The 57,671-nt window shown below is 46.7% G+C and carries 50 protein-coding genes (1 of these 50 running past the window's edge); 26 read left to right on the plus strand and 24 right to left on the minus strand.

Annotation, left to right across the window (positions count from 1 at the left end; translation table 11 throughout):
- Positions 1-432: 432 nt before the first annotated feature.
- Entirely contained in the window at positions 433-981 is a 549-nt protein-coding gene (locus M0413_RS14845; protein WP_249554780.1) for a gamma carbonic anhydrase family protein, read from the plus strand.
- Positions 982-1,036: 55 nt separating this feature from the next.
- On the opposite strand, the gene M0413_RS14850 is transcribed toward M0413_RS14845, so the two are convergent.
- On the minus strand, positions 1,037-1,312 hold the full coding sequence (locus tag M0413_RS14850; RefSeq protein ID WP_011620874.1) for a DUF1488 family protein: 276 nt from the start codon (positions 1,310-1,312) through the stop codon (positions 1,037-1,039).
- A gap of 20 nt (positions 1,313-1,332) precedes the next feature.
- A complete protein-coding gene (aroE, locus tag M0413_RS14855; RefSeq protein WP_144376479.1) occupies positions 1,333-2,211 on the minus strand; it encodes a shikimate dehydrogenase in 879 nt (292 codons plus the stop codon).
- Between the two features lie 161 nt (positions 2,212-2,372).
- Between aroE and M0413_RS14860 the strand changes: the two genes are divergently transcribed.
- Positions 2,373-2,810 (plus strand): group II truncated hemoglobin, encoded by a 438-nt coding sequence (locus M0413_RS14860; protein WP_037413521.1) that lies wholly within the window; start codon positions 2,373-2,375, stop codon positions 2,808-2,810.
- Positions 2,811-2,845: 35 nt separating this feature from the next.
- Here the strand turns inward: M0413_RS14860 and hemF are convergent, their stop codons facing one another.
- The 6 genes from hemF to M0413_RS14890 all read right to left on the minus strand — a co-directional run bounded on the left by hemF (position 2,846) and on the right by M0413_RS14890 (position 7,887).
- Entirely contained in the window at positions 2,846-3,754 is a 909-nt protein-coding gene (gene hemF / locus M0413_RS14865; protein ID WP_144376480.1) for an oxygen-dependent coproporphyrinogen oxidase, read from the minus strand.
- Between the two features lie 28 nt (positions 3,755-3,782).
- On the minus strand, positions 3,783-4,349 hold the full coding sequence (gene tsaC, locus M0413_RS14870; RefSeq protein ID WP_037413519.1) for an L-threonylcarbamoyladenylate synthase type 1 TsaC: 567 nt from the start codon (positions 4,347-4,349) through the stop codon (positions 3,783-3,785).
- Positions 4,350-4,478: 129 nt separating this feature from the next.
- Complete coding sequence (locus M0413_RS14875; RefSeq protein ID WP_069455363.1) at positions 4,479-5,042, minus strand: DNA topoisomerase family protein; 564 nt, start codon at positions 5,040-5,042, stop codon at positions 4,479-4,481.
- A gap of 123 nt (positions 5,043-5,165) precedes the next feature.
- Positions 5,166-5,642, minus strand: coding sequence for a DUF494 family protein (locus M0413_RS14880; protein ID WP_011070451.1), 477 nt, complete (start codon positions 5,640-5,642; stop codon positions 5,166-5,168).
- Between the two features lie 2 nt (positions 5,643-5,644).
- On the minus strand, positions 5,645-6,607 hold the full coding sequence (gene dprA / locus M0413_RS14885; protein WP_445508802.1) for a DNA-processing protein DprA: 963 nt from the start codon (positions 6,605-6,607) through the stop codon (positions 5,645-5,647).
- Between the two features lie 137 nt (positions 6,608-6,744).
- Positions 6,745-7,887 carry a LysM peptidoglycan-binding domain-containing protein gene (locus M0413_RS14890; RefSeq protein WP_037429380.1) on the minus strand — a complete coding sequence of 381 codons (1,143 nt, stop codon included), beginning with the start codon at positions 7,885-7,887 and terminating at the stop codon, positions 6,745-6,747.
- 125 nt (positions 7,888-8,012) lie between these two features.
- Here M0413_RS14890 and def point away from each other — a divergent pair, with 125 nt between their 5' ends.
- Genes def through M0413_RS14915 form a run of 5 tightly spaced genes read left to right on the plus strand, consistent with a single transcriptional unit; the run spans position 8,013 to position 13,659 of the window.
- Complete coding sequence (def, locus tag M0413_RS14895) at positions 8,013-8,519, plus strand: peptide deformylase (protein WP_037429378.1); 507 nt, start codon at positions 8,013-8,015, stop codon at positions 8,517-8,519.
- A gap of 15 nt (positions 8,520-8,534) precedes the next feature.
- Complete coding sequence (fmt, locus tag M0413_RS14900; protein WP_249554782.1) at positions 8,535-9,491, plus strand: methionyl-tRNA formyltransferase; 957 nt, start codon at positions 8,535-8,537, stop codon at positions 9,489-9,491.
- A 2-nt stretch (positions 9,492-9,493) separates the two neighbouring features.
- The gene (rsmB, locus tag M0413_RS14905; RefSeq protein ID WP_249554814.1) at positions 9,494-10,780 is read left to right on the plus strand and encodes a 16S rRNA (cytosine(967)-C(5))-methyltransferase RsmB; all 1,287 of its coding nucleotides are present in this window, start codon (positions 9,494-9,496) and stop codon (positions 10,778-10,780) included.
- Positions 10,781-10,795: 15 nt separating this feature from the next.
- The gene (gene trkA, locus M0413_RS14910; protein ID WP_037413508.1) at positions 10,796-12,205 is read left to right on the plus strand and encodes a Trk system potassium transporter TrkA; all 1,410 of its coding nucleotides are present in this window, start codon (positions 10,796-10,798) and stop codon (positions 12,203-12,205) included.
- An 11-nt stretch (positions 12,206-12,216) separates the two neighbouring features.
- On the plus strand, positions 12,217-13,659 hold the full coding sequence (locus tag M0413_RS14915) for a TrkH family potassium uptake protein (RefSeq protein WP_037413506.1): 1,443 nt from the start codon (positions 12,217-12,219) through the stop codon (positions 13,657-13,659).
- Between the two features lie 46 nt (positions 13,660-13,705).
- Here the strand turns inward: M0413_RS14915 and hemG (M0413_RS14920) are convergent, their stop codons facing one another.
- Positions 13,706-14,260, minus strand: coding sequence for a menaquinone-dependent protoporphyrinogen IX dehydrogenase (hemG, locus tag M0413_RS14920; RefSeq protein ID WP_140907435.1), 555 nt, complete (start codon positions 14,258-14,260; stop codon positions 13,706-13,708).
- A 198-nt stretch (positions 14,261-14,458) separates the two neighbouring features.
- On the opposite strand from hemG (M0413_RS14920), the gene M0413_RS14925 reads away from it, so the two are divergent.
- Positions 14,459-14,767, plus strand: a complete 309-nt coding sequence (locus M0413_RS14925) for an ArsR/SmtB family transcription factor (protein WP_011715321.1) — start codon at positions 14,459-14,461, stop codon at positions 14,765-14,767.
- Positions 14,768-14,826: 59 nt separating this feature from the next.
- Here M0413_RS14925 and hemG (M0413_RS14930) read toward each other — a convergent pair whose 3' ends face one another.
- The 4 genes from hemG (M0413_RS14930) to pepQ all read right to left on the minus strand — a co-directional run bounded on the left by hemG (M0413_RS14930) (position 14,827) and on the right by pepQ (position 18,837).
- Complete coding sequence (gene hemG / locus M0413_RS14930; protein WP_218737716.1) at positions 14,827-15,351, minus strand: menaquinone-dependent protoporphyrinogen IX dehydrogenase; 525 nt, start codon at positions 15,349-15,351, stop codon at positions 14,827-14,829.
- Between the two features lies 1 nt (position 15,352).
- The gene (locus M0413_RS14935; RefSeq protein ID WP_249554785.1) at positions 15,353-16,810 is read right to left on the minus strand and encodes a TrkH family potassium uptake protein; all 1,458 of its coding nucleotides are present in this window, start codon (positions 16,808-16,810) and stop codon (positions 15,353-15,355) included.
- 77 nt (positions 16,811-16,887) lie between these two features.
- The gene (locus M0413_RS14940; protein ID WP_144346139.1) at positions 16,888-17,502 is read right to left on the minus strand and encodes a YigZ family protein; all 615 of its coding nucleotides are present in this window, start codon (positions 17,500-17,502) and stop codon (positions 16,888-16,890) included.
- Between the two features lie 15 nt (positions 17,503-17,517).
- Positions 17,518-18,837, minus strand: coding sequence for a Xaa-Pro dipeptidase (gene pepQ / locus M0413_RS14945; RefSeq protein ID WP_249554786.1), 1,320 nt, complete (start codon positions 18,835-18,837; stop codon positions 17,518-17,520).
- 443 nt (positions 18,838-19,280) lie between these two features.
- Here pepQ and fadB point away from each other — a divergent pair, with 443 nt between their 5' ends.
- The 5 genes from fadB (at position 19,281) to M0413_RS14970 (ending at position 27,112) form a co-directional block, all read left to right on the plus strand.
- The gene (gene fadB, locus M0413_RS14950) at positions 19,281-21,431 is read left to right on the plus strand and encodes a fatty acid oxidation complex subunit alpha FadB (RefSeq protein WP_249554787.1); all 2,151 of its coding nucleotides are present in this window, start codon (positions 19,281-19,283) and stop codon (positions 21,429-21,431) included.
- A 22-nt stretch (positions 21,432-21,453) separates the two neighbouring features.
- A complete protein-coding gene (gene fadA / locus M0413_RS14955) occupies positions 21,454-22,617 on the plus strand; it encodes an acetyl-CoA C-acyltransferase FadA (RefSeq protein WP_037413491.1) in 1,164 nt (387 codons plus the stop codon).
- A gap of 391 nt (positions 22,618-23,008) precedes the next feature.
- Positions 23,009-23,254, plus strand: coding sequence for a sulfurtransferase TusA (gene tusA, locus M0413_RS14960; protein WP_037413489.1), 246 nt, complete (start codon positions 23,009-23,011; stop codon positions 23,252-23,254).
- Positions 23,255-23,289: 35 nt separating this feature from the next.
- Positions 23,290-23,727 carry an MOSC domain-containing protein gene (locus tag M0413_RS14965; protein ID WP_037413487.1) on the plus strand — a complete coding sequence of 146 codons (438 nt, stop codon included), beginning with the start codon at positions 23,290-23,292 and terminating at the stop codon, positions 23,725-23,727.
- Positions 23,728-23,923: 196 nt separating this feature from the next.
- Positions 23,924-27,112: an amidohydrolase family protein gene (locus tag M0413_RS14970; RefSeq protein WP_249554788.1), complete on the plus strand. Its 3,189-nt coding sequence runs from the start codon at positions 23,924-23,926 to the stop codon at positions 27,110-27,112.
- Positions 27,113-27,197: 85 nt separating this feature from the next.
- Here the strand turns inward: M0413_RS14970 and M0413_RS14975 are convergent, their stop codons facing one another.
- The gene (locus M0413_RS14975; protein ID WP_037429354.1) at positions 27,198-27,773 is read right to left on the minus strand and encodes a DNA-3-methyladenine glycosylase I; all 576 of its coding nucleotides are present in this window, start codon (positions 27,771-27,773) and stop codon (positions 27,198-27,200) included.
- Positions 27,774-27,891: 118 nt separating this feature from the next.
- Here M0413_RS14975 and glyQ point away from each other — a divergent pair, with 118 nt between their 5' ends.
- Both glyQ and glyS read left to right on the plus strand, forming a co-directional pair.
- Positions 27,892-28,797, plus strand: a complete 906-nt coding sequence (gene glyQ, locus M0413_RS14980; RefSeq protein WP_011070431.1) for a glycine--tRNA ligase subunit alpha — start codon at positions 27,892-27,894, stop codon at positions 28,795-28,797.
- 9 nt (positions 28,798-28,806) lie between these two features.
- The gene (gene glyS / locus M0413_RS14985) at positions 28,807-30,873 is read left to right on the plus strand and encodes a glycine--tRNA ligase subunit beta (RefSeq protein ID WP_249554789.1); all 2,067 of its coding nucleotides are present in this window, start codon (positions 28,807-28,809) and stop codon (positions 30,871-30,873) included.
- Positions 30,874-30,935: 62 nt separating this feature from the next.
- On the opposite strand, the gene M0413_RS14990 is transcribed toward glyS, so the two are convergent.
- The gene (locus M0413_RS14990) at positions 30,936-31,979 is read right to left on the minus strand and encodes an HDOD domain-containing protein (protein ID WP_218678120.1); all 1,044 of its coding nucleotides are present in this window, start codon (positions 31,977-31,979) and stop codon (positions 30,936-30,938) included.
- A 291-nt stretch (positions 31,980-32,270) separates the two neighbouring features.
- Between M0413_RS14990 and M0413_RS14995 the strand changes: the two genes are divergently transcribed.
- Positions 32,271-32,933 carry a glutathione S-transferase family protein gene (locus tag M0413_RS14995; protein ID WP_249554790.1) on the plus strand — a complete coding sequence of 221 codons (663 nt, stop codon included), beginning with the start codon at positions 32,271-32,273 and terminating at the stop codon, positions 32,931-32,933.
- A gap of 87 nt (positions 32,934-33,020) precedes the next feature.
- Here the strand turns inward: M0413_RS14995 and gyrB are convergent, their stop codons facing one another.
- From gyrB to dnaA, 4 genes are all read right to left on the minus strand, one after another.
- Positions 33,021-35,438, minus strand: coding sequence for a DNA topoisomerase (ATP-hydrolyzing) subunit B (gyrB, locus tag M0413_RS15000; RefSeq protein ID WP_088586444.1), 2,418 nt, complete (start codon positions 35,436-35,438; stop codon positions 33,021-33,023).
- 16 nt (positions 35,439-35,454) lie between these two features.
- Complete coding sequence (gene recF, locus M0413_RS15005) at positions 35,455-36,537, minus strand: DNA replication/repair protein RecF (RefSeq protein ID WP_169548713.1); 1,083 nt, start codon at positions 36,535-36,537, stop codon at positions 35,455-35,457.
- A gap of 161 nt (positions 36,538-36,698) precedes the next feature.
- The gene (dnaN, locus tag M0413_RS15010; protein ID WP_249554791.1) at positions 36,699-37,799 is read right to left on the minus strand and encodes a DNA polymerase III subunit beta; all 1,101 of its coding nucleotides are present in this window, start codon (positions 37,797-37,799) and stop codon (positions 36,699-36,701) included.
- A gap of 20 nt (positions 37,800-37,819) precedes the next feature.
- Positions 37,820-39,202 (minus strand): chromosomal replication initiator protein DnaA, encoded by a 1,383-nt coding sequence (gene dnaA, locus M0413_RS15015; protein WP_037413464.1) that lies wholly within the window; start codon positions 39,200-39,202, stop codon positions 37,820-37,822.
- 445 nt (positions 39,203-39,647) lie between these two features.
- Here dnaA and rpmH point away from each other — a divergent pair, with 445 nt between their 5' ends.
- The 5 genes from rpmH (at position 39,648) to mnmE (ending at position 43,474) form a co-directional block, all read left to right on the plus strand.
- Positions 39,648-39,785, plus strand: coding sequence for a 50S ribosomal protein L34 (gene rpmH, locus M0413_RS15020; RefSeq protein WP_011070423.1), 138 nt, complete (start codon positions 39,648-39,650; stop codon positions 39,783-39,785).
- A gap of 16 nt (positions 39,786-39,801) precedes the next feature.
- A complete protein-coding gene (rnpA, locus tag M0413_RS15025; protein ID WP_011070422.1) occupies positions 39,802-40,158 on the plus strand; it encodes a ribonuclease P protein component in 357 nt (118 codons plus the stop codon).
- Positions 40,125-40,379, plus strand: coding sequence for a membrane protein insertion efficiency factor YidD (gene yidD, locus M0413_RS15030; protein WP_037413461.1), 255 nt, complete (start codon positions 40,125-40,127; stop codon positions 40,377-40,379). Before rnpA ends, yidD begins: the two co-directional genes overlap by 34 nt.
- A 3-nt stretch (positions 40,380-40,382) precedes the next feature.
- The gene (yidC, locus tag M0413_RS15035) at positions 40,383-42,008 is read left to right on the plus strand and encodes a membrane protein insertase YidC (RefSeq protein WP_249554792.1); all 1,626 of its coding nucleotides are present in this window, start codon (positions 40,383-40,385) and stop codon (positions 42,006-42,008) included.
- Positions 42,009-42,112: 104 nt separating this feature from the next.
- A complete protein-coding gene (gene mnmE / locus M0413_RS15040; RefSeq protein ID WP_140907427.1) occupies positions 42,113-43,474 on the plus strand; it encodes a tRNA uridine-5-carboxymethylaminomethyl(34) synthesis GTPase MnmE in 1,362 nt (453 codons plus the stop codon).
- Between the two features lie 194 nt (positions 43,475-43,668).
- Here the strand turns inward: mnmE and M0413_RS15045 are convergent, their stop codons facing one another.
- Both M0413_RS15045 and M0413_RS15050 read right to left on the minus strand, forming a co-directional pair.
- Positions 43,669-44,736 (minus strand): ATP-binding protein, encoded by a 1,068-nt coding sequence (locus M0413_RS15045; protein ID WP_249554794.1) that lies wholly within the window; start codon positions 44,734-44,736, stop codon positions 43,669-43,671.
- Positions 44,733-45,461, minus strand: coding sequence for a response regulator (locus M0413_RS15050; RefSeq protein WP_047538154.1), 729 nt, complete (start codon positions 45,459-45,461; stop codon positions 44,733-44,735). The genes M0413_RS15045 and M0413_RS15050 overlap by 4 nt, the downstream gene beginning before the upstream one ends.
- A 161-nt stretch (positions 45,462-45,622) precedes the next feature.
- Between M0413_RS15050 and M0413_RS15055 the strand changes: the two genes are divergently transcribed.
- A complete protein-coding gene (locus M0413_RS15055; RefSeq protein WP_249554796.1) occupies positions 45,623-46,777 on the plus strand; it encodes an efflux RND transporter periplasmic adaptor subunit in 1,155 nt (384 codons plus the stop codon).
- Between the two features lie 14 nt (positions 46,778-46,791).
- Positions 46,792-49,923 carry a multidrug efflux RND transporter permease subunit gene (locus M0413_RS15060; RefSeq protein ID WP_249554798.1) on the plus strand — a complete coding sequence of 1,044 codons (3,132 nt, stop codon included), beginning with the start codon at positions 46,792-46,794 and terminating at the stop codon, positions 49,921-49,923.
- 486 nt (positions 49,924-50,409) lie between these two features.
- Here the strand turns inward: M0413_RS15060 and M0413_RS15065 are convergent, their stop codons facing one another.
- Together M0413_RS15065 and M0413_RS15070 are read right to left on the minus strand one after the other, a co-directional pair.
- Positions 50,410-51,378, minus strand: coding sequence for an L-threonylcarbamoyladenylate synthase (locus M0413_RS15065; RefSeq protein WP_249554799.1), 969 nt, complete (start codon positions 51,376-51,378; stop codon positions 50,410-50,412).
- On the minus strand, positions 51,375-52,220 hold the full coding sequence (locus M0413_RS15070; protein WP_249554800.1) for a DUF6671 family protein: 846 nt from the start codon (positions 52,218-52,220) through the stop codon (positions 51,375-51,377). The genes M0413_RS15065 and M0413_RS15070 overlap by 4 nt, the downstream gene beginning before the upstream one ends.
- A gap of 180 nt (positions 52,221-52,400) precedes the next feature.
- Between M0413_RS15070 and M0413_RS15075 the strand changes: the two genes are divergently transcribed.
- Positions 52,401-53,282, plus strand: coding sequence for a LysR family transcriptional regulator (locus M0413_RS15075; protein WP_037413454.1), 882 nt, complete (start codon positions 52,401-52,403; stop codon positions 53,280-53,282).
- Positions 53,283-53,490: 208 nt separating this feature from the next.
- Here the strand turns inward: M0413_RS15075 and M0413_RS15080 are convergent, their stop codons facing one another.
- A complete protein-coding gene (locus M0413_RS15080) occupies positions 53,491-55,038 on the minus strand; it encodes a POT family MFS transporter (RefSeq protein WP_249554801.1) in 1,548 nt (515 codons plus the stop codon).
- A gap of 179 nt (positions 55,039-55,217) precedes the next feature.
- Between M0413_RS15080 and mioC the strand changes: the two genes are divergently transcribed.
- The gene (gene mioC, locus M0413_RS15085) at positions 55,218-55,658 is read left to right on the plus strand and encodes an FMN-binding protein MioC (protein ID WP_037413450.1); all 441 of its coding nucleotides are present in this window, start codon (positions 55,218-55,220) and stop codon (positions 55,656-55,658) included.
- Between the two features lie 440 nt (positions 55,659-56,098).
- On the plus strand, positions 56,099-57,671 hold the 5' portion of the coding sequence (gene mnmG / locus M0413_RS15090; protein WP_249554802.1) for a tRNA uridine-5-carboxymethylaminomethyl(34) synthesis enzyme MnmG. The gene runs 317 nt beyond the window's last position; only the first 1,573 of its 1,890 coding nucleotides appear in the window; the start codon lies at positions 56,099-56,101; the stop codon falls past the right edge of the window.

Genomic DNA, 57,671 nt, shown 5'->3' on the forward strand with positions numbered 1-57,671 from the left:
ACTCATTCATTGATTTAATTCTTTGATTACTCGCCAAACGGCAGAGTAATTTCGATTAACTCAACACCTGTGAGTGTCCACACAGATTTCTTGTTTAGATTGTTAAAGAGCGTTTGACCTCATCGCTTGCGTTACCGCTCACTGGGTCAGGGCTGCGTATTCTACGCATTTCCCTTGTCGCGTCAAGGCGTTTTTGCAAACTTCTTGAGGCTTTCGAATCAACTGCACATTTTGCATTCGATTCGCACTGTAACCGCGCTCGCTTTCGCTGTCTGCCGTGTCAGTGGATGCGCATTATAGGCAGCGAAACTTTTTGTGCAACCCCTAATTTTAAGATAATTGGCATTTTTGCACTGTTCGTTGGATATTTGACCTGACCTGTCAGTTTTTAACCTTTATAATGCTAAAAACCACTCAATTAGGGACTTTTTTATGTCTGGGCCACTCAGAACTTACCAAGGAATTCATCCACAACTCGGCGATAATGTGTATGTGGACCAAGCTTCAGTGCTCGTTGGCGACATTGCTTTAGATACCGACGCGAGTATTTGGCCTATGGTGGCAGCGCGTGGCGACGTAAACCATATCCGTATAGGTAAACGCTCCAATGTACAGGATGGCAGCATATTGCACGTGACCCGTAAATCCGCTTCTCGTCCTGAAGGTCATCCACTGATCATTGGTGATGATGTGACGATTGGGCATAAGGCGATGCTGCATGGCTGCAAGGTTGGCAATCGTGTATTAGTCGGGATGGGTGCGATTATCCTCGACGGTGCCATATTAAAAGATGATGTGATTTTAGGTGCGGGTTCGTTAGTACCGCCGGGTAAGGTGTTGCAGAGCGGCTACTTATATGTCGGCAGCCCTGCAAAACAGGCGAGACCTTTAACCGAAGCGGAATTGAAATTTTTACCTGAATCCGCAGATAACTATGTGCGCTTGAAAAACGAATATTTGGCAGAACCTCAGCCAGAGTAATGTTTCTATTAAATTGGATGGCAGTGTTTACGCTGCCATCTTGTTCATTTTGCTCTTAGCCTAAGTGCACTGCGCCAAACTCATCAAACTCTTCTGCTTCAATTAAGGCTTCTGCCATTTCTTCCGCATCGAATCGCACCGCATCAAATAGCGCTAACATGGCGGCCGCTTCATCGCTATTAGGCTGGGGCGAAAAATCATTTAACTGCGCCAGCTTCTGCGCGCTGATATAACACTTAATGTTCATTCCCTGCTGCTGGGCAATAAAGCAAATGTGCTTTTGGGTTTCATCCCAATGTTGCAGATCGGGGAATAAAATACTCTGATTCATCTTATCTTCCTCTTGAGCCTCTATTGCGCGTCGGCCTGTAGTTTGTCCCTGAGCAATTTAAGCACTCCTGAGGTATCTGGTTCGACGCCACGCCAGAGCGCAAAACTCTTTGCCGCCTGACCGACAAGCATACCCAGTCCATCAATCACTTGCGCTGCGCCCTGTTGCACAGCCCATTGATTAAATGCCGTTGGTTTTGCGCCATACATCATATCGTAGCAAGCCGTTTTGTTGCCGATAATGGACTGTGGCAGTGGCGGTAGCTCTCCCGCGAGACTCGCAGAGGTCGAGTTAATCACTAAATCAAACTCCCCCGACAACTCTGGCATCGACATCGCCTGGAGTTTATCGCTGTAACGCCCTTGTTGTACTTGGCTAAAAATCTCTACTAAGGCCTGCGCCTTACTTTGAGTGCGGTTAGTGATGACCAGTTGACCTACTTCAGCCTTAAGCAATGGCAAGATACAGCCGCGCGCCGCGCCGCCGGCCCCTACCAAGAGTACACGCTTATGCTGCAAACTGCCGAGATGGCGAATAAGATCGGCCACCAGCCCCAAACCATCGGTGTTATCACCATAAATAGTGCCATCGGCCAACAAGCTTAGGGTATTGACCGCCCCCGCCAGCGTCGCTTCGGCACTTAGGCTGTCGCAGAGGGCAAAGGCTTGCTCTTTAAAGGGCACTGTCACATTCGCGCCCTTTCCTCCCGCCTGAAAAAATGCTCGTAAACTCGCCTCAAAACCATCAATGGGCGCCAGAATCGCTTCATAACTCAGGGACTGCTGCGTAAGGGCCGCAAACTGTCCATGGATAAAGGGTGATTTACTGTGACCTATCGGATTGCCAAACACGGCATATCGATCAAGTACTGGCGTAGTTACTGAGGGCATATCTGTCATCTGCGGGATTCTATTGGCTGTGAATGGCATGCAGTCTAGCGCGCTTTTAGGCGGTAGCACAGCTCCTAAGTTGTTGTATCTGACTTTAGCCTTCGGTTTCGCAGTGACATTCAGGCTATAATGCGCGCATCGAAATTGTAGACAGCAATGCAGTTAGACCTATGAACTGGCTTAAAAAGATTTTTAGTAAACACACAAGCGTGTCGGATGACAGGGATCCGAATCAGTCTAATGCCTATGATTTAATTGGTGGCGACAAAGTGATCCGCGCGATTGCCAATAGTTTCTATCAGAAAATGGCAAGCTCAGCAGAAACACAAGCCTTATTCGCGATTCACCGTGCGCCGATTGCAGAGTCGGAACAAAAGCTCTATGAATTCTTAAGTGGCTGGCTCGGCGGCCCGCAGTTGTATCAGCAAAAGTATGGTCATCCCGCATTACGCGCTCGGCATATGCCCTTCGCAGTAGATGAGACAATGCGGGATCAATGGCTATTTTGTATGAAGTTTGCCATTGAAAAACACATAAAAAAGCCAGAGCATCGCGCCGCTATCTATGAGGCGATTTCAACTCTGGCTGATCATATGCGTAATCAATAAAGTGCAATGACGCTACTCATACTGATACCCGTTGCTTATACCCAATCCCGTGGCTTGAGGTAGTTATCGTAAAGATCTGCCTCTGGAGTGCCCGCCTCTGGCGTATAAGCATATTGCCAACGTACCAATGGCGGCATTGACATCAAAATAGACTCTGTGCGACCACCGGTTTGCAGGCCGAACAAGGTGCCTCTGTCGTATACCAGATTGAACTCAACATAACGGCCGCGACGATATAACTGGAACTCACGCTCACGCTCACCATACGGAGTCTCTTTACGACGCTCAACAATCGGCGCATATGCAGTTAAGAAGCCGTTGCCCACCGCCTGCATAAAATCGAAACTCTTATCGAAGCCTGCTTGGTTCAAGTCATCAAAGAACAGACCGCCCACGCCGCGGGTTTCATTACGATGTGGCAGGAAGAAATACTCATCACACCACTTCTTATACTTAGGATAAACGTCGTCACCAAAAGGCTGGCATAGATTTTTAGCACTTTGATGCCACTCGCGCACATCTTCTTCGAAAGGATAGTAAGGCGTTAAATCGAAACCACCACCAAACCACCAGACAGGATCCGCGCCGTCTTTATGGGCAATAAAGAAACGCACATTAGCATGGGTGGTTGGAATGTAAGGACTTTTTGGATGAATAACTAAGGAGACACCCATAGCCTCAAAGCTGCGACCCGCCAGTTCAGGGCGATGAGCCGTTGCCGATGCGGGCATCGCAGCCCCTGTCACATGGGAAAAGTTAACCCCGGCTTGCTCAAATACCGCACCTTGGGTTAAGACCCGACTGGTGCCGCCACCGCCTTCAGCACGCGTCCATGAATCGGCTGCAAAGTTTGCTTGCCCATCCAACTGCTCAAGACCCGCACAAATTCGATGTTGTAGATCGAGTAAAAATGCTTTTACCACTGTCGCATCTGGCACACTCATAGCTTTTATCCTTATTTTTATTAATTAGTTACTGTCCGTTGCGCAAAATCTTGCCACTTCGAGCATCAACAATGGTGGACGGCTGACGCTGTTGACCTAATTGGCCTAGCACTAAGGCATCTATTTTGCCTTCAAAAGCGTTGAGAATGTCATCATCACTAAGTGCGGGATCTTCGCCGGCTAAGTTGGCACTGGTTGAGACGAGTGGTTTACCCAAGGCTTGGCACAAAGCCCGCACACCTTCATGGGCGGAGACGCGCACGGCGATAGAATCAAATTCACCGGATAAATAACGCGAGACATGCGGTTTAATCGGCATCACAAAGGTAAAAGGCCCTGGCCATTTAGAAAAGGCAAACTCAAGCTGCTCGGCGCTCAACTGTGATTCATCAACATAGTCTAATAACTGTGAAAACTCGCTCGCTACTAAGATAAGGCCCTTCTGCCAAGGACGTTGTTTTACGGCGAGTAATTTTTGAATGGCAGTATCATTATCTGGGTCACAGCCTAAACCATAGACGGCTTCAGTGGGATAAGCGATAACGCCACCGTTTAACACTACGTCTTTAATGTCAGAGGGGTGCAGCTGTAACATCTTTGGATTACCTTATGAATTTAATCGTTTTTCCAAACAAATTTTGGCATCTTGGCTACCCCATCCATGGTTGGACAGGGATTATACCTAAGGCGGTTTAAGCGGCCAAACTTTTAGAGGTCGATCACACTAAAGCGCTCGTTTGTATTTACAGCTTTTTTGCGGGCATTCTAAACGCATTCCCGCCGCACCTTTACGCTCGACTAAAATCCCAAAGCCACAACTCGGACAGCTTTCGCCAACGGGTGGATAATTGACGATAAACTTACATTTGGGATACGCGCTACAGGCATAAAAACTCTTACCAAAACGGCTGGTTCGATGCTCAAGTTTACCCGTTTTACATTCAGGACAGGCCACCTCAGGTTTATCGCTCTCCTGATCAGGTCTTTCAATATGAGTACAATTGGGATATTGGGTACAGCCGATAAAAATGCCAAAACGCCCCGATTTAACCGCCAACTCATGGCCGCATGCGGGACATTTAGAACCTTCAATCACTTGGGTTTCAATCGATTCGTGCTGCACTAAAGGACGAGTATATTCACAGGTTGGATAATTATTACAGCCAATAAAACTCCCATGCTTACTGTGTTTTACCGACAACTCGCTGCCACACTCGGGGCATAACTCGTATTCTTTTTCCAGTGCATGCTCATGGGCACTAAATAGTTGTTCATCGATCTTAGACATAATCATTTACCACTAGTCATTGCGGCTAATCCGCAGATAACTCACCGCACAGGTCTCAACAAACATATGGCATCAAAAAAGGAGGGCTAGCCTCCTTTCTCATTATTTATCACGTCGCAACACTTAAGAATGTAGCCGGCCTTCTTCAGGCTGCTCAAAAATTAAATCTTCCATTTGCTCATAGGCAGACTCATGGCCGGGCGCATTAAAGAGCACCATCAAAATCACCCACTTTAGATCTTCGAGGATCAAGGCAGGCTCATCAAGCTCCATGACTCTATCGATCACCATCTCACGGGTTTCGACATTAAGCACTTTAACTTGCTCTAAAAATAGCAGGAATCCACGGCACTCCACATCCAGCTTTTCCATTTCGTCTTTGGTGTAAATCCGAAACGAATGCTGATCATGATTACACAGGTAAGGCTTATCCCCTTCCTGCAACTCTGCCAGACGCTCCAACCAAGTTAAGGCTTTTAAAATCTCCGACTGATGAAAACCAGCGCGAGTGAGTTCCTTGGTTAACTCGTCTTCATCAACTAATAGTTCGACTTCACTGTGAACATAGTTTTCAAATAGATACATGAGGATATCAAACATGGCTAGCTCCTCTTTACTCTGACGTAACCACCGGGTACTGCAACAACCCAACCTTGCAACTCAAGTTCAAGCATTTGTTCTAACACCAGATCTATCGTTTTCCCACTATGTTCAACTACAGCATCAATTGTTGTAGTTTCATAACCTACACTAGCTAACAGCGATGAAAATGGCAAATCACAAATCTCACCTTGCTGTATATGGTGGCTGGAGTAGAGTTCTTCAAGATGAAAGGCTGTCAAACTTGCCAGCTCTTCCACTATATCGGCCGCGCTTTCCACAAGTTTTGCCCCATCACGTAATAAATCGTGACAGCCTTGGTGAAATCCTCCTAGGATGGAGCCAGGCACGGCAAACACCTCACGCCCTTGCTCCATAGCCAACCTTGCGGTGATGAGTGAACCACTTTTGCGACAGGCTTCAACCACCAGCGTCCCTAAAGAAAGACCGCTAATGATGCGATTTCGTTTCGGGAAATTGCCCGCAAAAGGCCCTACATCTGGCCAAAACTCGCTTATTATACAGCCTTGGCGCTGAATATCCTCATAAAGCTGCTTATGTCGGCGCGGATAAGTAATATCAATCCCAGTTCCCAGCACGGCAAGCGTTCTTCCACCATGATCAACACAAGCTTTATGCGCCGCACCATCAATCCCCATCGCCATGCCGCTACAGATACTAAATCCAAGCGCCGACATCTCTCGAGCCAATTGATAAGCCACCTGTAACCCACCAGGAGATGCATTACGGCTGCCCACAACAGCAAGAGATGGAATCGCTAGCGCCTCGACGCAGCCCTTAACAAACAAAACGCAGGGTGGATCAGTTAATTGTTTTAGCAACGGAGGATAAAGCGGATCGGAAAAACAGACTAAATGATGATGTGCCGCCTGTTGTTGCCACTCTAAAGCAGCATCGACTTTTTGATAGTCAATAACCAAGCTGTGGAGCTGATTGTCAGACAAAGGGAGCGAGTGTTTCTCATGCTCGAGCCTTTGCCTGAGGTCGTCCACATCCATGTGCGTTAATAATTGTTGTGTCCGAGCGGGTCCGAGCCCAGATACCGCACTAACAATTAACCAATCAACCAAGTTTTCAGAGATTATTGACCTCTAAAGGCTAAGGAATCTGGGGCGATTAATTTATCATCGACCCGCACAGAACGCTCCGTCGATACAATCAATCCTAAACTTGCTTTATCAAACACTTTGAATACTAATAACTTACCATTGTAAACATCAGGCATTTTGAGTGCCCTGTCGGATGAAAGTGACGCAACCACATTGTCATAGGCTGTCCGTTCCATCGAGGGAACAGGTTGGCCATCGTTATTAATCACGATTTCTTCGCCATCGCGATAAATGGAGAATACCTCGCCAGGCTCAATACCGTCCTGCGTACCTTTATCAAGATAGACAACATTGAGTTTACCGGCTTCGCGCATTTTCGACTCGATGGCCAATATGGTCGCTGGCGTCTTAAGTTCTGCGGGTTTTGGCGTAAAGTAAGCTGACATTAACGCTTCATCCTCCATCGGCAACACCCTAAAGCCCGCTTTGGTTTCACGGAAATTGCTCAGAATTTTTACCTTAGACACTTTGCCAGACTCAATGACTTGGCCTGTGGATGCCAGAATCGCTTCCTGTCCTAGCGCCTCGCCCGTTTCTTTATTAAAGAATTCTCGGCCACGCTCATAGACTCCTAACTTTTGATGCAAAGGTAATTCGCTATTGATATAAATCACATCACCAACAATATGATGGCGCGACGGGCTTTCACCGCCGAGTACCATAGGTTGCATGCCTAGCCAGCTAGCATCAACCACACGGTTTTGAACGAGATAGTTTTGGATTAATGCCAAATCAACCGCAGGAACCGCATTGCTCTTGGCAATTACGCGTCCCTCTGGAGTTTTGCGAATATGGGGTTTTGCTTCACTGGCTCCAATACTCGCACTCGCGCCATTAAGCACTAATCTGGGTTGACCATCGATAAAGACTAAGGTGAGTTGATCACCGGGATAAATTAAATGAGGATTGGCTATTTGAGGGTTAACATCCCATAAACGTGGCCACTTCCACGGATCATTTAGAAAGGTTGCAGAAATATCCCACAGGGTATCGCCCTTCTTTACCACATATGACTCTGGATACCCTGCTTTCAACGTGAGAGTGTCAGCGTAAACCAATGTGCAATGAAAGGTCATTAACGCAAGTAAAATTAGCCGTTTCATGGTGCGGTCCATGTTGTTTAGCTCTTAAATCGAGCTTTTACTGTTATTGATAGGCACTAAAGATTAAAATTAACCCATTAGCCTCAGTCAGTATAACCAACTGATTGAGATTTGACAGACTTGTTAAGAGTTTAAGTATGGCACTATTAAAAGTTTTACGCTTTCCCGATGAAAGATTGCGAACTCAAGCACAACCTATCACAGAGTTTACTGCTGAGTTGCAAACTCAAATCGATGATATGTTCGAAACCATGTACCAAGAAAAAGGGATTGGTTTAGCCGCGACCCAGGTTGATTATCATAAACAACTGATCGTCATGGATTTACAAGACGAGGTTGAACGTCCTAAAGTCTTTATCAATCCCGAGATTATTGCCAGTAGCGGTGATTTCTGTAACGAAGAAGGTTGTCTGTCTGTCCCTGGTATCTATGCCAAAGTTGACCGCGCCGAATTTGTTACCGTTAAAGCACTGGATAGACACGGTAATGAATTCACCGTTGAAGCCGATGACCTATTTGCGATTTGCATTCAGCATGAAATGGATCACCTGAAAGGTAAGTTATTTGTCGACTACCTGTCGCCATTGAAGCGCCAACGGATCAAACAGAAACTTGAAAAAGCGGCCAAACAAGACGCCAAATAAGCATTAGGATCAGATTTGAAACCACTCAATATCATCTTCGCCGGAACACCGGATTTTGCCGCTCGCCATTTACAGGCGCTGATTAACTCACACCACAATGTGATTGCTGTTTACACACAGCCGGATAGACCCGCAGGGCGCGGTAAAAAACTCACCGCCAGCCCAGTGAAAGAGCTCGCGCTCGCCCACAATATTCCAGTTTATCAACCCGGTTCGCTACGCAAAGAACCCGCGCAGCAAGAACTGGCCGCCCTTAATGCCGATATTATGGTGGTGGTTGCCTACGGTTTGATCCTGCCTAAAGTCGTGCTTGATACGCCACGTTTAGGCTGTATCAATGTTCACGGTTCAATTCTGCCTCGTTGGCGCGGCGCAGCGCCAATCCAAAGAGCACTTTGGGCAGGTGATAAAGAAACAGGTGTGACGATCATGCAGATGGATGTTGGCCTAGATACGGGTGATATGCTGCTAAAAACCTACTTGCCGATTGAAGATGATGATACCTCAGCCAGCCTGTACGAGAAGTTAGCCCTGCAGGGACCAACAGCACTATTACACGCGCTTGAAGGTTTAGCTAGCGGCACCTTAGCCGCTGAAAAACAAGATGAAGCCTTAGCTAACTACGCCGAAAAACTCAGTAAAGAAGAAGCGAGGTTGGATTGGACTAAATCCGCGACCCAATTATGGCAAGAAGTTCGCGCCTTCAATCCTTGGCCAGTGAGCTACTTTGAGCACCAAGGCAATACTATCAAGGTGTGGCAGACCCAAGTCAGCGCCACCAGTAGCAATGCCGCACCCGGCACTATTATCAGCGCCAGTAAAAAAGGCATTGAAGTCGCCACAGGCGATGGTGTGTTAACCCTGCTCAGCATGCAATTACCCGGCAAGAAACCCCTCAGCGTTGCAGATATTCTCAATGCCCGCGGCGAGTGGTTTACCCCAAATACTCGTCTCAATAACGAGGCGCAATAATGATGAACTTGCGAGCACTGGCGGCCAAAGCCATCTTCGAAGTCTTAGAGAAAGGCGTGTCACTTTCAGTTGCCCTGCCAGAACAGCAAAAGCATCTTGCCAGTGGTAAAGATAAAGCCCTGCTCGCCGAGCTCTGCTACGGCGTGATGCGTACCTTGCCGCAGATCGAAAAACGCGTGGCCGAATGTTTAGCCAAGCCGCTTAAAGGTAAGCAAAGGATCATCCACCAGCTATTGATTGTTGGCTGTTACCAGCTTTACTTCACCCGCATACCAAGCCATGCGGCCATATCCGAAACCGCAGAGGCCTGCCGTCAATTAAAGTTTGAGGGAATGGTAAAGGTCGTCAATGGCGTGCTGCGTAATATTCAGCGCCAATTAACACCGCTTAGCACAGAGTCGGAGACCTTAAGCTACAACACGCCGGGCTGGTTAATTAAGCGCTTAAAAGCCGCTTATCCTGACAACTGGCAAGAGATAATCCAGCAAAGTCATGAGCGTCCACCCATGTGGCTACGTAACAATCGCCTTTCCCAAAGCCGCGATGAATATCTTGCCGCCCTGAGTGAGCTAGAGATAGAAGCCAGTGCGGGCCTGAGTGATGATGCAATCCTGCTTGCCCATCCCAAGGATGTGGCGACATTACCACGCTTCCACGAAGGTGCTGCATCAGTGCAAGATGGCGCCGCCCAATGGGCCGCGACCCTGCTGGCTCCCCAAGCGAACGAACTGGTCCTTGACGCCTGTGCCGCACCAGGTGGTAAAAGCTGCCATTTACTCGAACTTGAACCTAGCATCAAGCTGGTTGCCGTCGATTTCGATGCCAAACGTCTTGAGCGCGTGCAACAGAACCTTGACCGTTTATCATTAAAAGCGGAAGTTATTCATGGCGATGCGGCCAATATCGACTCATGGTGGCAGGGTGAACAATTTGATCGTATCTTACTCGACGCACCTTGCTCAGCGACGGGCGTTATCCGCCGCCATCCCGATATCAAATGGTTACGCAAAAACCATGACATCGAGGAACTGGCCGAGCTGCAAAGACAAATTCTCGATCACTGCTGGAAGTGGCTCAAGCCCGGTGGCACACTCCTGTATGCAACTTGCTCTATTTTGCCGCAGGAAAATCGAGACCAAATTAGTGCATTTTTAGCCAGAACCGCAGATGCTAAGCTAGATACACTTGCCCAGCAGGCTTCAAGCCAAGATATTGGTTGGCAAATCACGCCGGGACAACACAACATGGATGGGTTTTATTACGCCCGTTTATTGAAAGCGACCCATTAGGAAGTAAGCAAGGCCATGAAAATTATCATATTAGGTGCGGGTCAAGTTGGGGGAACCTTGGCCGAAAATTTGGTGGGTGAAAACAACGATATCACCATCGTCGATAGCGACAAATCCAGATTACGCGCCCTGCAGGATAAATATGACCTTCGCGTCGTGGCGGGCCATGGTGCCCACCCCGATGTGCTCAAAGAGGCTGGCGCCGAAGATGCCGACATGCTGATTGCTGTGACGAACAGCGATGAATGCAACATGGTCGCCTGCCAAATGGCCTACAGCCTATTTGGTACACCGACTAAAATCGCCCGTATTCGCTCCGAACCTTATCTAGCGATGCGCGATAAATTATTTATCGACAGTGAGACCAAAAATAGCGAGGGACGTCCTCGCGGCGGTTTTGTAATCGATGAACTTATCGCACCCGAACAGTTAGTGACCGCTTACATTCAACGTTTGGTTGAGTATCCCGGTGCGCTGCAAGTGCTCGAATTTGCCGAAGGCCGCTTAAGTTTGGTTGCGGTTCGCGCCTATTACGGCGGCCCTTTAGTCGGTAATGCCTTGGCCGCGCTTCGCGAGCATATGCCAAATATTGATACCCGGGTGGCGGCGATTTTCCGCCAAGGTCGCCCTATCATGCCCCGCGGCACGACTATTATCGAAGCCGATGACGAAGTGTTTTTCGTGGCCGACAGTCGCCATATCCGCGCTGTGATGAGTGAGATGCAAAAGCTGGATAACTCCTACCGCAATATCATGATTGCCGGCGGTGGTAACATCGGCTTAGGCCTGGCTAAACGCCTCGAACGCACCCATTCAGTCAAATTGATTGAACACAAGTTCGAACGCGCAGAGTCTCTATCCGAACAGCTTGAAAACACCACAGTATTTTGTGGTGATGCCTCAGATCAAGAGCTGCTACTCGAAGAACATATCGACCAAACCGATGTGTTTATTGCCGTCACCAACGATGATGAAGCCAATATCATGTCCGCCCTGCTAGCCAAGCGCATGGGGGCAAAAAAGGTGATGGTATTAATCCAGCGCGAAGCCTATGTGGATATTGTGCAAGAAGCTAATATCGATATCGCGATTTCACCCCAGCAGGCGACGATTTCAGCCTTACTGACCCATATCCGCCAAGGCGATATCTGTAACGTGTATTCCTTACGCCGCGGCGCCGCCGAAGCGATTGAAGCCATTGCCCATGGCGACTCCAGCACCTCTAAAGTTGTTGGCAAGGCGATTGGCGATATCAAGCTGCCGCCGGGAACCACCATTGGCGCCATTGTGCGGAATGAGGAAGTGTTGATGGCTCATGATAAAACAGTGATTGAGCAAGGGGATCACGTGATTTTGTTTTTGGTAAACAAAAAATTTATCGGCGAAGTCGAAAAGCTGTTCCAACCTAGCGCCTTCTTCTTTTAAGTCATCATCCTATGCTGAACTTTAGACCGTTATTGTTTATTTTAGGGCTGTTTTTATCGATGTTAACAGCCTTTATGTTAGCGCCCTTACTTCTTGCCGCATTCAACGGCGAGGAGACCGTAGGCTCTTTCATGTTATCGGCTTTAGTCACTGGGATTTGCGCCAGCCTGTGTTTGCATAACGGCCAAAGTAAGGCTATTAACCTCAATATTCGAGATATGTTTCTGCTCACCAGTCTCACTTGGTTGATCGTGAGCCTGTTTGCGGCCATGCCTTTTACGCTTTACCACGGTATAGGTTATACGGATGCCTTCTTCGAGACCATGTCCGGTATTACCACCACAGGTTCAACAGTACTCTCTGGCTTAGATACGATGGATCACAGTATCTTAATCTGGCGCTCGTTATTGCAATGGCTCGGTGGCATTGGCTTTATCGTGATGGCGGTTGCGATTCTGCCCTTCTTAAACGTTGGTGGTATGCGGCTGTTCCGCACTGAGTCATCGGATTGGAGTGACAAGGCTGTTCCTCGTACCCAAAGCATGGCTAAGCATTTATTCTTTATCTATATTTTACTGACTATTATCTGCTGTATTGCCTACCATGTTGCAGGCATGACGTGGTTTCAAGCCATCAACCATGCGATGACCACACTGTCGACGGGAGGCTATTCAACCTCAGATAATTCGATGGCGGCGTTTTCCAATTCTGCCCATTGGGTTGGTGTTGTTTTTATGGCGGCGGGAGGTTTACCCCTGCTGATGTTTGTGCAGATGATCCAACAGCGCGATTTAAGCGTTTGGAATGATGCCCAAGTCAAAGGCTTCTTATTTTTTCTGACCTTTGTTTCTTGCTTTATTGGTGTTTGGTTATGGCAAACCCGCGATATCGCCTTGATTGATGCATTACGATTATCCAGCTTTAACGTCGTATCTGTTGTGACCACCACGGGCTATGGTTTAACCGACTATGGCACGTGGGGCGCATTTGCTAATATCGCTTTTCTGTTCTTAATGTTTGTCGGTAGCTGCTCTGGCTCGACCTCTGGCGGGATCAAAATCTTCCGCTTTCAAATTGCTGGCGCCATTATGCGCGAACAGTTAAAGCAGCAATGTCATCCCAATGGGATATTTAGAGAGCGCTATAATAACCGCCTGATCAGTGAGGATATTGTGCGCTCGCTGATCACCTTTGTGCTGCTATTTATGTTTGTGATTGTTGGGCTTTCGGTGATTTTGGTGTTGACAGGGCTCGACCCCATGACCAGTTTTACTGGCGCAATTACCGCAGTCACCAACGTCGGCCCAGGACTAGGCCCCATTATTGGCCCTGCGGGTAACTTCTCGACACTGCCCGATCTGGCTAAGTGGGCGCTTGCATTAGGTATGTTGCTAGGACGCTTAGAGATTTTAACTGTGGCCGTACTATTCCATCCCAGTTTTTGGAAATACTAGTCGTATCAGTCATCAACTAAAAATGCGCTCACAGAGCGCATTTTTATTAGGCGGGCTCAGCAACCTTGGCCAAAGTCAGCAAATGGTCGGCATAGACCTTCACATCTTCCCAGTCGGTATAATCGATCACCGCCTTAGGATCCGTTGGCCCTTTGGTGATTTTCATAATCAATTGGATCATTAATCTGTCGTACCAAGGCCACGAAGGGTAATCCACCTTACCAGCAATAATCTTCAAATCGGCGGGAGTCCAAGGTGATAAGGTTATGAATTTTTGCAGGTATTTATTGTTCTCTGGAATACGTTTTTCAGGATTACGCGCCACCACATTGACGCAGAAAAAACTGTTTGGCAACGCACTCAACGCTTGCGAATGTTGTTCAATAAACTGGAATACGCTTTTGTCATAGGTACCATAGAGTACGCAAGCCCCCAAAGCCACCAGTTGATAATCGGGCCAGTTAATCCTTGTTGCAGCCGCACTATTGATGTCGACTAAGTCAACCTCAGCACCACGCAGAGTCAATTGCTGCGCGATTGCATTCGCAATCTTGGCCGTGTGGCCACCACGGGTAAAATAAAGCACCAAAATGCGTGTCATGGGGTATTCCCGTTCCGTTAAAGTGTGGCACCATTGTGGCAATCATCTGTTAAATAAACCCCTGATAGGATCACAAATCAGCGTTGTCTCATATTCTGAAATGCAAAAATTGAGATCTGAATTGCCGAGCAGTATGATTGCGTATAGAAACATGTTCAATTAGAATTATCTAATCAAAAGCGATCAAGTGAGTACCTTATGCAAAATGATATAGATGTAAATGCAATGGTAACTAATGCGGAAAGTGCGGCTAAATGGCTTAAAGCTATAGCGAATCCTTATCGCTTAATGATTCTGTGCCTTTTACTGGATAAAGAGCTGAGCGTGACGGAACTGAATGCGACAGTTCCTTTAAGCCAATCGGCACTATCACAGCATTTAGCAGTATTGCGAGCCGAAGACTTAGTCGATACCCGTAAGAGCTCCCAGATTGTGTATTACAAGCTTAAGAATGAACAAGTCACCCAAGTGATTTCCATTCTACATAGTCGTTACTGCGCGGTATAAATAGTTAAACGACGCCATGCAGTCATAAAGCCCTAGCTGAGACTAGGGCTTTATCATTTTTACAGCTTGCTAAAGTGCGTTCCGAAGGCTTCGACTTTACCCCAATCGGTAAACTCGAAGGTGCCCTTCAGGTCAGTCGGCCCTTTAGTCATCCACATGATAAAGCGGATCATGGTCCGGTCGAATAAGCCGTATTTAGGGTAATCAATCTTGCCTGCAAAAACTGCCAATTGCTGTGGTTGCCACAGCGATAATTTAAGGAACTTTTGCATGTAAGGATTCGTTTCTGGCGTGTTCTTTAATGGCTTACGCGCCACCACATTTACAGTGAAAAAACCGTTAATTTTTGCACTTAACACCGCGTGGTTGCGATTTACAAACTGATATAGCTCAGGTCTATGTTTACCATAACGAATACTCGCACCAATCAGCACTTTATCGAAATCGACAAGACTTAAGGCCTCGGCCTGCTCTAAGGTGACTAACGACACCTGCTCACCCGCTTGTTCGGCAAGCGTTTTGATTTTTCGGCAAATTTCCAGTGTTTGGCCATCGATTGTCGAATAGATAATTAATGTCTGCATATCAATCCTTCCAGAAAGTTGGCGTGAACAAAATCAACAAGGTAAAGACTTCGAGGCGACCAAATAACATGGCCACCACCAGCACCCATTTGGCGCCATCACCGATACTGGCATAGTTACTCGCCACTTCCCCAAGCCCTGGGCCAAGGTTATTTAAACAGGCAGCGGTGGCACTAAAGGCCGTAATATCGTCCAGCCCCATGGCCATTAGCGCCAACATACACAGTACGAAAACTAAAGCATAGGCAGAGAAAAATCCCCATACTGCATCGACAACCCGATCAGGTAACGCCTTGGAGCCAATACGAATCGAGAACATCGCCTTAGGGTGAACCAAGCGCTTAAGTTCACGAGAACCTTGCAATAACAGCAGGATAACCCGGATCACCTTAATCCCGCCCGCAGTTGAACCACCACAACCACCGATAAAGCTTGAGAAGATCAACAGAATCGGCAGGAAAAGCGGCCACATATGGAAGCTTTCGGTACCAAAGCCTGCGGTTGTCGCTACCGAAACAGCTTGGAATAAAGCGTGATCTAAGGTTTCTTCTGGCGAGTCATAAATCCCGGAGTGATAAAGGGTTAAGAAACAAATCGCCGTTAGCACCAGCTGAATCGCCACCAGCATCTTGAACTCGGTATCTCGAAAATAGACTCTAAAATTGATCCCGCGGCGCGAAAATGCCGCAAAGTGCACGCTAAAGTTCACTGCAGAGACTATCAAAAAGAATACGCAAATCAGATTGATTACAGGGCTGTTAAAGTAGCCCATACTGGCATCGTGGGTCGAAAAGCCCCCGATGGCGATGGTCGAAAACGAGTGACACACGGCATCGAATACGCTCATCCCCGCCAGCCAATAGGCGCCAGCACAGGTGATGGTTAGCAGTAGATAGATGTACCATAACGCCTTAGCCGTTTCGGCAATCCTCGGCGTCATCTTACTGTCCTTCACTGGGCCCGGTATTTCGGCGCGATACAGCTGCATGCCCCCAACGCCCAACACTGGCAGAATCGCCACAGCTAGAACGATGATCCCCATACCGCCGAGCCATTGCAGCAAATGTCGATAAAACAGAATGGCCTTAGGTAAGGAGTCCAGCCCGACAATAACGGTGGCTCCCGTGGTGGTCAGTGCGGAGAATGATTCGAAGAAACTATCGGTCCAGCTGAGATCGGGTTGGCTTGAGAAAATAAAGGGTAAGGCACCGATGGAGCCAAGCACTGTCCAGAACAGGACCACAATCAGGAAACCCTCGCGAGTTCGTAATTCCTCTTTGCAGCGACGATTAGGATACCAGAGCCAAAAACCGATAAATAAGCTAACAAAAAATGCCTGAATAAACGCAGTACCACCGCCATCGTTATACCAAATGGCGATTAAGGCTGGCGGCAGCATAGTGATGGAGAACAGGCCGATAAGCAGACCTATGATTCTTATTATGGTTTTGTATTGCATTCCGCGTGTTCAATTATTCCATTGGCTGCAAAGGTATTTTCAGCATTTTGCATATTTTGGCATAATTTACGCAAGCATCACAGCTCAAACTCTGCGCGCAGGCTGCCCTGACTCAACGTTGCCAGCGATTCATTCAATATACCCTGTTGTTGTTTGCCAATTTCAAAGTGGATATCAACGGCTTCGGCAAATTGCTTATCGATGATCACCGCTTCTAACTGTTGTAATAAATGTTCGACATCCCTTAATTGGGTGTAATCACAATACAGTTTTGCAGGATAACGTAATTGCTTCAATCGCGTCGGCAATTGCCCTAAACCTTGGCGTAATCCCGAAGTATAGGCACGCACTAAACCGCCCACACCTAACTTAGTACCGCCATAGAAACGCACCACCACGGCACCGACTTCACCGAGATTCGCGCCTTGTAATACTGCGAGCATTGGACGACCAGCGCTGCCCGCTGGCTCACCATCGTCACTCGAACCGATGGCAATGCTGTCGTTAGGCGCTCCAGCAATAAAGGCATAGCAGTAATGGCTAGCGCCGGGATAATCTCGCTTTATGTCAGTAAGTACTAACTTCAACTGCTCTAAACTCGTGCAATGAAATAGAAAAGAGATAAAGCGGCTATGCTTTATCTCTTCTTCTATCTGCACATTTTCACTCGGTATCAGATAACTTTCGAGCACTCGCTCTCCCTAAAATCACGCTAAGCCCAGTTCGCGGGTCATATTTTCGTTTCGATCCTGATGCACAATCACATTATCCTCGATACGAATACCGCCAAAAGGTCGCAGCTCATCAACGGTGCGCCAATTGATCTGCTGACCACGGCTATCTTGTTTTAGCTCATTGAGTAAAGTGTCGATAATGTATAATCCTGGCTCCATCGTAAGCACTTGGTTTGGCGCCAAAATACGGGTGCAACGCAGGAATGGATGGGCTTCAGGCGCCGGAATATGAGTGCCACGTTCATCGAAGGCAAAACCTCCCACATCATGCACTTGCAAGCCTAGCATATGACCGAGTCCATGGGGGAAGAAGGCACTGGTAATGCCTTGGTCGACTAAGCCTTGGGCATCGCCCGTGGCTAACTCAAAATCCAGCAGCATTTGTGCGACTTTGCCATGGGTCGCCAAGTGTAAATCGGGATAACGCACACCCGGACGCATCATATCAATCAGTTCGAGCTGCGCCTTGTTCATGGCAGTAATTAATTCGTCGAAACGATTCTTCTCAAACGCATAGGTACGAGTGATATCCGACGCATAGCCAAAATAACTAGCACCCGCATCAATTAAAAAAGATAAACGTCGCGCCGGATTTTGGTGCTCGAGTGCGGTGTAATGCAAAATCGCCGCATTTTGGTTTAAGGCAATGATATTACCGTAGGGCACTTCGTTCTCGCCCTGTCCCACGGCAGATAAATACTGCTGCTGAATTTCAAACTCGCTGGCACCGTTATAGAAGGCATTTTTAGCCGCTAAATGCCCTTGCACCGCGATCTGGTTCGCTCGGCGCATACATTCGAGTTCATATTCGGTTTTAGTGGTACGGTGAAAATGCAGATAGCTCATCACAGAGTCAGGATTGCGACTGGTGAAACCCAGCACCTCAGCCACATCTAAATGCTCACCCAAATAAGCCCAGTTAGCGATATCGGCAGGCAATAGTTCGGCAACCTTATCGGCCTTAGTGAGTAATTTGATCTCAAAATGCTCGGTCCAGAACATCTCCGGCACGTCAGACACCTTATGCCAAAAATCCACTGGGCGATAAAAAATCAATTGCGGCTTATCGCGACCATTCACCACTAACCAACAGTTAGGGTTATCCAACACAGGTAACCAAGCCTTGAAATGGGGATTGGCTTTAAAAGGATAATTAATGTCGTCCAAAAACATTCGATGTGGCTGACCCGAGTGGATCACTAAACCTGATAATGCTTCACGCGATACAATTTCAGCAACTCGACGATTAAGCTCGGTGATGTGGGCATGATAGTGATGAGCCAAGTGATCCATGTTTCATATCCTGTAATGAACGATAGTTAATAAAAAAACCGCAAATCTGACTAAGCCATATAGGCTCAGTGTTTTCCTCTACTTACGCCCTCATTTCGCACGGGGTAGCAAATTCTCGATTTAAGCCTATGCTTTTAATTCTAAAAATAAAATTACCCAACTAGCCAGCGAGTAATACCGCTAAAGTACAAATTCCCACTACGTACTCTTTCGCGTAATCTGGCACTTCTACACTTTGTGCAGTGTATCACAAAGCTGAAAATTCACTCTAGCCGACAAGAAATTAAACAGTCGTTTAAATTGGGTGTTGTAATTTATCGAATTTCGAAGCACACTGGCACACAACTGGTCAAATGATGGCCGAAGCTGCTGTGAGATAGAGAGTCGTACTAACACCAAAAAATAATGGTGGGTATCACTTTTAAGCCAAAAGGAAGCAAGCAATGATCTACCAAAGTCCTACAATTCAGGTTGAGTTACTCGAGGATAATATTGCCAAGCTGTGCTTTAACGCACCCGGTTCGGTGAACAAATTCGACAGAGAAACACTCGCCTCACTCGATGCCGCATTAGACAGCATTAAACAACAAACAAACATTCAGGCATTAGTGCTGACCTCAGGTAAAGATACCTTTATCGTGGGTGCCGACATTACTGAATTTTTAGGCTTATTCGCACAAGATGATTCAGTACTGCTCTCTTGGGTTGAACAGGCCAATGCCGTATTCAATAAACTTGAAGATTTACCTTTCCCAACCGCTTCAGCGATTAAAGGTTTTGCCCTAGGCGGCGGTTGTGAAACCATTCTGGCAACGGATTTCCGTATTGCTGACACCACAGCCAAAATCGGTCTACCCGAAACCAAGCTAGGCATCATCCCTGGCTTTGGTGGCACAGTGCGTTTACCACGTGTGATTGGTGCTGACAACGCCCTTGAGTGGATCACCACGGGTAAAGACCAAAGCGGCGAAGATGCATTAAAAGTCGGTGCGGTTGATGCCGTTGTCGCTCCAGAAGCCTTGGAAGCTGCGGCGATTCAAATGCTAAAAGATGCAGTAGCAGAAAAGCTTGATTGGCAAGCGCGTCGCCAACGCAAGATGTCACCACTGACCTTACCTAAACTCGAAGCCATGATGTCTTTCACGACCGCTAAAGGCATGGTTTTCTCTGTCGCAGGCAAACATTACCCAGCACCAATGGCAGCGGTAAACGTAGTTGAACAAGCATCAACCAAAGACCGCACCGAAGCACTACAAATTGAACACCAAGCTTTCATCAAGTTAGCGAAAACCGATGTAGCCAAAGCGCTTATCGGTATCTTCCTTAATGATCAATTCGTTAAAGGCAAAGCTAAGAAAGCGGGCAAACTCGCTAAAGATGTGAAAAGCGCAGCCGTATTAGGTGCAGGCATTATGGGTGGCGGTATCGCTTACCAAAGCGCCAGCAAAGGCACGCCAATCGTGATGAAGGATATCGCTCAACCTGCATTAGATTTAGGTTTAGGCGAAGCCGCGAAACTGTTATCTGCGCAAGTTGCCCGTGGCCGCTCTACCCCAGAAAAAATGGCTAAAGTGCTGAACAACATCACCCCAGCATTAGACTATGCCCCAGTGAAACATGCTGACGTAGTTGTCGAAGCTGTAGTTGAGCATCCAAAAGTGAAGGCGCAAGTACTGGCTGAAGTTGAACAATACGTCAGTGAAGATGCGATTATCGCCTCTAACACGTCAACTATTTCAATCAACTTGCTAGCGAAGAGCATGAAGAAGCCAGAGCGCTTCTGTGGTATGCACTTCTTCAACCCAGTGCACAAAATGCCATTAGTTGAAGTTATCCGTGGCGAGCACAGCTCAGAAGAAACCATCGCATCAGTTGTCGCCTACGCCAGCAAAATGGGTAAAACCCCAATCGTTGTTAACGATTGCCCGGGCTTCTTCGTTAACCGCGTTCTCTTCCCTTACTTTGCTGGCTTTAACGGCCTGCTCGCCGAAGGTGGCGACTTTGCCGCTATCGACAAAGTGATGGAAAAACAATTCGGCTGGCCAATGGGCCCTGCTTATCTGCTAGACGTTGTCGGTTTAGACACAGGCCACCACGCCCAAGCAGTAATGGCCGAAGGCTTCCCCGATCGTATGGGCAAATCCGGCAATGACGCGATTGACGTGATGTTCGAAAACAAACGTCTCGGTCAGAAGAATGGCAAAGGCTTCTACGCTTACTCTGTGGATAGCCGCGGTAAGCCAAAGAAAGACGTCGACCCAACCAGCTACGAGCTGCTGAAGGCCGCCTTTGGTGAACAAAAAGCATTCGATGCGGATGAAATCATCGCACGCACTATGATCCCAATGATTATCGAAACCGTTCGCTGTTTAGAAGAAGGCATTGTGGCATCACCTGCCGAAGCAGATATGGGCTTAGTCTACGGTTTAGGCTTCCCACCATTCCGTGGTGGTGTGTTCCGTTACTTAGATACTATGGGCGTAGCGAACTTTGTGGCTTTAGCAGACAAATACGCTCACTTAGGTGGTTTGTATCAAGTCACCGACGCCATGCGCGCCCTTGCAGCCAACAACGGTAGCTACTACCAAGCCTAATTAGCGGGAAAGGAATTTAATTATGAAACAAGCTGTTATCGTAGATTGCATTCGTACTCCTATGGGCCGTTCTAAGGCTGGGGTGTTCCGTAATGTACGTGCAGAAACACTCTCTGCCGAATTAATGAAAGGTCTATTACTGCGTAACCCGCAATTAGATCCCAATACTATTGAAGACGTTATTTGGGGCTGCGTGCAGCAAACCCTAGAGCAAGGCTTCAACATTGCCCGTAACGCATCATTGCTGGCAGGTATCCCGAAAACGGCTGGCGCCGTGACAGTAAACCGCCTATGTGGTTCTTCAATGGAAGCCATCCACCAAGCGGCACGTGCCATTATGACCGGCATGGGCGACACCTTTATCATCGGTGGTGTTGAGCATATGGGCCATGTGCCGATGAACCATGGTGTGGACTTCCACCCTGGTTTAGCCAATAACGTCGCTAAAGCCTCCGGCATGATGGGCTTAACCGCAGAAATGCTCGGCAAGCTCCACGGCATCACCCGTGAGCAGCAGGATGCCTTTGCTGTTCGTTCACACCAACGCGCTTACGCAGCCACAGTTGAAGGCCGTTTTGCCAAGGAAATCTATGGCATCGAAGGCCATGATGCTAACGGTGCACTGATTAAAGTACTGCACGACGAAGTGATTCGCCCAGAAACGACCATGGAATCGTTAGCAGCACTGCGCCCAGTATTCGACCCTGCAAACGGTACTGTGACTGCGGGTACCTCATCAGCCTTATCCGACGGTGCTTCAGCGATGTTAATTATGGAAGAATCTAAAGCGCGCGCTTTGGGTCTACCAATCCGTGCTCGCATTCGCTCTATGGCGGTTGCAGGTTGTGACGCAGCTATTATGGGTTACGGCCCAGTGCCAGCCACGCAAAAAGCACTGGCTCGCGCAGGCATTACCGTTGCTGATTTAGATGTTATTGAACTAAACGAAGCCTTTGCCGCACAATCTTTACCCTGCGTTAAAGATTTAGGCCTGTTGGATGTGGTCGATGAGAAAATTAACCTCAATGGTGGTGCTATCGCGCTTGGCCATCCACTGGGTTGCTCTGGTGCGCGTATTTCAACGACGCTGATCAACCTGATGGAACACAAAGATGCAACCTTAGGTTTAGCCACTATGTGTATCGGTTTAGGCCAAGGTATTGCAACCGTTTTCGAACGCGTTTAATCCTTAACGATTCTTCCTTCAAAGCCGGACTCAGTTCCGGCTTTTTTATGCAGCTTTAAAATCATTGTGAAATAATGCCACGCTAAAACGTCGATGATAAAGTTGCTAAGCCAAAAACGCTTAAAGTTAGATTATCTCGATTTTATAGCAGCTATAAAAGTCCCGTATTTTTTATGATGAAGAGATCCATCCCATTCTCAAGCATTTGAGAAAGATTAGAGACCACGAAATAACATTGTTCCACGTGAAACATCTCACTAATCCTGACTCTCGAATAAAACGGAATAAAACCAATTACCCGTTGCATCACAAAATCAGGCCGCCAACTTGGTTTATCCAAACCACTGGAGTAACATTAGCCAATTCTGTTTAACCGTTCAGTCGAGGTCATATGAACGACGTTTTCACAACCGCACAACACAAACTGGATGCTCTTGGTTTGCGCTGCCCAGAACCTGTAATGATGGTGCGTAAAACGGTAAGACAAATGGCTCAAGGAGAAACACTGCTTATCATCGCGGATGATCCTGCTACTACCCGTGATATTCCCAGTTTTTGTGAGTTTATGGATCACACACTGATCGCCAGTGAAACCAATCAAACACCCTATCAATATTTGATTAAAAAGGGACTCTAAGTCCCAACATCGACATTAGGATAAGGACATCAAACATGCCGAAACTAGTTGCTATCGCCTATAAAACGATTAAACGCGGACCAATGAATGAGGTGCTGTGCGCGAATGTCACCCAGCACAGCGGTATTGAAAAAGATGTATTTGGTCGCCCAGGCAAAAGGCAAGTCACAGTACTCTCGCTCCAGCAATGGCAAATAGCGTGTCAAAGTATAGGTGCAAATTTACCTTGGACGACTCGCCGCGCCAATCTTTTAGTCGATGGATTAACTTTTAGTCCTGCCGATGTGGGTAAGCAGTTACTGATTGGGGATCTCTGCCTCGAAGTCACAGGAGAAACTGATCCCTGTAAAAAGATGGACCAAGCTCATGCCGGCTTAGAGTCAGCACTTACACCTGATTGGCGAGGCGGTGTCACTTGCCGTGTCATCAATGATGCCATGATCCACATCGGCGATCCCGTCACATTAAACTAATCATCACTTCCTGGAGAGTAAGCTGCATTACTCTCCCACAGTTTCTCCACCTCAGCTGCTGCCCCTCGGTCATTAATTGAAACAGTATTTCCGTTTTCCTTACAGGGTATTTGTGCGATAACTTAGCGTAGCATTAACAAATATTTATCCAACCTGATAACAATCAAGCCCTAGAATAACGATAACAGGACATAACATGTTGAAACCTAAGCTGACACCGCTTTATATCGCCCTGATGCTTGGCCTTAACTCCCACGCTGTACAGGCAGCAGACGCCCAAAAAACGAGTTGGGACGTCAATGCGCCAGCCAATGCCCCGCTAGAAAAAGTGGCAATAGATGTAACCGAAGGCACTTGGATGAACATCAGTGTCAGTCCAGACGGCAAACATTTAGTATTCGATTTACTCGGTGATATTTATCAAATCCCAGTCACGGGAGGTGAAGCAAGACCATTAGCTCAAGGCATAGCCTGGCAAATGCAGCCCGTTTATAGCCCTGATGGTAAACACATCGCCTTTACCTCGGATGCGGATGGTGGTGACAATATTTGGATTATGGATGCCGATGGCAGCAATCCACGCACCGTCACATCAGAAACCTTTCGCTTACTCAACAGCCCAGCGTGGAGCCCTGATTCGCAATATTTAGTGGGTCGTAAACATTTTACCGCCAGTCGTAGTTTAGGTGCCGGCGAAGTCTGGCTCTACCATGTAGCAGGTGGCGAAGGTGTAAAACTCACCAAACGCCCAAATGATGAGAAAGACTTAGGCGAACCCGCCTATTCACCCGATGGCCGCTATATCTATTTCAGCCAAGATGACACCCCAGGAAAAACCTTCCATTACTCTAAAGACTCAGTAAACGGCATCTATAAAATCAAGCGTTACGATACCAAAACAGGTGATATCGAAATTCTGATAGAAGGGACTGGCGGAGCCATTCGCCCAACCCCAAGTCCTGATGGCACCAAACTAGCCTACATCAAGCGTGATGATTTCCAATCATCCTTATATTTGCTTGATTTGAAATCCGGTGAAACCACTAAACTGTTCGGCGATTTAGACCGCGATATGCAAGAGACTTGGGCAATCCATGGTGTTTACCCGACGATGGCATGGACTCCAGACAACAAAGACATCTTCTTCTGGGCTAAGGGCAAAATTAACCGCCTCAACGTTGCGAATAAAACGGTCACCGATATTCCATTTTCCGTAAAAATCCAATTAGACGTTCAGCCTTCAGTACGCTTTAAACAAGATATTGATAAAGATGTATTCGATGTAAAAATGCTGCGAATGGCACAAGTTTCACCGGATGGCAGTAAGGTCGCCTTCGAAGCATTGGGTAAAATCTGGTTGAAGACACTTCCCGATGGCAAGATGTCGCGCTTAACCGAGTTAGATAACGATATCGAAGAACTCTATCCCCAGTGGTCGCGTGATGGCAAAAATATTGTCTTCACAACTTGGAATGACCAAGACCAAGGCACAGTACAAGTGATCAGCGCTAAAGGTGGCAAAGCGAAACAACTTACCACTGAGCCAGGAAAATACGTCGAGCCCACCTTTTCTCCCGATGGCGAACTTGTGGTGTATCGTAAAACCCAAGGCGGCCATCTCACACCTCGAACTTGGTCGCAGGAACCAGGCCTGTACAAGGTCGATTTAAAAACCAAACAAAATAAGAAAATCTCCGCAGAAGGCTATCAAGCACAATTCGGAGCCTCAGCCGATCGCATATTTTTTATGAATAGTGGTGAAGATGACACACCGCAGCTTGCCTCTATTAACTTGGATGGGTTTGATAAGCGCGTTCACTACAGCAGTAAGCATGCAACCGAATTTAGAGTCTCACCCGACGGTAAACAGCTCGCCTTTGCCGAGCGCTTTAAAGTTTGGGTGACGCCCTTTGCTAAACATGGTGAAACCGTTGAAATCGGCCCTAACGCCAGTAATCTTCCTGTCACTCAGTTAAGTGTGCGAGCTGGCGAAAGTATCAGTTGGAATAGCAAGAGTAATCAACTCTATTGGACTCTTGGCCCAGAACTGTACCAAGCCGATGTTGATTCGCAGTATCTCAAAAAGGACGTGCAAGCTAAGCCAAGCATTATCAATTTAGGCTTTACTGAAAAAGCTGATGTTCCACGTGGAACAGTCGCCTTTGTCGGCGGTAAAGTGATCACCATGGAAAATGACCAAGTCATCGATAAGGGTGTAGTGATCGTCAAAGACAATCATATTGTTGCTGTTGGCGACGCTAACACGGCAATTCCAAAGGATGCACAAGTTATCGATATAAGCGGCAAATCCATTATGCCAGGTTTGTTTGACGCTCACGCCCATGGCGCCCAGGCCGATGATGAAATCGTGCCCCAACAAAACTGGGCACTCTACTCTGGATTATCCCTAGGCGTGACGACCATCCATGATCCATCGAACGATACCACTGAAATCTTTGCCGCTTCTGAGCAACAAAAAGCTGGTAATATCGTTGGCCCGCGGATTTTCTCCACTGGAACAATTCTCTACGGCGCAAATGCACCCGGATACACCTCGCATATCGACTCACTCGATGATGCAAAATTCCATTTAGAGCGACTCAAAAAAGTTGGTGCCTTTAGCGTTAAGAGCTACAACCAACCGCGTCGCAATCAAAGACAACAGGTTATCGCTGCAGCTCGTGAACTCGAAATGATGGTCGTGCCAGAGGGTGGCAGCTTACTGCAACATAACCTGACCATGGTTGCCGATGGCCATACCACCGTAGAGCACTCATTACCCGTGGCAAATATTTATAACGACATTAAACAGTTCTGGAGCCAAACTAAGGTCGGTTACACTCCAACCTTAGTCGTCGCCTACGGCGGTATTTCGGGTGAAAACTATTGGTATGATAAGACCGATGTGTGGGCTCATCCGCGCCTGTCTATGTATGTGCCAAGCGATATTTTGCAGGCTCGCTCTATGCGTCGCCCCCATGCACCAGACGGTCACTACAATCATTTTAACGTTGCTAAAGTGGCGAATGAGTTTAATAAATTAGGCATTCATCCAAATATTGGCGCCCACGGTCAACGTGAGGGTTTAGCCGCCCATTGGGAAATGTGGATGTTCGCCCAAGGCGGCATGAGCAATATGGATGTACTCAAAACTGCGACCATTAACCCAGCCACCACCTTCGGCCTAGAGCATCAACTTGGCTCAATTAAAACCGGTAAGCTTGCAGACTTAATCGTTATCGATGGCGATCCATTAGCGGATATTCGAGTCACAGATAAAGTTACTTATACCATGGTCAATGGTAAGTTGTTCGATGCAGAGTCGATGAACCAACTCAATGGCAGCAAACAACAGCGTAAGCCTTTCTTCTTCGAGAAAATCTAATCTCAACAAGATGAAATAACAAAAGGCATGTTCCACGTGGAACATGCCTTTTTATTTTGGATTTTTAGCTCAATAAAATAAGTACTTATTTGCCGCCACAGCAAGCATCATAGGCGATGCAATCAACTAGATGATCGTTCACCATTCCCACAGCCTGCATAAAAGCATAACAAATCGTTGGGCCAACAAAGTTAAAGCCGAGTTTTTTTAACGCCTTGGACATTGCCTCAGACTCAGGTGTTTGCACAGGCACCTGCGACATGGAAGTAAACTGATTAACCATAGGCTTACCACCAACAAAGCTCCACAGAAATTCAGCAAAATCTTTGCCATCCGCAGTGTAGGCTAAATAGCCTTTTGCATTACGAATAATCGAATGGATCTTAAGGCGATTACGCACAATACCTGGATTGTTCATCAACTCTTCAACCTTAGCGTCGTCGAAAGTGGCAATGACTGTCGGCTCAAAATCCGCAAAAGCTTGTTCGTAGTTTTGCTGCTTCTTTAAGATAGTAATCCAAGACAACCCGGCTTGTTGGCCATCTAAACAGAGCTTGGCAAACAACTCCTTCGAATCATAAACTGGGCGTCCCCACACTTTATCGTGGTACTCACGATACAAGGGATCATCGCTGACCCAATTACAGCGGATTTCTTCCATGGCCTATCTACCTTAACGTTTTAACAAAGAAGGTAAAAAATAACCTACATAAGCAGAGATCTACAAGGTATAATCGAAACCATTTTCTATTCAAGCTGACGGCAGTAGACAAGTAGACATGACGACGAAACACGACGTAAAAACATTTCAGGGTTTCATTCTAACCCTACAGGAATATTGGGCGCAGCAAGGCTGTGCAATCGTTCAACCTTTAGATATGGAAGTCGGTGCGGGTACATTCCACCCACAAACTTTCCTACGCTCTCTAGGGCCTGAGCCAATGAGCAGTGCTTATGTGCAGCCATCGCGCCGCCCTACCGACGGCCGTTACGGTGAAAACCCAAACCGTCTGCAGCACTACTACCAATTCCAAGTCGTGTTAAAACCGTCACCGGATAATATCCAAGAACTCTATTTAGGTTCTCTGCAAGCTCTAGGTATTGATACACAAATCCATGATATCCGTTTTGTGGAAGACAACTGGGAATCACCAACACTAGGCGCTTGGGGCTTAGGCTGGGAAGTCTGGTTAAATGGCATGGAAGTGACTCAGTTTACTTACTTCCAACAGGTTGGCGGCTTAGAGTGTAGCCCTGTCACGGGTGAGATCACCTACGGTTTAGAGCGTCTCGCCATGTATATCCAAGGTGTGGATAGCGTGTACGACCTCGTATGGACCGATGGCCCGATGGGTCGCATCACCTACGGCGATGTGTTCCACCAAAACGAAGTTGAGCAATCGACCTATAACTTTGAGCACGCAGACGTCGACTTTATGTTTGCCCTGTTCGATCAATGCGAAAAAATGTGTCAGCACTTATTGTCGCTTGAAAAACCATTACCTCTGCCAGCCTATGAGCAAGTGATGAAAGCCTCGCACGCCTTCAACCTGCTCGATGCACGCCACGCCATTTCAGTGACTGAACGTCAGCGTTATATCCTGCGCGTTCGTACAATGGCTAAAGCCGTTGCTGAATCCTATTATCAGGCACGCGAAGCGCTTGGCTTCCCAATGTGTAAGTAGAGGTAACACATGAATTTTGAAAACTTACTCATCGAGTTAGGCACTGAAGAACTGCCGCCAAAGGCGCTGCGTAAACTGGCTGAGTCTTTCTTAGCAAACTTTACCGAAGAATTAACCAAAGCCGATTTAGCTTTTAAATCAGCTATTTGGTACGCTGCGCCCCGTCGTCTCGCCATTAATGTGACAGAACTAGCGCTTGCTCAAGCGGACAAAATCGTTGAAAAACGCGGCCCCGCTGTCAGCTCAGCTTTTGATGCCGAAGGTAAACCAACCAAAGCCGCAGAAGGTTGGGCACGTGGTAACGGTATCACTGTTGACCAAGCTGAGCGTTTGGTGACCGACAAAGGCGAATGGCTGGTTTATAACGCCAAAGTAGAAGGCGTTGAAACTAAGAGCTTAATTGCTGCTATGGCACAACGTGCGCTGGATAAGCTACCCATTCCTAAGCCAATGCGCTGGGGAAGCAGCAAGACACAATTTATTCGCCCGGTTCACACCGCTACCATGCTGTTAGGCAGTGAGTTAATCGAAGGTGAATTGCTCGGCATTAAATCGGCACGTAATGTTCGTGGTCACCGCTTTATGGGTACAGGCTTCGAGCTTGACCATGCAGACAACTACCTGACGCTGCTGAAAGAAAAAGGTAAAGTCATCGCCGACTACGAAAGCCGTAAAGCCTTAATCAAAGCCGATGCCGAAAAAGCGGCCGCTAAGATTGGTGGCACCGCCGATATAGAAGACGACCTGCTGGAAGAAGTCACCTCTTTAGTTGAATGGCCAGTCGTATTAACCGCAAGCTTTGAAGAGAAGTTCTTGAACGTGCCTTCAGAAGCCTTGGTTTATACGATGAAGGGCGATCAGAAATACTTCCCAGTATTCGATGATGCTGGTAAGTTGCTGCCAAATTTCATCTTTGTCGCGAACATCGAATCAAAAGATCCGGCGCAAATCATTGCTGGTAATGAGAAAGTGGTTCGTCCACGCTTGGCTGATGCTGAGTTTTTCTTTAATACAGATAAGAAGCACACACTAGAATCACGTTTGCCAAGCCTTGAGACTGTGTTGTTCCAGCAACAACTCGGTACCTTAAAAGACAAAGTGACTCGTATCTCTGCCCTAGCCGCCTTTATTGCCGAGCAAACTGGCGCTAACGCCGTTGATGCAGCGCGCGCTGGTTTATTGTCTAAAACAGACTTAATGACCAATATGGTGATGGAGTTTACCGATACGCAAGGCACTATGGGCATGCATTACGCCCGCTTAGACGGTGAAACTGAAGCCGTAGCCTTGGCCATGGAAGAACAATATAAGCCAAAGTTTTCTGGCGATACGGTTCCAACAGCTGCAGTTTCTTGCGCAGTAGCCTTAGCGGATAAACTCGATACCTTAGTCGGTATCTTTGGTATTGGTCAGGCACCTAAGGGCGCTGCCGACCCATTTGCCCTACGCCGCGCCGCTATCGGTGTGCTACGCATTATCGTTGAGAACAAACTGCCACTTGACTTAGTAACACTGATTGCTAAGGCTCAAGAACTCCATGGCACCAACTTAAGCAACGCGAATGCAAGCGATGAAGTACTTGAGTTCTTAATGGCACGTTTCCGTGCTTGGTACCAAGATAAAGGTATCGATGTTGATGTGATCCTCGCCGTATTAGCACGTCGCCCAACTCGCCCAGCTGACTTTGATAGCCGTATCAATGCGGTATCACACTTCAGAAGCTTAGAAGCCTCTAGCGCTCTGGCAGCGGCGAATAAGCGTGTATCTAACATTCTGGCGAAAGTAGAAGGCGAACTACCGACTGCGATTAATTCAGCTCTGTTAGCCGAAGCAGCAGAGCAAGCGTTAGCTGCAAAACTTGCTGAACTTCAGCCTCTGCTTGCTCCACTGTTTGCTAATGCGGATTACCAACAGGCATTAACGCTGCTGGCGAGCTTACGTGAAAGTGTTGACCAGTTCTTCGAAGACGTGATGGTAATGGCCGATGACGAAGCCCTGAAAAACAACCGTTTAGCCCTGCTAAATAACCTACGTGAGCAATTCTTACATGTAGCGGATATTTCTCTACTCCAGTAAGTCACACGTTAGGTACCAATAAAAAACGCGCTGATAGCGCGTTTTTTATTAGCTGCAATTTATTAAAATTGCTGGAGTTTTTCATGCAACGCCTCAAATTGAACTTGATCGAGTCCAACTAAGGCTAACAAGTTACTCAGCATGTCTGCAGGCAATTTACCCGCTTGCTGCAGCATCGAAATCTCACTGATGATATTCGCGCGCCAAACCACTGCGGCAATCCCCTCATGCGGCCGGGTATGTACGTGGGCAAGTTTATCCAGTTCAGCTTCAAAAATACTGGGTAACTGCCAATATCTTGCTAATAACGCACTTAAGGTAAGTGATTTGGCCGTCATCACTTGTCGGAATAACCAAGAATTTGGCTGCTCACCAGGCTCTGCTTGCACAAAAGCATCAAGCAACATTTTGAAGATGGCGAGCTTACCCACATCATGCAGTAATCCTAATAGGAATGCGGTGTCCCTATCTTCTTCACTCAGCTCGCTAGTTAAAAAGGCCACCTGCATTGAATGACGCCAAATCTCAGCGCCAAAACGCCGAAAATAAATGGGTTTAATATCTAGCATCTCACGCACTAGGCAGCTAGTCACAAAGCAACGTAACTGTTCACGGCCAAGTTGTACTAAAGCTTGCTGCAAGCTAGTCACTTCCCGCTCGCCACGCTTAAAGGCCGGTGAGTTACACAACTTAAGCACTTCGACACTCAGTAAGGGATCTTGCTCGATTAACGCCAACAAGTCTTTAGTATCAAACTGTGGATCAGCTAACTTACGGTCTAACTCCAATACCTTAGAGGGAAGCTTAAGCACCTTTTCTGCTATCACTTGTGGCGATGCTAAGGCGAGCTCTATTTCAGCCATTACTCGCCGTTCAAGGTTATTAGCAACGCCACCAGCATCTTTGGTTCTGGCGGGGAATAACAAACTATAAAACAGCGCCGCTAAGTCAATACTCATCGAAGTATCACATTGCTCTTCTACAAGTTTTTTAGGTGACGCTGTCGTTATAGGTTTGCTGAGATCGGTCTGACTAAAGCTTTTAGGTCGCTCAAGTGTTGCTTGTTCACGGATATTAAAAATTTTGTTGAATATGGATTTAATCAAAATATTCCAACCTATGAAAGCTGTGTTTACTGAGCCAGTATTACATTATCCGTCCATTGTAATTGATATGCTAGAGCAGCCACTATCAGTATTATGTGCAGCTTGAGTATATGTTGCCAAACTTAAGATAAGGTTACCAAGTCGAATTGTTTCACGTGAAACCATAGTCCAATTTAGCTTGATAGCGTGAGCAATTTTAATGGCTGAAATGAGCATGCAACAACTTAACCGCTCGGTGAAAAACAAACATAATGTATAGTGATTAGCACGACTCAAAATTGGAAGGCGCTTATGAAACTCTATATCGGCAATAAAAACTACTCTAGCTGGTCGCTCCGAGCTTGGTTAATGGCTGCGAAATCAGGCGTTAAGTTCGATGAAGTGCTATTACAACTCGATACCGATAGCTTCTACCAGCAACTCCAATCCATTTCGCCAACGGTAAAAGTACCAACACTGGTCGATGGTGGCATTACCGTTTGGGATTCACTTTCGATTTGTGAATATATCAATGATTGTTATCTTTCAGGCGCTGCATGGCCACAAGAGCCAAAACAAAAAGCCAAGGCTCGTTCCCTCGCCTGTGAAATGCATTCAGGCTTTCATGCCCTGCGAAATGCCCTGCCTATGAATATCCGTGCCCGTCGATATGTCGAGCTTAACCCCGCGGTTCAGCAAGATATTGCTCGGATCGACAGCATTTGGTCTCAGCAAATGACTGAGTTTACCCCATCCAAAAATCAGGGCACTTGGTTATTTGGCGAGTGGTCAATCGCCGATATGATGTTTGCACCAGTGGTAATGCGCTTCTTTACCTATGAGATTGAAGTCTCGCAAGCGAGCCGAGCGTATATGGAATTTATTGTGAGCCAGCCAGAAATGCAGGCTTGGATAACTGCCGCAAAAGCGGAGACTGAAATTGTCGAAGCCGATGAGGCGGGTGTTGATAGGTAATTTTTTGCAAAATAAAAGGGAAAGCTAAGCTTTCCCTTTTTTATCAATCAGTTATATCTGTAAAAAACGATATTAAACGTCTAGATATTAAACGTCTAAGTTAGCTACGTTCAGCGCGTTGGCTTCAATAAACTCACGACGAGGTTCTACTTGATCGCCCATCAAGCAAGTAAACAATTGGTCTGCACCGACGGCGTCATCAATGGTCACTTGCAGCATACGGCGTGATTCAGGATCCATTGTGGTTTCCCACAATTGCTCAGGGTTCATCTCACCCAATCCTTTATAACGTTGGATATAGAGACCACGTTTCGCTTCAGAAATCGTCCAATCTAGCGCTTCAATGAAGCTGCCAACTTCTTTCACTCGGTCGCCACGTTGCACATAACCACCGACTTCAATCAAGCCTTCTAGGGCTGCACCTAATTTAGCAATACGTTGATAATCCATTGATTGGAAGAAGTCATAGCTAAATAGGTAATGCGTGTCGATACCATGTTTACGGATAGTAATCTTCGGCAGATACACTTTACGCTCAGGATCGAGTACAGGCTCACCAGAATACAGCACGCCGCTGTTTTCTAATTCCACCAACTCATGGATAAAGGCGTCTATCCATTCCTTCATCTTAGCTTCATCGGCCAACATCTCATTGCTGATCATTGGGTGGTAAAGCATCCGATTAGTGATATGCGTTGGATAACGTTGCTCTAAACGGGCAACAATCGCCTCTACTTCGCGGTATTGCGTCACTAAACGCTCTAATGGCTCACCCGACATACCTGGCGCACCTTGAGATGGATAAATGCTGGTTCCATCTAACGCTTGAGTGGTCAGATACTGAGTCAGTGCTGCTTCATCTTTCAGATATTGTTCTTGCTTACCTTTCTTCACTTTGAATAAAGGCGGCTGAGCAATATACACATAACCACGTTCAATCAGTTCAGGCATTTGGCGGAAGAAGAAGGTCAACAGCAAGGTACGAATGTGCGAGCCGTCGACGTCAGCATCCGTCATGATGATGATGTTGTGGTAGCGAGTCTTATCTGGGTTGTATTCATCACGACCGATACCACAGCCAAGCGCGGTGATTAGTGTGGCAACCTCTTGAGAAGACAGCATTTTATCGAAACGGGCTTTCTCAACGTTTAAGATTTTACCTTTCAGTGGCAGAATAGCTTGATTCTTACGATTACGTCCCTGCTTAGCGCTACCGCCAGCAGAGTCCCCTTCCACTATGTAGATTTCTGAAAGACCAGGGTCTTTCTCTTGGCAATCCGCCAGCTTACCAGGCAAACCACCTAAATCGAGCGCGCCTTTACGACGGGTCATTTCACGGGCTTTACGCGCCGCTTCACGGGCACGAGCCGCATCCACTATCTTACCAACGATTAACTTAGCATCGGCAGGATTTTCAAGCAGATAGTCGTTAAGCTTTTCACCCATGGTTTGTTCAACCGCGGCTTTCACTTCGCTAGACACTAGCTTGTCTTTGGTTTGCGAGCTGAACTTAGGATCGGGCACTTTAACCGAGATAACAGCCGTTAAACCTTCGCGGGCGTCATCGCCAGTCGCGTTGGTTTTGCCTTTCTTGTTATAACCTTCGTTTTCCATGTAGTTGTTTAGGTTACGTGTCAACGCACTACGGAAACCGGCTAAGTGAGTACCACCGTCACGCTGCGGGATGTTGTTGGTAAAACAGAATATGTTTTCTTGGTAACCATCGTTCCACTGCATCGCCACTTCAACGGTAATGCCGTCGTCACGCTCCTGCATAAAGTGGAATACATCTTTGTTTACCGGCGTTTTATTACGGTTCAAGTAATCAACGAATGCGCTGATACCGCCTTCGTATTTAAAGAATTCGTTTTTATTATCACGCTCGTCGACTAAGCGAATCCCCACACCAGAGTTAAGGAACGATAGTTCTCGCACCCGTTTAGCCAGGATTTCAAAGTGAAACTCAACATCACTGAAAGTTTGCTCACTTGGCCAGAAACGGATTTCGGTACCCGTTTTAGTTGCATCACCAATCTCTTTGATTGGCGCATCAGGTACACCATGGGTGTAAAACTGCTCGTGGACTTTACCATCGCGACGAATGGTTAATTGCAGCTTTTTAGAAAGCGCGTTGACCACCGACACACCCACACCGTGCAGACCACCTGACACTTTATAGGAGTTATCGTCGAACTTACCACCAGCATGCAGTACCGTCATGATAACTTCTGCGGCCGATACACCTTCTTCTTCATGGATAGAGACCGGAATACCACGGCCATCATCCTTAACAGAAACCGAACCATCCACATGGATAGTAATTGTGATATCAGTACAATGGCCCGCTAAGGCTTCATCGATAGAGTTATCGACTACTTCGAACACCATATGATGTAGACCCGTACCGTCGTCGGTGTCACCAATATACATCCCAGGTCTCTTACGTACTGCATCAAGGCCCTTAAGGACCTTAATACTCGAAGAATCGTAACTATTCTCTGACATATTATTCTCTCAATGGTTATTCAATTACCGTTACACGTCCGTGTTCCACATGGAACATCCTACTGGGAGGCGTGTGTAACGAATCGACTATTGCTGCCGGCTCAATGGCGGTCACAAACACTTGTGCACCAGTGTCCACTAGCTGTTTCAGCAATAGCTGCCTATGCTGTGCATCCAACTCGGATGGAAGATCATCCACAAGATAAATACTGTGTTTATCTATTTGTTGTTTGAGCAACTTTCCCTGTGCAATACGCAGTGCACAGACTAATAATTTCAATTGGCCACGGGACAGGGCATCCTGCGCCGGCAAAGTGCCTACACGAAGTCTTAAGTCAGCTTTATGGGGACCGCTGACGGTATGACCCGTAGCCAAATCTCTGGGATATTGTGATTCGAGAAGTTGTGCAAAATCCGTTTTGCTATCCCATCCGCGGGTAAATGAAACCTTAACATTCACCTGCGGTAAAAACTCCTCGATTATACCCTTAAGTAGCTCATTTAACGAGTCTACATAACGGTTTCGTATTTCAGTGACCTGCTCGGTATAACGGACAAACTCCCGATCCCAATATTGGATTTGATTATAGGGAGAATTATTTCTAAGCAGTTGATTTCGTTGTTTAAGAACTCGCCTCACATTCACCCACGCCGCATAAAACTGTGGGTCCGAATGAAAGGCCCCCCAATCAATAAACTGCCTGCGGGATTTTGGACCTTCAAACAATAACGAAAAGCTTTCTGGCGTGATGACTTGTATGGGCAAGGTTTCAGCTAAAGTCGATAGCCGTTTGACCTTTTCACCGTCAATTTTGACTTCGGTTTCGCCACTGCGAAAACGCCGTAGACCGATTTTACTGTCGCCGCGGGGTAAATTTAAGGTCGCAAACAGGGTTAGTTTGTCTTGGTCGTTATTGATGACTCGCTGGGATAAGTGGCTGCGAAACGAACGCCCCATCCCGAGAAAGTAAATCGCCTCAAGAATACTGGTTTTGCCACTGCCATTTTGACCATAGATCAGATTAATCCCTTCACTCGGGCTCAGTTGCGCCAATTGAATATTGCGAAAAGAATCAATATTAAGACGGATAAGGCTCATGCGTTACTCATCAAACCGTATCGACGGCTCAGGCCAAGACTCAGGACTGTTATCATACCGCAATTCACATCCATTAGAGTTAATAAGGCAACAAGGGATAAGGTCTGAAGACATATACGCCGCTATAAAGCGGCGTATGGCACTGCGTAGAAATAGGATGACTATAAGCGCATTGGCATAACCACATACATGGAATCTTCTTCCAAGTGGTTTTCCAGCAAGGCACTTGAGTTACCATCGATTAAGGTGATACGCACATCATCGGACTTAAGGTTGTTGAGCACGTCCAATAAGTAACTAACGTTGAAACCAATTTCGAGTGGCTGATTGTTGTAATCCACATCGATGATTTCTTCCGCTTCTTCCTGCTCTGGGTTATTAGCGGTGATTTTCAGTAACCCCGCCTCTAACTGAATGCGTACACCACGAAACTTCTCATTCGATAAAATAGAAGCGCGCGTTAAAGCTTGTTTGAAGTGGTTACGGCTGGCGATAACGATTTTATCACCGCCCTTAGGTAACACACGGCGATAATCGGGGAAGCGACCATCGACTAATTTACTGGTAAAGACTGTGGTGCTGGTGGTCGCGCGAATCGCGTTATCGCCAATGGCAATCGCGATATCTAAATCATCGACTTCCAACAAACGCGCCATTTCCATCACGCCTTTACGGGGCACGATGACTTGTTTTTCAGGTAATTGTGCATCTATGGTTCTGTGACTTAAGGCTAAGCGGTGACCGTCGGTAGCAATGGCGCGCAGCACATTACCTTCGGTTTCGAGCAATAAACCATTCAGATAGTAACGAACGTCTTGGTTCGCCATCGAAAACTGGGTCGCATCAATCAACGACTTCAGCACGCCTTGCTTAAGGGTGAATTCGATTTCCGTCTGAAAGGCTTCCACATTGGGGTATTCTTCTGCGGGCAGGGTTGCCAGCGAGAAACGGCTACGACCAGAGCGTAACAACCATTTGTTATCTTGCTGCTCGACCTTAAGCTCGCTTTGCTCAGGCAAAGATTTAACGATATCTAACAGCTTCTTAGCAGGAACTGTAGTTCGACCTTCTTCGATATCACCATGAATAACCGCCTGACCGACTAACTCAACTTCAAGGTCAGTACCTGTTAATTTGAGTGAGTGACCACTAACTTCTACAAGGAGATTTGCCAAAATAGGCAAGTTATGGCGTCTTTCTACCGCACCACAAACCAATTGAAGCGGCTTTAATAGGGCGTCCCTATCAATTGAAAATTTCATAGTGTCCAAATTCCTTGATTTTAAGAAGATAAGGTTCTAATCAAGTTAGCATAATCTTCTTTAATGTCGTGACTCTCTTCCCGTAGCTGAGCAATCTTACGACAGGCATGTAACACTGTGGTGTGATCTCGACCACCAAAGGCATCACCAATTTCCGGCAAGCTCTGGTTAGTTAATTCTTTGGATAACGCCATGGCCACTTGTCTTGGGCGCGCAACACTGCGCGAACGACGCTTAGACAACATATCAGCCATCTTGATTTTGTAGTATTCAGCTACGGTTTTCTGAATGTTGTCTATAGTGACTAATTTTTCCTGCAGTGCCAAGAGGTCACGTAGTGCTTCACGCACAAAATCAATCGTTATTGGGCGACCAGTAAAGTTAGCGTTGGCGATCACACGGTTTAACGCCCCTTCTAACTCGCGTACGTTTGAACGTAAGCGCTTAGCAATAAAAAAGGCCACTTCATCGGGCAGGTTAATGCCGCTCTCTTGGGCTTTACGCATCAAAATCGCCACGCGAGTTTCAAGCTCTGGCGGTTCAATTGCAACTGTTAAGCCCCAACCAAAGCGGGATTTTAATCTGTCCTCTACCCCGTCGATCTCTTTTGGATAACGATCCGATGTCAGGATGATCTGATGGTTACCTTCAAGCAGTGCGTTAAAGGTATGGAAAAATTCTTCTTGGGATCGGTCTTTATTGGCAAAAAATTGAATATCGTCGATAAACAGTGCATCGACACTACGGTAATAGCGTTTGAATTCTTCGATCGCATTGTTTTGCAGCGCTTTGACCATGTCTTGCACAAAACGCTCAGAATGCATATAAACCACTTTAGCATTGGGATTATTTTTAATGATCCCGTTACCGACAGCGTGCAACAAGTGAGTCTTACCTAGACCAGTTCCACCATATAAGAATAGTGGGTTATATGCACCGCCTGGATTTTCAGCTACTTGCAATGCAGCCGCTTTACCAAGTTGGTTTGACTTACCCTCAACGAAGTTATCGAATTGATAAGTTGGATTGATATTGCTGCGATGGTTAGTGTTAGTCACAGGCTCGGTGGTATTAAATGATGTACCAACAGAAGCCTTAGTTTGGGGATTGGGTACGCGCACTGCTGCGACGGGCGCAGGTTCTGGCTTTTTCGCGGACGGACGACTACCGATATCGAAGCGTAGCTTAGGCGCATCATTACCCATTTGCTCAGTAAAAAACTGATTAATGATATTGATGTACTTATCCCTAACCCAATCGAGCACGAAGCGGTTAGGCGCATATAACACCAAAGTATCTCCATCCATTTCGGCTTGTAACGGTCTGATCCACATACTGAACTGCTGAGCAGAAAGCTCATCTTGCAGTCTTCCGATACATTGTTGCCAAAGTGAAACCGCCACTAAGTTATCCCCAAAAGATCATCAAAAAGAGGTGTATTCTATAGCGAGATCTCAAGGATCGCTATCCTTAAAAAATAATTATCCCCAACAAGATCATTCTTTGTCAGCATCCTCGATCATCAAAGATCAAATTCGATCCTTTTATTCAACAAATAGGGAAAATCCCGCTTTATTAAGCGATCCAGATTGATCTATAATGGCGCCCCTTTGATCTGTTAACAGATCCTCTTAACTACTAGATGTAGTGTCCATACACAGAGTTATCCACATCTTATAGTGTGTGGGGGGAGTTGATCTAAGGATACGCTGGCAGAAATAACCCACTTGCTGACTTTCGTTGTTGACGGGGACAAGTAAAGTGATTACAATTCGGCCTCTTTTTTACCCTTACCTCTATTCGTGGAGATAAGGATATGTTCACTAATAACAAAGACGGATTGCCATCATGAGTAAACGTACTTTTCAACCTAGCAACCTGAAGCGCAAGCGTTCTCACGGCTTCCGCGCTCGTATGGCTACTGCAGGCGGCCGTAAGGTGCTTGCACGTCGTCGTGCGAAAGGTCGCGCTCGTTTATCTGCTTAATTAAGTGGATAACTAGTTGACTAGCTATACCTTTACGCGGGAGTTACGCTTGCTAACTCCCGCGCAATTTAAATCTGTATTTTCCAATCCCATCAAAGCATCTTCTGCTGAAATAACCTTGCTTGCCATTCCTAATTCGGAACAACATCCGCGTCTGGGTCTTACTGTTGCTAAACGCTACGTAAAACGTGCCAATCAGCGAAATCGCATTAAGCGAGTGATCAGAGATAGTTTTCGCCTCAATCAACACAATATTCCTCATCTTGATATTGTTGTGCTGGTTAGAAATGGGGTGATGGAAATGGAAAATGCCGAACTCAACAAGTTGATAGAAAAGCTATGGCGCAAACTCAGTCGCCGCTACAATGGCTAGCAACCACGTTTATTCGTGGCTATCAAATCTTCATCAGCCCAATCTTGGGACCTCGATGTCGTTTCAATCCCACTTGCTCTCATTACGCCATTGAGGCAATAAAAGTGCACGGAACCGCGAAAGGTTGTTGGTTTGCATTGAAACGCATATTAAAATGTCACCCTTTGCATCCCGGCGGTAGTGATCCCGTCCCCCCTAAAAATGACAGGTGTAATAAATAGGCTATGGAATCTCAACGCAATATATTGCTAATAGGACTACTGTTTGTCAGCTTTTTGCTGTGGCAACAGTGGCAAGCAGACAAAGCTCCAAAACCCGTTGCAACCGAATCGTCTGTAGTGGCGAATGCGACCACTAATCACAGTGCTGATGTTCCAGAAGCGGATACTGGTGTGCCAGCAGCAGTCGCTGCGACGCAAAATCTAATCACGGTTAAAACCGATCAGCTCGATGTCCAAATCAACCCTGTGGGTGGTGATATTGTTTTTGCTGCACTGGTTTCACATAAATTGGAACAGGGTAAAGACCAGCCATTTGTTTTGCTTGAGCAAACCAAAGATTACACTTATATCGCTCAGAGTGGCCTAATTGGCCGTGATGGTATAGATAGCAGTGCTAAAGGTCGCGCCGCATTTGCCGCCAGCAAAACTGAATTTACCTTAGCCGATGGCCAAGACACCTTAGAAGTACCACTGACCTATGTGGCTGATAACGGTGTGACTTACACAAAAGCGTTTATATTCCATCGTGGCAAGTTTAACGTTGATATCGATTACAAAATCAACAACACCTCAGCTGCTCCATTACAAGTTCAGATGTACGGTCAGATTAAACAGACCATCAAGCCATCTGAAAGCAGCATGATGATGCCAACTTACCGTGGCGCCGCGTTTTCGACTCAAGATGTACGTTACGAAAAGTACAAGTTTGAAGATATGAGCAAGAGCAATCTCAATCAACCGACTCTCGGTGGTTGGGCGGCGATGCTGCAACATTACTTCGTATCAGCTTGGATCCCACCAGCAACCGATAGCAACACGATTTTCTCGAGTGTAAGCGCTGGCGGTTTAGCGAACATTGGTTTCCGTGGCGCGGTATATGATATTGCACCAGGTGCAACGCAAGAAATTAGCTCACAGTTCTATGTTGGCCCTAAAGATCAAAAAGCGCTATCTGCGTTATCTGATACCTTAAACCTAGTAGTTGATTACGGTTTCCTTTGGTGGTTAGCCGTTCCAATCCACTGGTTATTGATGTTCTATCAATCATTTGTGGGTAACTGGGGTGTGGCAATTATCCTGATCACCTTAACCGTTCGTGGTTTACTGTTCCCGCTTACCAAAGCGCAGTACACCTCAATGGCTAAGATGCGTAACCTACAGCCAAAACTGCAGGAACTAAAAGAGCGTTTCGGCGATGACCGTCAAAAGATGGGTCAAGCCATGATGGAACTGTATAAGAAGGAAAAAGTTAACCCTATGGGTGGCTGTTTACCTATTATTTTACAGATGCCAATCTTTATTGCCCTATACTGGGTATTGCTAGAGAGCTTCGAGCTGCGTCACGCACCATTTATGTTATGGATCCACGACTTATCAGTACAAGATCCATACTACATTCTGCCGCTGCTGATGGGTGTGTCCATGTTTGTGATGCAAAAAATGCAACCCATCGCACCGACAATGGACCCAATGCAAGTGAAGATGATGCAATGGATGCCAGTGATCTTTACCGTATTCTTCCTGTGGTTCCCATCGGGTCTAGTACTGTACTGGTTAGTGGGTAACATTGTTGCCATCATCCAGCAGAAGATTATTTATGCAGGTCTAGAGAAAAAAGGCTTAAAATAAGCCCAAGCGCTAGATCGGAGCTAACAGCTCAGCATATTCAAAAAGGCGGCTTCATTGGCCGCCTTTTCCTTTAGGTAATTTGATCGATATTAATGGGTATTTCCGTGACAACTGACACTATCGTGGCACAAGCCACCGCGCCCGGACGGGGCGGCGTAGGTATCATTCGAATCTCTGGTGATAAGGCAACCGATGTGGCCATGGCCGTATTGGGTCATTTACCTAAACCCCGTTACGCCGATTACTGCGACTTTAAAAATGCCTCAGGCCAAGTGATAGACCAAGGTATCGCACTGTTTTTTAAAGGCCCTAATTCCTTCACGGGTGAAGATGTATTAGAGCTGCAGGGCCACGGTGGTCAAATCGTCCTCGATATGCTGATCAAGCGCGTATTAGAAGTCAAAGGCATTCGCATCGCCAAACCTGGTGAGTTTAGCGAACAGGCCTTTATGAACGATAAACTAGACTTAACCCAGGCCGAAGCCATTGCCGACCTTATCGATGCCACCAGTGAGCAAGCCGCCAAAAGCGCGCTGCAATCACTGCAAGGTGAGTTTTCGAAGGAAGTGCATGAGCTGGTGGATCAAGTCACCCATCTGCGTTTATACGTCGAAGCCGCGATTGATTTCCCCGATGAAGAAGTCGACTTTTTAAGTGATGGCAAAATTGCCAATGCACTCTACAAAATCATCGACAAACTCAGCGCCGTCCAAGCCAGTGCCAAGCAAGGCTCGATTATCCGCGAAGGGATGAAGGTGGTGATTGCCGGTCGCCCCAATGCCGGAAAATCCAGTCTACTTAATGCGCTCGCCGGTAAAGAGTCGGCCATTGTGACCGAAATAGCTGGCACCACTCGCGATGTGCTGCGCGAACACATTCATTTAGATGGTATGCCACTGCATATTATCGACACCGCAGGTTTACGTGATACCACAGATACGGTTGAACAAATCGGTATCGAGCGCGCTTGGAATGAAATCAACAGTGCCGATCGGGTGTTGTTTATGGTCGATGGCACCACCACGGATGCCGTCGATCCCCACGATATTTGGCCGGATTTTATCGATCGTCTCCCCACCAATTTAGGCGTGACCGTTGTCCGCAATAAGGCCGATCTCACCGGTGAAAACCTCGAGATGACTGAAGAAAAAGGCTATAGCGTGTATAGGATCTCGGCCAAAACCGGTCTGGGCGTAGAGGAATTAAAGCAACACCTTAAATCCTTGATGGGTTATCAAAGCAACCTCGAAGGTGGCTTTATCGCCCGTCGTCGTCACCTCGAAGCATTGGATGTTGCCGCAAGCCATCTGCAACTAGGTAAAGAGCAATTAGAGGTTTATCTCGCAGGTGAACTGTTAGCAGAAGAGCTCAGAATGGCGCAACTCGCCCTGTCTGAAATCACTGGCCGTTTTACTTCAGACGATCTACTCGGCAAAATTTTTAGCTCATTCTGTATCGGGAAGTAAAATAGTAAAACGTATCAAACCAAATAAAAACAACATTATGATTTTAAAATAATTTTGTTTTACTGGATTGGAAGCAATTTGAAGGGTTTTGTCGATTCTTACTCCGTATGTGCTCCGAAGATAAATTTTGGAGCACATTTGTAATATAAGAAAAAAACCTATTAAATAAATATATTAGTAGACAAGAATAAAGCCTAAACTTGCCTAATTGGCCAAAATAGAACGAATACTGTTCCTCCACGACCCGATGGCTGGCAGACCACATGGCCGCCGTGAGCTTCAACAATAGTCTTAACCACGGCAAGACCAAGCCCGCTACCGCCACTTTTTCGTGAACGAGAAGGATCGACTCGACGAAATGCTTCGAATACGTAACTGGCGGCAGCATCAGGGATACCTGGCCCCTCATCTTCCACACTTAGATAGCAATTATCATCCGAATGATAGAGTCGCACGGTTAACTCGCCGGGATCTGCATGCTGGCGAGCATTTTCTAGTAGTGCGATTAGCACCTGACGGATACGGATGGCATCACAGTAAACTTGAAGGCTAGAATCGAGTTCCAACTTAAGTTTGAGTCCTCTGGCATCTAAAGCCGCTGCAAAGGTTTCAATCACTGTACTAAGTTCATCCGCTAAACAAACCTCTACACGATGTAACTCTAAGTGGCCATTGTCGTTAAGGCTCAGCACTCGTAAATCTTCTATCAGGTGATTTAAGCCTTCGACCTGCCGTAACAATCCCTCGAACAACTCACTATTAGGACTAAAAACACCTTCCGCTAAGCCCTGCAATCGACCACGCAAAATGGTGACCGGAGTGCGAAGCTCATGGGCAATAGCCGCATTCCAAAACTCCCGCTCGCGGGTCATACACTCTAATCGCTCAGCCATCGCATTAAAGTCACTGACCAGTTGCGCGGTTTCTCCCATAGTATCTTGATCCATTTTTGCGCGTGCGTTGAGTTTACCTAGAGCGACTTCGCGTAGGCTATATGCCACAGAATTCAACGGATTGAGGATTCGCCGAGACAGACGAACAGCAACAAAAAGCGACATCCCCAATGCGGCGGCGATAGTGCAAACAATCCAGATCATCTCCATCCGAGAAGGCATCCAAGTTTCAGAGATGCTGCCAGGCAAGTAGGTCACCGCAATAGCATAGAAAACATAGGAACCAAATACCGACAGGAAAATAATCCCTAGCGTCATCACTGCTAAGGATTGAATAATTTGTCTGCGTAAGCCTGGTGATTGCTTCATACTTCACCACCAAAGCGATAGCCAACCCCCCAGATGCTGAGCGGTACTCCTTGAATATTAAGGGCTTCAAGTTTTTTACGCAGCTTACTGATATGACTATCTACAGTGCGTTCCTGAGTATCACCTTCGGGCAAGCAATTAATAAGTAGCTCCTCACGGCTAAAAACACGTTTTGGCGCCCGCATCAGACAGGCTAACAGTTTAAATTCAGTGAGTGTCAGATCGAGTATTTGCTGCTGACCTTTCAAGTTCACGCTGGCCTCGTGACTGTCTAAGTCGATTTGAAACTGGCCGACGCGCAATATTTGGCTATTGGTAGACGGGTTAATTCGGACGCGTCGCAAAACAGCTTGAACCCTAGCGACCACCTCAGCAGGATTGAAAGGTTTAACCACATAGTCATCGGCACCGAGGCGTAACCCCATTAACTTATCGATATCTTGGTCAAGCGCGGTGAGCATGATCACTGGTGTATCGCCACGGGAACGAATTTCATTCAATACCTTCCAGCCATCGAGATTAGGCATCTGTACATCAAGCAACAACAGATCGGGCTTAAATGTACCGTGCATGGCTAATGCTTGAATACCATCCGTAGCGTGTTGAGTTCGCAGCCCACTTCGCTGTAAATAGGCAATCAGAATCTCGGCAATCTCGGCTTCATCTTCGGCAATCAGTACAAGTGCCGAAGTCATCTGACTTTTTGTGGCATTGAGATTGGACATAAATAGCTCTAAGGCTGAAATTGAAGAACTTTATCACTCCCTCCACACATTCTCCACAAAGCCTCGAATAATTCGCAATAGCGACTCGTCATAATTCAGTGAGTTCTCAAGCATTGGTCAATGTCATCAGTGAGAACGTAGCAAATAGAGGAGAGTTGGTTATGTTCAGCAAAAAACGGCATTTAAACTTGGTACTCTTGGTAGGAATTGCCGTAATGGGATTGATGGGTTGCGACTCCGCGGAGCAGGAGGAAAATACCCCCTCTCTAATCCAGGTTTCTGTAATCACACTGGATAACGAAGCACTATTGGTCACAGAAGATCTACCTGGTCGAGTTGTTGCAGTTCGCAGTGCAGAGATCCGCGCGCAAGTTAGCGGCATAGTTCAACATCGTCTGTTCGAACAAGGCAGCGAGGTAACATCTGGCACAGTGCTATTCCAGATTGATCCTGCACAATTTAAAGCCGATGTTGCTATTGCGGCAGCCACCTTGCAACGAGCCGAAGCCGTATTGGTTCGTTCTCGCCAGGAAACGGCACGCTTGGCCTCCCTGTTAAAAACCGAAGCGGTTAGCCAACAAATGTTTGATGATGCAATTTCCCTGCGCGATCAAGCCGCAGCAGATGTCGCCCAATCCCAAGCGACACTTACGCGGCGCCAGTTAGATTTAGAATTTGCCAGCGTCAAAGCCCCTATCTCAGGGCAAATTGATCAAGCCTTAGTGAGTGAAGGAGCCTTAGTCTCACCGACTGATACCACCCCAATGGCGAGGATCCAACAAATTGACCAAGTGTATGTCGATGTTCGACTGCCAGCATCAATGTTAGACAGCATGCGCCAGCAAGCAAACGAAGCTAACCCAGAGTTAAGCGTAGAGATCCTGAGCAGCAGCGGTGAGTATCTTGGCATGAAAGGTCATATCTTATTTTCGGGCTCCGAGGTGGATACAGGTACCGGCGATGTACTGCTGCGTGTACTCGTTGATAATCCACAACATCGCCTATTGCCCGGTCTTTTTGTAAAAGCTCGGGTTCCAAAGACTTACTATTCTTCCACTCTGAGAGTGCCACAACAGACGGTCACCCGTAAGGCGGGTCAACCCCAAGTATGGGTACTCAATGCGGAGGGCAAGGTACAGCCAGTAGCAATTAAAGTCGATGAGCTAGTGGCAGGCCGCTACCGCGTGATATCAGGACTATCTGCTGGCCAGCAGATAGTCGTTGAAGGCATCGAACGCCTAAGTCCTGATGCGCAGGTTCGTGCTCGGCTTTGGCAACCCACAGCAGAGCAGCAATTAAGTGCAGATGTGCGCTGATTTGGAGACATACCATGCCACAGTTTTTTATTAACCGCCCAGTATTTGCATGGGTGATAGCCCTCTTTATCGTACTGATTGGTTTCATCTCGATTCCGCAATTACCTATCTCTCGCTACCCTTCGGTTGCCCCCGTGTCGGTGAGCATTTATGCCGCTTATCCAGGAGCCACGCCACAAACACTTAATGAATCTGTGATAAGCCTTGTCGAGCGTGAACTATCGGGGGTAAAAAACCTACTGTACTTTGAATCATCAGTTGACAGCTCAGGAAGTGCACAAATTACCGCCACCTTCAAACCGGGCACAGATGCGGAACTTGCCCAAGTTGATGTGCAAAATCGCATTAAGGCAGTCGAACCACGCTTACCTCAAGTCGTACGGCAGAGCGGTCTGCAGGTTGAGTCGGCGGCATCGAGCTTTCTGATGATGATTGGCATGACGTCACCTAATGGTCAATTCGACGAAGTCGCGCTAAACGACTATTTGGCGCGAAATGTTGTCGAGGAACTACGCCGAATCGACGGTGTGGGACGAGTGCAATTATTTGGTGCAGAGCAAGCCATGCGTGTCTGGGTTGACCCCAATAAACTCACCGCCTATGGGCTGACAATGAACGACCTTGCTCTGGCGATTGAACAGCAGAACGCACAAATCGCCCCAGGCCGACTCGGTGATGAGCCAGCCTTGCCCGGACAACGCCTAACAGTCCCATTGACCGTACAAGGACAACTGACCACACCCGAGGAGTTCGCCGCTATTGCCCTACGTTCCAGTGTCGATGGCGCCAAATTGGTGTTGGCTGATGTGGCTAGAGTTGAGCTGGGCGCTCAGTCCTATGGCTTTTCGAACCGTGAGAATGGTGTAACGGCAACCAGTGCCGCGATTCAACTATCCCCAGGCGCCAACGCCGTTCGCACCGCTTCAGCAGTGCGAGAACGCTTAGCCGAACTAGCAACCAGCATGCCCTCAGGCATAAGCTATTCAGTGCCCTTCGACACAGCACCTTTCGTCAAAGTGTCTATCAAAAAAGTAATCTATACCCTGTTTGAAGCTATGGGCTTAGTGTTTCTGGTCATGTTCCTGTTCTTGCAGAAGCTGCGCTACACACTAATTCCAGCCATCGTCGCCCCCATCGCATTGCTCGGCACCTTTGCCGTAATGTTGCTGGCGGGTTTTTCAATAAATTCGCTGACTATGTTTGGCATGGTATTGGCCATTGGCATTATTGTTGACGACGCTATTGTGGTGGTTGAAAGCGTGGAACGGCTGATGGCGACCCAAGGGTTATCTCCCAAAGAAGCGACCTCACGGGCGATGAAGGAAATTACTGGTGCGGTAATAGGTATAACCTTAGTGCTAACGGCTGTGTTTATTCCCATGGCCTTTGGTAGCGGCTCGGTGGGCGTTATCTATCAACAATTTAGTTTGGCTATGGCGGTGTCGATCTTAATTTCAGCCTTCCTCGCCCTGTCTTTAACCCCAGCTCTATGTTCGACACTATTGCATCCTGTCAGTGCAGATCACCAACACAAAAGCGGATTTTTTGGTGCTTTTAACCGCGCCTTCGAACGCTTGACGACTCGTTACAATGCACGGTTAGTACACTTGGTAGGGCGTAGCGGGCGAATGATGGCAGCATTTGCAGTGATCTGCGCTGTACTCGTATTAGCGGTTAAGGAATTACCTTCGTCCTTCCTACCCGACGAAGATCAAGGCTACTTCATGACCTCTATTCAATTACCCACTGGCGCAACGAGCGAACGTACACTAGAAGTGGTAAAAAAATATGAAGCACACGTAGCTACTCGCCCAACATTGGATACCAATATGGTAGTACAGGGCTTTAGCTTTGCAGGCTCAGGCCCAAACGCCGCCATGGCTTTCACTATGCTCAAAGATTGGGATAAACGTAATGGTGCCACAGCGGCAGAGGAAGCAGAACTTGCACAACAAGCTATGGCAGATAACGTCGAAGGTACTGTCATGAGCCTGATGCCACCTGCCATCGACGAGCTGGGGACTTCATCAGGCTTCACTCTATACCTGCAAGATAGAGCCAACCGTGGTGAAACGGCGTTACTTGCTGCACAGGCGCAACTGCTCGAGTTAGCGGCTCAAAGCAAGGTGGTTAGCAATGTATACCCAGATGGTTTACCGCCCGGTGAAAGCATTAACCTAGATATAAATCGACCAAAAGCCGAGGCTATGGGCCTATCTTTCACAGCGGTAAGCAGCACGCTTTCGGCGGCCATGGGATCACAGTATGTCAATGATTTTCCGAATAATGGACGTATGCAACAAGTCATTCTGCAAGCGGAAGCATCTGCACGTATGCAGCTAGATGACGTGCTAAGCCTGCGGGTACGTAATACTAGCGGTGGCATGGTACCTCTGCGGGAGGTAGTGACACCCAAATGGAGCGAATCGCCACAGCAAATGATGCGCTTTCAAGGCTTTCCGGCAGTACGAATTTCGGGAGGTGCTGCGCTAGGTGTTTCCAGCGGAGCCTCCATGGCAGAAATGGAACGCCTAGTGGCACAGTTACCACTAGGCTATGCGATAGCGTGGACAGGGGCATCATTACAGGAACGCCAATCGGCTGCACAGGCGCCGCTGCTTATGTTGTTGTCTGCGCTGGTGGTATTTTTAGTTCTTGCTGCACTGTACGAAAGCTGGTCGATTCCGCTATCGGTAATGCTGGTAGTACCGCTGGGACTCATCGGAGCCGTGGCAGCGGTTATGCTACGAGGCATGCCAAATGACGTGTTTTTCAAGGTGGGGATGATTACCATCATTGGCCTATCAGCGAAAAACGCCATCCTTATCGTCGAATTTGCCCGCCAATTACACGCCGAAGGACGCTGTTTGGTCGATGCAGCAGTAACCGCTGCACGGCTGCGTCTGCGTCCAATCTTGATGACTTCGCTAGCTTTCACCCTTGGCGTCGTCCCTTTGATGCTTGCAAGCGGCGCGAGTGCAGAAACTCAACACGCTATTGGCACCGGCGTTTTCGGCGGTATGCTTAGCGGAACCATACTAGCAATATTCTTTGTTCCTATCTTTTTTGTCTTTGTCATCGGCACACAAGAGCGCATTAAGACCAAGCTAGTAAGGCGTAATAATTCCAAAATGGCCAAAGGATAAACACCTATACACGTGTACTGAGTTTAGACTACTACGCTCCCCACGGAATAGTAGTAAGCTAGTCCTAACAACGGCTGGCTTACTACTAGCATGTTGTTGTACGGCCAAAGAATAATAAATTATTTAAAAATAAAAGGTTTCAAGCTAATTAATCAAAAGTCTATTTATTACTTCCTACTTTCCCAGATATCCCACTTTTAACATGCTGAAAATCCCCTAGAATGGGTTCTTCCATGGCAAAACCTAACAAAAGGTTGCACTTCACATGTGCACCAATAGCTTTCTAACACTTTGAGTAGTTTTATATTTTTAGTTTCTGTATCGGAAAGTAAAAGAGTAAACGCATCCGATAAATTAAAATCAATATTATGATTTTTAAATATTTTATTGATGATTAAAAGGTTGCTACCAAAAAACATATGCCCCTCGTTAACATTTTAACGAGGGGCATTTTTTTGCAAAAAACTGGACCCTACCACAGAGAAGCTATTCCGCAGCCGCGCGGTTTAATCGATCCCAAATATCAGCCCACTCCTCAAGACGAGGCGGCGCTTCAACCAAAAGTGTTTTAATCCCCTTTAGGTCTAATGCGTAAAGAGAGGCATAAAGTGCTTGTCGATATCCTTGGTGGTTGTTCGGTAATATCAGCTTATGTTGGCAATGGATATTTTCCATCTGTGCAGAATATCCCAATATCCCCGTAGCTTCAGGCTCTGCATAAAATTGCGTTGCGAGTGAAGCAGCACAAATCACGACTTTGGCATTAGGTTGATAATGGACTTTCATATTGCCAGAAATCGCTTCTTGATGGCATTCAGGCGTAATAACGGGGAACGGTAAGTAGGGCTGAAAATCCCTCGCGGATAATGGACCACTTCGCAAAATCTCAGCTTGATTTTCACTGACCCGTAAAATAGTCGACTCAGTACCCACACTGCAAATGCCACCATCGAGTACAGCAGCAATCCTTCCATCAAGCCCACTCAATACTTGCTCAGCACTAGTCGGGCTGAGTTTTTTATGTAAGTTTGCAGATGGAGCAGCAACGGCAATATTGAACTGTTGCAGTAGTGATAAAAGCACCGGATGATCAGGCATTCTTATCGCAATACTGGGCAATCCACCAGTTATGACATCCGAAACCGAGGGATGATGCTCAAAGATAAGTGTCAGCGGCCCAGGCCAAAACGCCTCGGCAAGTGGTGCAACCCAATCTGGAATAACGTTAACCCAACGAGAAAGCTGATCGATGCTGCCAATATGAGTTATGAGTGGATGATTTCTAGGACGTTGTTTAGCCAAAAAAATCTTTTCAACCGCTTCAGGGTTACTGGCATCCGCCGCAAGCCCGTAGACAGTTTCAGTCGGTACCGCGACTAGTTCGCCCGCGATTAGCAACTCTCCCGCACGTTGTAAATCAGCAGGATTCAGCGCATTAAGTCTTTCTGTTCTCATGGATTACACCAGTGGCAACGATAAGGATCAGCCACACTCTCCTCTTTGGTTTCAATTTGTTGATATTGGCAGTGAAGACATTGACGGATAAAAGCTTTAGCGAGATCTGTTGGCGTACCACACTCGCGGCAAGGCAAACCAACGATGCGATCGCGCAGCCAGAAATCCGCTTGATGGCATTGTGGGCAGTGTGTTTGAAGGCGTTCAACCAGTTGCTGTGCAGCCTTGATAATATATTGCTGCCGCAGCGGAGAATGCATCGCGCGAAGGTCTGGAGCGACATCAATTGGGCAAGCAAAACGACCATTTTCAGGCCCTAGATTCATCGCTTCTAATGTGGCCAGCAACATATCTAGATTGGCTAAACCTTTGCTCGTATGGCCATCAACCTTAACTATCCACGCTTGACCCTCTTCAGCACCAGATAACGCCGCACAAAGTGCACTAACATCATCCCCTTGGTAACTTTGCAAGCTTACCGGACCAGATACATTCGCTACGATATCAATACTTTGCCTTGCATCATGCAGTACGATAAGCTCCGTATCCCAATTCATTATTCCTGGCAAAGGCCCTCCCCCAAAACTACCTTCGCTGCCTAACCCCGCCTCTAACCCTGTTAGCTCACAGGCGAGTCGCGCTTTTTTCTTAGCGCACTCTAGTGGTGAAAGCGTTCGCTCAACTTCTCCAGAAAAGGTGCCCAGCATGTCGGTATCAAATGCATCCGTTGCGACAATTTCAATCCCAAGTGGCGACAGAATTGGCGCAATTTGTGCTGCCTTGCCATGTTTGCTTAACAGGGCAATTCGCTTTGGTATTTTATAATGTGATTGATGATCCATGATGAATACTCACTCCTGAAGTGAGGGGGCAATTCTTAACTTTAAGCAAACCTAGCCTTACTCAATATCCTCTACAACGCTATAACGACGCTGAATAAGGAAGGCTATTGTTGCCGTATCAGTGATAGGATGTAAAATAGATAGATATTCACATAACGTTCTACATAAGTGAACGATTCTATGAGAAACCTCAATTTTCACCATCTACATTACTTCTGGACTGTCGCTAAAGAAGGACATTTAACTCGAGCCTCCCAGAGACTAAACGTTTCACAATCGGCTTTATCATCCCAGATCAGACAGTTAGAGGAACAACTAGGGCATGAACTGTTTCACCGTCAGGGCCGGGCATTATTACTGACAGAGGTTGGGCATCTCGTTCTCGAGTACGCTGAAGGAATTTTTAATTTAGGCCACGAATTGCTTTCAGTTATGGAAAATGGCGAGCACCAAAGGCTTCAGCTACTAAGAATAGGTGCAGTGGCGACCCTTTCACGCAATTTCCAAGAAAACTTATTACGCCCGGTCATTAAATTAAATAACGTCAAACTTGCTTTAAAATCATCCAACTTTGATGATCTACTCGAGCAATTGCGTGTACATAAATTAGATTTGATCCTCTCAAATCGCCCTGTAGCTTCGGACTCTTCAACCCCTTGGCGCTGTAAATTAATTGCTCAGCAAGGCGTATGCTTAGTCGGCCCAAATAAAGCGGAATTCAATGCATTACGCTTTCCAGAGGATCTCACAAAAGTAAAATTACTATTACCTGGCCCCGACAGTGATATTCGTAGGCAATTTGATTTGTACTGCGAGCAACATGGGCTCTCACTAACCCCTTATGCAGAAGTCGATGATATGGCGATGCTCAGACTATTAGCACGGGATTCGGGTGCGGTGGCCGTAGTACCTGAGGTGGTTGTACAAGATGAGATTCAAGCGGGACTATTGAAAAACTACGCGGCCTTAGATTGTGTGACTGAAAGTTTTTATGCCATAACCGCTAAAAGACACGTTGATTTACCAATCTTGCATACTTTGTTAAGCACAAAAATGGAGTAACTGATATCACAATCAGTCGATTGGGATTGATTTTAGTTGCACATAAGCGGCAGGTGCGTTTATTCATCTATTAACCCGATCTGAGGTTAAATAGCATATGTTTGCCAGCCAATTTAGGGCTGAAATTGGCTGGCATTTTGCAGTATCATTGGCTTAAACCAATGAATTACCATAATTTAAACATCTTAACCAAAAAATATCAGCTCAATCATACCTGCCGATAGTGATCTTGCATTTGGTATGAACGGGCATACAGTGAAAACACTAATGCCGCCAAAATAGCAAAACCCGCAAAGAAAAACATTTGGAATGCCGTCACGCTCATCCCTGTTTGCATTATTTGCTCAGTCACAGCAGGACTTTTAACACTCACATTGGCAAGCAATACCCAAAGGTTACCAACGGTAACGGAAAGCGTCCAAAAACTCATGATAGTCCCTTTCATCGCTTTAGGCGCTTGGCTATAGGCAAACTCTAATCCTGTCGCCGAAACCAGAACTTCACCAAAAGTCAGCAAAGCGTAAGGTAAAATTTGCCAGAAGATCGAAAGTGCTGAACCACCATCCATCATCAATTGAATCGTCCCCACCACAATCCAACTCAATCCAGTAATGGCAATCCCCGCCCCCATTTTACGTAATGCGGTTAACTTAATCCCCATACGCTCAATCGCGGGGTATAACACAAAGTTATTGAATGGGATCAATAGCATCACTAACAGTGGATTTAAAGCCTGCATCATTGCAGGTTCAAACCACGAAGGTTTAACCATATCATTGGCCTGCAAAATCCAAGTCGAAGCCTTTTGATCGAATAACGACCAAAATGGGGTCACCAACGCAAATAAAACCAAAATTCGAAGGACTGAACGTACACCATCTACCGCAATATCAGGATGACAGCTTCGAGCACGCTCAAGTTGTAATGAAGCGCCAGCCCCTACAAACCCCATCAGTAGCACCATAGCACTACAAATGCCCGCGACGATTCCTAGAGTTGGGATATTCACCAGCGCATAGGCAGCAGATATCCCACCAATTAGTGCCAACACTAAACCGATATTTCCCTTACCTTCCACTTTAGTAAGCAAGGCGCTGCGGATCACAGGTAAAAAACCATGGGGATCCTTTGGTTCTGGCGGCATATGCACATAACGCTTACGACCTAACCAGAAAAATACCGTCGCAATAAACATCAGCACGCCGGGGATCCCGAAAGCAACAGCGGCACCAAAGTTTTTAAGTAACAATGGCATAGATAAGGATGCGAAAAAAGAACCAAAGTTGATCGTAAAGTAGAACATATCAAAGGCTTTTTGAGCCAATGACTTATTAGTCTGATCAAATTGATCGCCCATAAAGGAAGATACTAAAGGTTTTATCCCACCAGAACCTAAAGCAATTAAAAATAACCCCGTATAAAAACCTTGCACACTGTGCTCAAAAATCGCCAAAAAAGCATGGCCCACGCAATAAAGTAAGCTTAACCAAAGAATGGTGTTGTACTTACCAAAAAATCTATCCGCAATCCAGCCACCCAATAATGGGAAAAAGTACACACCAATTACAAAGGAATGGAACACATCCTTAGCTACAGCGCCACGGAGCTCCTCCGGAATGGACAGCAAAAGTGCTGTCATTAAGAAAGGTGTTAGAATGTTGCGCATGCCGTAAAAGCTGAAACGCTCACAAGCTTCACTGGCAATAATATAGGGGATTTGACGTGGCCATTTTGGCGCATCAACAGGTGTAGTCATCTGTTATCCTATTATAATTGTTATAAAAAACTTAAGGTTATCGGTATAAAACCAAGATTGCAGCCAAGGATACTAACAGACTGCGAATCAATATTGGCTAAATTTATACAACAAAATACGCTAAGTAGATGTAAGCCCCAAAAATGATAGAAAATTAACGACCACAGAGAGCAGTAACAATGACCAAAATTGCTATATTAGTCGGTACCACCCTCGGCAGCAGCGAATATATTGCAGATGAAATGCAGGCTCAGCTGACCAAATTAGGGCATGAAGTAGACACTTTTTTAAGTCCAACACTGGATTCACTGCAACCCTATTCCCTCTGGATCATCGTTTCATCAACCCATGGCGCAGGTGATCTTCCCGATAATCTACAGCCATTTTGTAAAGAAGTTCTACTCAATACACCAAATCTACACCAAATTAAGTTCGCATTATGTGCCATTGGTGATTCGAGTTATGACACCTTTTGCCAAGGCCCAGAGAAGCTTGTTGATGGACTTGAATATAGCGGTGCAAAAGCGTTTGTGGATAAGATCCAGATCGATGTACAACAGGATCCTGTGCCAGAAGACCCAGCTTTAGCGTGGTTGGCACAATGGCAAGATCAAATTTAAGATCCTCATTTTCAAAATACCTGAAACAACCCACAGTTTAGATCTTATTTATCCACAAAAAACTATTTATATGTATATTTTTGTGGATAAACTATTATTTAGATCTGATCAACCTCTGTGCTATTCACATCATGATCCGCTTAAAGATCCACCCTGTGGATAAATAGCGGATCTATCCCCACCTTTAATGACAGTAGATCTCGGTTAGATCACAGGATCAAAAGCTCATTAACCACTGATATAAAAGAGAAATTAGCCTTACCCACAGGAAAGTGCGATCCTAATAGTAAACATAATAAGAAGATCTATATAAAGATCTTAAGATCTATTAGTCCCGATCCACTGGATCTATTTTCGAAAAATGATCATTCACCTCAATCAAAGCAAATGCTAAAATGATCGGCTCTCATTGGGTCACTTAAGTTTTTAAAGGTAAGGTCATGCATTTTCATGAACGGTTTGATGTTATTGTAGTTGGTGGTGGTCATGCCGGAACTGAAGCCGCATTAGCCGCAGCAAGAATGGGTTCTAAGACATTATTGCTAACGCATAATCTTGATACTTTAGGACAAATGTCATGTAACCCTGCGATCGGTGGCATTGGTAAAGGTCATTTGGTTAAAGAAATCGATGCATTAGGCGGTGCAATGGCGATCGCAACCGACTATGCAGGGATCCAATTTAGAACCTTAAACTCGAGTAAAGGCCCAGCAGTAAGAGCAACTCGTGCACAGGCAGATCGCGCGTTATATCGTCAGAAGATCCAAAATATTCTGCAAAACCAACCTAACTTACGTATTTTCCAACAAGCTGTAGATGATCTTGTTGTAGAAAATGATCGCGTTATCGGTGTCGTTACCCAGATGGGATTAGCCTTCGAAGCCGCTGCTGTCGTATTAACCGCAGGGACTTTCCTCAGTGGTAAGATCCATATAGGGTTAGAAAACTACAGTGGCGGTCGTGCAGGCGATCCACCATCTATCGCACTCGCCCATCGTTTACGCGAGTTGCCTATCCGTGTTGGCCGTTTAAAAACCGGTACACCACCACGTATCGACGCCAATACCATCGATTTTACTCAGATGACAGAACAAAAAGGTGATACGCCATTACCTGTAATGTCATTTATGGGCGATTTGAGCCATCACCCGAAACAAATTTCTTGTTGGATCACCCATACCAATGAAAAAACACACGATATTATTCGTGGAGGTTTAGATAGAAGCCCTATGTACTCCGGTGTTATTGAGGGGATCGGCCCACGTTACTGCCCTTCTATCGAAGACAAGATCCATCGTTTTTCTGATAAATCATCGCACCAGATCTTTATCGAACCAGAAGGCTTAAACACCAATGAGATTTACCCTAACGGGATCTCTACCAGCCTTCCCTTTGATGTACAGTTAAATTTGGTTCGTTCGATCAAAGGGATGGAAAATGCTGAGATCGTACGTCCAGGATACGCGATTGAGTACGATTATTTTGATCCTAGAGATCTTAAAAACTCGTTAGAAACCAAAACCATTAATGGATTATTCTTTGCTGGCCAGATCAACGGTACAACCGGTTATGAAGAAGCTGGCGCCCAAGGTTTACTCGCAGGGATGAACGCAGCACTGCAAGTTCAAGGCAAAGAAGCTTGGTGCCCTCGTCGCGATGAAGCTTACATCGGAGTATTGGTTGACGATTTATCAACCTTAGGCACTAAAGAACCCTACCGCATGTTTACCAGCCGTGCCGAATACCGCCTATTGCTGCGTGAAGACAACGCCGATCTGCGTTTAACAGCAAAAGGTCGTGAACTGGGTCTGGTGGATGATGCACGCTGGGCGTCTTTCAGTGAAAAACTGGAATCGATCGAATTAGAGCTACAGCGTCTACGTAGCCAGTGGATCCATCCAAATTCTCCATTAGTGCCAGTGTTAAATCCGCACTTGGATACGCCTATTTCTCGCGAAGCATCTTTTGAGGAATTACTTCGTCGTCCAGAAATGGATTACAACAAACTGATGC

The organism is Shewanella sp. 8A (assembly GCF_023475945.1).
GTDB lineage: Bacteria > Pseudomonadota > Gammaproteobacteria > Enterobacterales > Shewanellaceae > Shewanella > Shewanella xiamenensis.

Coding starts and splice junctions, on each gene's coding strand:
- M0413_RS14880 (WP_011070451.1), bottom strand. CDS start 5,642: ATGTTTGATATCCTCATGTATCTATTTGAAAACTATGTTCACAGTGAA.
- rpmH (WP_011070423.1), top strand. CDS start 39,648: ATGAGTAAACGTACTTTTCAACCTAGCAACCTGAAGCGCAAGCGTTCT.
- M0413_RS15050 (WP_047538154.1), bottom strand. CDS start 45,461: ATGTCCAATCTCAATGCCACAAAAAGTCAGATGACTTCGGCACTTGTA.
- M0413_RS14860 (WP_037413521.1), top strand. CDS start 2,373: ATGAACTGGCTTAAAAAGATTTTTAGTAAACACACAAGCGTGTCGGAT.
- tsaC (WP_037413519.1), bottom strand. CDS start 4,349: ATGTTACAGCTGCACCCCTCTGACATTAAAGACGTAGTGTTAAACGGT.
- glyS (WP_249554789.1), top strand. CDS start 28,807: ATGAATTTTGAAAACTTACTCATCGAGTTAGGCACTGAAGAACTGCCG.
- M0413_RS14970 (WP_249554788.1), top strand. CDS start 23,924: ATGTTGAAACCTAAGCTGACACCGCTTTATATCGCCCTGATGCTTGGC.
- hemG (WP_218737716.1), bottom strand. CDS start 15,351: ATGCAGACATTAATTATCTATTCGACAATCGATGGCCAAACACTGGAA.
- def (WP_037429378.1), top strand. CDS start 8,013: ATGGCACTATTAAAAGTTTTACGCTTTCCCGATGAAAGATTGCGAACT.
- mioC (WP_037413450.1), top strand. CDS start 55,218: ATGACCAAAATTGCTATATTAGTCGGTACCACCCTCGGCAGCAGCGAA.
- M0413_RS14925 (WP_011715321.1), top strand. CDS start 14,459: ATGCAAAATGATATAGATGTAAATGCAATGGTAACTAATGCGGAAAGT.
- yidD (WP_037413461.1), top strand. CDS start 40,125: ATGGCGCAAACTCAGTCGCCGCTACAATGGCTAGCAACCACGTTTATT.
- M0413_RS14915 (WP_037413506.1), top strand. CDS start 12,217: ATGCTGAACTTTAGACCGTTATTGTTTATTTTAGGGCTGTTTTTATCG.
- M0413_RS14995 (WP_249554790.1), top strand. CDS start 32,271: ATGAAACTCTATATCGGCAATAAAAACTACTCTAGCTGGTCGCTCCGA.
- tusA (WP_037413489.1), top strand. CDS start 23,009: ATGAACGACGTTTTCACAACCGCACAACACAAACTGGATGCTCTTGGT.
- recF (WP_169548713.1), bottom strand. CDS start 36,537: ATGAGCCTTATCCGTCTTAATATTGATTCTTTTCGCAATATTCAATTG.
- aroE (WP_144376479.1), bottom strand. CDS start 2,211: ATGACAGATATGCCCTCAGTAACTACGCCAGTACTTGATCGATATGCC.
- gyrB (WP_088586444.1), bottom strand. CDS start 35,438: ATGTCAGAGAATAGTTACGATTCTTCGAGTATTAAGGTCCTTAAGGGC.
- pepQ (WP_249554786.1), bottom strand. CDS start 18,837: ATGGATCACTTGGCTCATCACTATCATGCCCACATCACCGAGCTTAAT.
- M0413_RS15045 (WP_249554794.1), bottom strand. CDS start 44,736: ATGAAGCAATCACCAGGCTTACGCAGACAAATTATTCAATCCTTAGCA.
- yidC (WP_249554792.1), top strand. CDS start 40,383: ATGGAATCTCAACGCAATATATTGCTAATAGGACTACTGTTTGTCAGC.
- M0413_RS15070 (WP_249554800.1), bottom strand. CDS start 52,220: ATGGATCATCAATCACATTATAAAATACCAAAGCGAATTGCCCTGTTA.
- fadB (WP_249554787.1), top strand. CDS start 19,281: ATGATCTACCAAAGTCCTACAATTCAGGTTGAGTTACTCGAGGATAAT.
- M0413_RS14935 (WP_249554785.1), bottom strand. CDS start 16,810: ATGCAATACAAAACCATAATAAGAATCATAGGTCTGCTTATCGGCCTG.
- M0413_RS14965 (WP_037413487.1), top strand. CDS start 23,290: ATGCCGAAACTAGTTGCTATCGCCTATAAAACGATTAAACGCGGACCA.
- M0413_RS14845 (WP_249554780.1), top strand. CDS start 433: ATGTCTGGGCCACTCAGAACTTACCAAGGAATTCATCCACAACTCGGC.
- M0413_RS15060 (WP_249554798.1), top strand. CDS start 46,792: ATGCCACAGTTTTTTATTAACCGCCCAGTATTTGCATGGGTGATAGCC.
- M0413_RS14975 (WP_037429354.1), bottom strand. CDS start 27,773: ATGGAAGAAATCCGCTGTAATTGGGTCAGCGATGATCCCTTGTATCGT.
- hemG (WP_140907435.1), bottom strand. CDS start 14,260: ATGACACGCATTTTGGTGCTTTATTTTACCCGTGGTGGCCACACGGCC.
- M0413_RS15065 (WP_249554799.1), bottom strand. CDS start 51,378: ATGAGAACAGAAAGACTTAATGCGCTGAATCCTGCTGATTTACAACGT.
- trkA (WP_037413508.1), top strand. CDS start 10,796: ATGAAAATTATCATATTAGGTGCGGGTCAAGTTGGGGGAACCTTGGCC.
- hemF (WP_144376480.1), bottom strand. CDS start 3,754: ATGAGTGTGCCAGATGCGACAGTGGTAAAAGCATTTTTACTCGATCTA.
- M0413_RS14890 (WP_037429380.1), bottom strand. CDS start 7,887: ATGGACCGCACCATGAAACGGCTAATTTTACTTGCGTTAATGACCTTT.
- rsmB (WP_249554814.1), top strand. CDS start 9,494: ATGAACTTGCGAGCACTGGCGGCCAAAGCCATCTTCGAAGTCTTAGAG.
- M0413_RS14875 (WP_069455363.1), bottom strand. CDS start 5,042: ATGTCTAAGATCGATGAACAACTATTTAGTGCCCATGAGCATGCACTG.
- dnaN (WP_249554791.1), bottom strand. CDS start 37,799: ATGAAATTTTCAATTGATAGGGACGCCCTATTAAAGCCGCTTCAATTG.
- fadA (WP_037413491.1), top strand. CDS start 21,454: ATGAAACAAGCTGTTATCGTAGATTGCATTCGTACTCCTATGGGCCGT.
- M0413_RS14850 (WP_011620874.1), bottom strand. CDS start 1,312: ATGAATCAGAGTATTTTATTCCCCGATCTGCAACATTGGGATGAAACC.
- M0413_RS15055 (WP_249554796.1), top strand. CDS start 45,623: ATGTTCAGCAAAAAACGGCATTTAAACTTGGTACTCTTGGTAGGAATT.
- M0413_RS15080 (WP_249554801.1), bottom strand. CDS start 55,038: ATGACTACACCTGTTGATGCGCCAAAATGGCCACGTCAAATCCCCTAT.
- glyQ (WP_011070431.1), top strand. CDS start 27,892: ATGACGACGAAACACGACGTAAAAACATTTCAGGGTTTCATTCTAACC.
- M0413_RS15075 (WP_037413454.1), top strand. CDS start 52,401: ATGAGAAACCTCAATTTTCACCATCTACATTACTTCTGGACTGTCGCT.